Raw genomic sequence first — 53,072 nt, 5'->3', positions numbered from 1 at the left:
TTTTACATACCTAGCCATACCAAGCAGCCATACTGAACATACTGGGCATTATTTTCAGTATAGTCCAGCATATCATTGACTAGAGTCATGCTCCCGCCAACGGCTATAGTTCTAGGTTGATCTCCAGCTCCCCTCTCCCTCTGGGAGAGGGGCCGGGGGTGAGGGTCAGCCAGGAGGGATCCCCGTGAAAAAAATGGCATGGTCCCAGTGCTGGGTCGGTCTCCTCGGCGGGGTGGTCGGGATCGCGGCACTTCCTGTTTTTGCCCAACTGGAGCTGGATGCCCAACTGGGCCGATCCCAGGTTGTTGCCCCCAGCAAAGATTGCCCCGCCTGCGATCTGACGGGAGCCGAGCTGCCGGGAGTGGATTTGAGCGGCGCCAACCTGAAAGAAGCCATCCTCAGGCAGGCCAACCTGCAAGCTGCCGACCTCTCTCAGGCGATCCTCAACTTGGCCGATTTGCGCGGCGCCAACTTGCGCGGCTCGGATCAGGGCGGGGCCTTTCTGTGGGAAGCCGATCTCAGCCAGACCAACCTGCAGCAGACCAATCTCACCGGCGCCAACCTGCAGGTGGCCAACCTCAGCGGCGCCGACTTGCGCGGGGCCGTCCTCGTCGGTGCCGACCTCACAGGAGCCAACCTGCGCCAGGCCGATCTGCGCGGGGCCGACCTGCGCGGCGCTTTTTTGGAAGCAGCCGATCTGACAGGCGCCCTCTACAACGCCCAAACCCAACTGGATCCCACCCTGAACCCCGGCGCCCGCGGCATGGTCTTTGTGAAAAACTAGCTCCCCTGTCTCTGAGGGAGAGGGGCTGGGGGTGAGGGCTAGCTTCCTCTTTTGGGCAGATTAAGCTTAGCCCTCTCATAGGCCGGGATCCCCTGCCATGAGTTCCCCTGTCCGGGTTCTGATTGCCGACGACCATCCCCTGTTTCGGCTGGGGCTAAAGTTTGCCCTGCAAGCGCAAGGATTTGAGGTGGTGGCCGAAGCCGAGACGGGATCCCAGGCCGTTGAGTACTGCCGCCGTTGCCCCGTCGAGGTGGCCCTTTTGGATGTGCGCATGCCGGATGGGGATGGGATCGCCGCCTGCCAGCACATCACAGAGCTGGGCCTGCCGGTGGTGGTGGTGATGATGACCACCTTTCAGGAGCCGGGTCTGATTGAGGCAGCCCGCCGCGCCGGGGCCAAAGGCTACCTTTCCAAAGAGACTGACCCGGCGGAATTGGCCCGCGTCATCCGTCAGATTTTGTCCAACCCCGAACGAGACTGGCTGCCTGCCCGACAGGAGCTGCCCAAGCTCACCCCCCGCGAGCTGTGTGTGCTGCAACTGATGAAAGAGGGCCTGGCCAACAAGCAGATTGCCCGCCGCCTGGGCCTGAGCATCGAAACCGTCAAAGAATACGCCAGCACCGCCTACCGCAAGCTGGATGCCAGCGACCGCGTCACCGCCCTGCTCAAGGCGCAACAACTGGGGATTTTGTGAAAGGATATTGAGGATTCTTAAGAATCTTGCAGAGAGGGGGCTGGCAGCTCCCCCCAGCGGTGGGGATGTCCGAAACTCCGGATCCCTTGCATACTGTTGCTATCTTGGCATCTGCCCAAGTGCCCCTTCTCACCTGCGTTATCTGAGATACGGCCATGTCTGCTCCTTCCCCACTGCTGCTCAAACTTGTCTTGCGCCTGCTCAGCTCCTTGAAGGTAGAGGTGAAGCGGCGCCAGATGCGAGAGCGCGGTTTCGTCCTGCCGGTCGCTATCTTGATCGTGCTGGTCTTGAGCTTGGTGACGGTGGGTCTGCTGACCCGCTCGACCCAGCGCAGCATCCAAACCCAGGTGGAACGGGCAGGGCAAACCGTCAGCCGGCAACTGAATGCCGCCATCGACCGGGCCAGGGCCAAGATCGAATATCTGGTACGGGATCCTCGCCTTCCCGCCGGTACCCCCACCGATGCGCAGCTTGTCGCAGCCTTGATTAATGACGGGGAGGAAGAACTAATCCCTAGGGATGAGAATAATCCCTACATCCTCCCCGATGAAACTCAGTTTGTGATCGGAAGCAACATTCAGCAAGTGCGGGCGCCGGCCTGGTGGTTTTTGGTGGACACCGACAACAACGGCGTCAACGACTCCGTAACTGCCTACACCATTCTCAACACCCGTCGGGCCGGCGGCAGGGACTTTGAGGACAGCCGGCTAACGGATACGGAGCGGGCGCGGCGCCTGATGATCCGCAGTGGCCCCCTGCAGGGCTCGGCCTTGGCTGGCTGCAACGATAACCCCCTTCAGCAGACGATCAACCCCAACGTGGGAGACTGGTTCCAGGTGGGCCCTGCGCTGTACAAGCCCTTTCAGGTGTACGCTGTAACTTTGCCCATTGAGGGGGCCGACTCCACCACCCGCGCCATCTCGGCCTTGCAGTTCCAGCAGGATCGGAAGCGGGATCTGCTCAACAAGTGGGGGATCTTTAGCCGCGGCGATGTAGAGTTCTTCTTCACCCCCGGCTACAACTGGAACGGCGCCATCTACGCCGGCGGCAGCCTCTTTTTCCGCTATGCCCCCAACAACTTGTTCCGGGCTTTCCTGATCAGCTCGCAGGAATCCTGCTTCTACATGCCTGCAGATAACTCGGAGATTACGGCCTTCGGGGAGCTGGTGGCAGGAGCCATTGGCTACCCCGGCCAGCAGGTGAGCGACTCTCTCAGTTTCGATGCCCACCCTGGCGTGGCGGGTGTGCCGCCCAACGAGCCGCCTCCTAAGCTAAACAACCTGAACTTTGACTCGGTGCAAAACGGGGTAGAGCCGGAAAGTGTGGCCCTGGATCCGCTGGAGCTGCACCTTTTTGGCCGCATCCGCCGCCGAGGGAATTACCAGCAAGACGCAGCGGGATGGGCGGCTTCTCCTCTCAACGCCAAGGGGCGGGAGAACCCCGGACGGATTAAGGCCGGTGGTTTTCAGTCCGGTTCCGACCAGGTCTGCCCTCCCTACGTGGACGATGTCTATCGGGCCGACAACCGCTTTGGGCCCAAGGCCAGCTACGAACGTCCACCCGTAACGCCCGACCCGCAGAACGGTTGCAACGTGCCCACTTTTGCGGAAAAGTATCGTCCTGCTAGGGCCGGTGATCCCATTCCTGCTAATGCCAGGAACAACCAGAATGAGTCTTTGACCGAGGACAACCCACCCCCAGGCGCCCTTTCCGAGGTGGGCTTGGATGGCTATTGGGAGCGGCGGGCCCGTGTGGAGGGCTTGCGGGTAATTGTTGGGCAGCGGCTAGAACTAACCCGCACCGATTCTTTGCCTTTGCCTTTGGTGCCGCCCGGGGATCCCAACGATCCCACCAGGCTGCAGGCCATTTTCATCAGCAACGAGGCGCGGCAACGCCTGACGCTGCGGGACAACCCGGCAGCGGTGCAGGCCACGGCTGTTTACCACTACAGCCACCAAGATGGGCGTTTCCCCATCGCCTGCCTGGCCACGGTGGCCCACCCCGGCACTCCCTGGAGCTTGCAGCGGGCCTCCACCTTCCCTGCCGGCAACCAGCAGAACCAACTGGGCATCAACTTCTTCACCGGCCAGGGCGCCAACGTCTGGGAGTATGATCCCGGGCCGATGCAAGAGCAGCTGCGGCCTGGCACGCCCTTGTGGACGGCGCTGACCAACCTCGCCAATTTTGCCGGCGATCCCGACGGGGCCTACCCACCTAGGCAAGAGCCGGGCCGCATCCACCCAGACCCCTTCATCACCGCCTTTGGCAACTTCTCCGAGCTGCGGCGGGTGATCGACACGGTTAACAGAGGCACGCGGGTCGATCAGCTCAGCCTGGCCGACCAGACCACGCTGCAGACGGCGGGCTGCATGTTGGGCATGCTGGCCGACAACATTTTGCGGATTGAGGCGGCTGCCAACGCCGGGGATCGAGCAGCTCAGATCCTTCGGGATGATATCCGAGCCAGTCGTAGGGGTGATCTGAATGCTCCTGAGCGCAACCGCTTCTACCTGCCGCTGCGCTACATCTTCCCCACCAGCGACTTTAACCAGGCGGATCCCATAGAGAGCGCGCGGCGAGGCGCCTACTCGTGGCTGCCGCCTGCCACCTACCGGGCGGTAACCGACACCGACCTTGAGCGAGTGGCTCTTCGGCCTCGCCCCACCATCGGCGACTGGCGTTTGCCCCACGCTGCTGCCACTTGCCCCAGCAGCACCCTACTCGGTGGCAGGCACCCCAACAGCAACCAGATGGAGCTGATCCAGGTCGGCGACCAGTGCCATCGCGTGCCCTTCAAAGATTCGGTGTTTTACGATGGCCGCGAGGCGATGGCGGTGCGGGCCCTCAACATCGACCTGGCCCTTTTGACCAACAACGTCAATGGCCAGGCCAACGGGCTGATCAACAGAGATACTTGGCTGCCTGCCGGCGTGCAAGAAGGCCGCGAGGGGGGCATTTTCTACGCCTTCCGGGAAGATGCGGTGCGGGAAGATGCCATCGCCCGCCCGCCCTTGACCAACTTCGGTAGCTATCAAACCGCCTGGCGAGATGCAAATGCTCGCGGCACTCTCCCCTTCATCATGAATGCCGGCCAGCCCGGTCGCAACCAACCGGTCGGCGATCCGCCTGTTTCCAACGAGGGGCTTAGCCCCAAGCCGGTGGACTACTACCCCGATCCGGATCGGCGGCCCTATGGCTTCCGGCTGCGCAACGGGGCAGTGTTGGCGCGGGGTGGGTTCAACCTCGATGAAGCCGTCTTCGGCCTTTCCTTCGTTTCCGACAACCCCGTCTACATCCAGGGGGACTTTAACCTGCACCAGACCCAGACGAGGAACGGGCAGCGGCTGGAGGAGTTCAAAACTCTCCTCAACTTCGGGGCAGATGGCCTCTACGGCAACTTCTACGGGCGGCTCCGGAAGGATGAAGACCGGCGCTTTGCCCGGGCAGCCCAGGATCTCTGGCGGCCCAGCGAGGTCTTGGGCGACTCGGTGAACATCCTCTCTGCCGATTTCTGCGATGGCAGCATTGATGATGCCTTTGTCCAGGATGGCACCCTCAACGGCGGCGGCAGCAGCTACGTGCCCGGTCAAGACTACGCCGGTGGACGGGCCTCAGCCCCTCGCCGCAACGACTATTACGGCTGCAGCGGGCCAAACCTAGGAGCCAACACCTCCTTCCTCAACCAGGCCCTGGTAATCCGCGGCAACAACTGGCCGGGCAACGGTGGCGTCCTGCGCTTCGACAACACAAATGGGGCCCAGAACCTGGGCGACAACACCAACCAGCCCGGCTGGCCGGACGTGTTTGCCCGCGACACCCTCTTTGCCCGCCGCAACAGCACCGATCCCAACTCCAATGAGGCCGACCGGACGGTGGGTCTGGGCGTGCCGGAGGTGCGGCAGTTGCGGGCGCCGGATCGGGAATATGCCAACTTTGGCGTGCGCATCTCGGCCCTGGGCAACCCGGTGCTGGATACCTCCCGTTGGGTGATGGTGGCTCCCCTCGGGCCTTGTCCGAATCCGGGCGGCGCCGGCCTGCTGGCCGAGTATTACAACGGCTGGCTCAGCAGCCCGCAGAACCAGTACGACCGCAACACAGGGTTTGCCGACCCCAATAATCCTCTAGGTCCTGTAGGTCTGCTCCAAACTGCCCAAAACCGCAACCTGCCCTACCTGCGGGCGGTGCGCTGGCCGGATCCGGTGTTCCCGGCGCAAGGAGTACCTGACGCCATTGGTCAGTACAACAATGGCTATACCACCAATGCGCCTACCTGTAATCCAAGTGGCACCAACAACGACCAACGCTGGGCCTGCGTGCGCAATGCTATCGATAACCCGACCAACCTAGCCCTCTTTGCCCGCAGCGGTAGCGGTTTCCCTGGGTGGGGCGGCTTCCGGTACTTTTTCGGCAGCAGCATATTGCTGAACTCCAACTCTCCCTTCAAGCGGCGGCTGTATGACAACTCTATGTGCGACGGGCCTTTGGCGGACATTCGGCAGCCCCTTTGCCGCTTGTCGGCGCCGGCTGGCACCCCAGATCGACGGGATCGCGGCGACTGGTTCTGGATGCCTAGTTGCGGAGAGCCAGATGGCAACAATGGCTTTACGGATCTGCTGACCGACGCAGATGATCTCAACTTCCCGGGTCACTTCAACTTCCTGCGCTCCTGCTGGCGGCGTAGAAGTGGGGGCGGGCCAAATGGCAACAACAACGGCAACGACTTCTTCGTGGTGCGCTGGGTAGGGGAGCTGTATCCCCGTTGGCCTGGCCTACAGAGCTACCGTCTCTTCAGCAACGATGGCGCGCGGCTGATCATTCGACGGCGGGACGGCTCCAGTGCCACTTTTGTCAACCATGGAGCCTCGAACGGAACTTCGCTCAGCCTAGGGCCCAATGCTGCGGGTGCCGAAGCCTGGCGGGATAGCGGCAGCAACGAGTTTGCCTTGAGATTGGAGCTGGAGTGCGCGGATCCCTCCCAGGACTCGCCCTACTTGATAGAAATTCAAACCTATGAAAACGCTGGCAACGCCCAGCTGCGCTTTGCCACCCGCGATGGCAGCGATCTAGAAGACTACGACCTGCGGTACCTGAAGCCGCTGCCGCCGGTCAACAAGCCATGCCAGCCGGATCCTCGGGTGGCTCCTGAGCCTAACCAGGCGCATTGCCCGACCTGCGAGCCCATCTGGGATCCCCCCTGCCCGACCGATATCTGTGAGCCTGTAACCATTACCCAAACAGCAAGCTTGCCTGCTATCTGCCCAGGCGAGCCACCACCACCTCGACAGGTTACCTGCCAACCTCCGAGGAACTGCACCTACACAGCCTGGACTCCTGCGTGCACGGTGGCCAACGGCGGCCTGCAGATAACTCAGAGCCGCACTGAGACCTGCACCTCGATTTGCGGGACCACCACTACTATAGAAACCCGGCCATTTCGTTGCCCGCAGACTTGCAACTACGGCGACTGGAGCTCCTGGTCGCCGGCCAGTTGCGACGAGGTCATCGACCAAATCGACTGCGGCACAAGCAAAACGTTTACCCAACGTCGGACGCGCAACCTCATCGCCAGTACCAGCAGCCCCACCTGTCAGCAAACTGAAACGCAGACGCAAAATCTCACCTGCCAAGGGCGGCCTTGCGGGTCGAGCACCTTTGCGCCCGATGCTCCCGGCAAGAGCCCCTTGGGCGAGTGGATGGCGGCCAAGCCCAACACGGTGGAGCTGCGCCCCGTGCGCGAGGTTCAGGCCGAGCCGGAGACGGAGACGATCAGCGTCCACGACGTGGCCCAGGCTGCCGATGAAGGCGTAACCATTGCCCTGGAGCCGCAGCTCTCGCTGGTGCTGGAGGTGAAGGCGGGCGTGCCCAAGCCGCCCAAGTGGCCCAGCCCTGCCGAAGCGCTGCAAGCGGCCTTCAATTGGATCTTCGGCGAGCCGGCCTACGCCGCCCGCAACGGCCTGAGGAGCAACGTGTTGCTCAGCGAGATCGCCAACCCCAGCAAAGAGCCGGGCATCCGCCCCGCTGAAAGTGTCGCTCAGCCGATTGCTGGCAAGCTGGCTCCAGGCACCGATGACTGGGCGCGGCTACTGCGGCGGAGGTTGCTCAAAGAGGATCAAAGCGTCCGCTGCGACTCTGAAGAAAAAGTTGGCCCCGACGGTGGCTTCTGGGTACCCGGCGTGTTCCGCCCCAACTTCAACGACCGCTTCAAGTACACCGCCTACACCGGGGCCAGCCGCCCCAGCACGTTGCGCACCATCGGAGGTGCTGATCCCACCTTTGAGGATCTCAACCGCGATGGCGCTTGGGATCCAGGCGAGCCGACGAACGTTTTGGATCGGGATCCGCTGTTTGGGTTTGATTTGGATCCCAACAAGCCAGGGCTAGAGATCCAGCCCCAGATGGCGCTCAACCCCTACGCCCGCGTCAACAAAAATGCTGCGGCGCAGGGTTACACCCCCGCATCCAAGTACGCGGACGGCTACTACATCGATCACAGGGGGAGTGAAAACATCCGCAACGGCCTGTGCTTCTACGTCAAGCCCAACGGCAGCACCATCCAGGTGCAAATTGACTTCAACGGTGGCGCAGGTGGCAGTAATAACGACTTGAAGTGGGTGGATGTGGAGCCGTTCACCCTGGACCTGAACGAGACTCCCACTGGCTTTGCCGGCAGCAACCCGGTGCTGGGGGTAATCCTGGATGAGGTGACCCGTCGGCCCATTCCCATTCCCGGCTTCCAAGAGCTGGCTTCAACCAATGTGAACCAGCGCCGCCGCAACGACGATGGCAGAAACAACCATCAACTGCAGCCAGCTAGGGAAACGCGGGTGAATGCCATTGCCATCAGCGGTACCCTGCCCTCGCGGCTAGACCAAACTGCCGGCGGCATGCACAACTTCCTGCGCCTCAACGAGCTGTGGAGAAATACCAACCTCTTCTTCAGCGGCTCGATGATCCAGCTCAACTACAGCACCTACGCCACCGGCCCCTTCCTACAGCACAGCTTCGAGCCGCCCAACTTGGTGCCGGATCCAACCTTTGTGCGCGGTTACGACTACTACTACCCACCCAACCGCCGCTTCGGCTATGACGTGGGCTTGCAAATTGCCCGCCGCCCCGGCCCTGTGTCGTCCCGCTTCCAATTCCCCTCCAACGCGCGCACCGAGTTCCTGCGCGAGCTGGATCCACAGGATCCGTATGTGCGGCGGCTGCGCTGCGCGCTTCAGAACCAGCCGGATGTGCCGTTGGATCCGTCTGCCCAGATTGGCGGCTGCAATGAGTTCAACTGATATCAACCCGTTCGGCCAGGGGTAGATTCAAGGTAGGGGCAAAGCAGGGAGGGATCTATGGACAAGGGACGGATTTGGCGGCAACCAGCAGCAGAGGGCTTTACCCTCATCGAGGTGTTGGCTTCGGTGATCATCGTGGCGCTGGCCATGGCTGCTCTTGCCCCTGCCCTTACCTTAGTTGCCTACCGGCGGGCCATGAGCGAGCGGGTGGAGCTGGCCAATCGCCTGGCCCAGGAGGAGGTGGATCGCATCCGCACCCTGGTGGATATCGAGCTGGCTGCTGCTCCAAGGGCTTTTCAGGATCCAGTTCGGTTGGCCCAACTGCCTATGGTAGGAGCCGACCCGCTGGCAGACACCCCACCCCCTGACGAAATGCCCGCCGATGCAAATGCCGGCAACTACATGCACAGAGACGAGTATTCTCTTCGCCTGGCCCAAGTTCAAGTGCCGGGGCGGAATCCGGAAGAGTACGTCATCCAAACCTTCCGCGACGAGGGGGCACCCTGCATCGACCGGCGCCAAAATGAGATCATCGCGGGAGTGCCCTGCAGCTTTCGCATGGGGGTGAGGGTTTACCACCGCTTTTCTTTCGACCCGCAGACTCGCCAAGCGCTGCCTGGATTGGGAACAGAGGTGGTTTCGGCCAACCAGAACTTGGCCAATGCCGATGTCTGGCTCTTTCCCATGGCCGCCTCGTTTGTAGAAGTCAACCCCGCCGCCAACTTGGGAGATGTTTGCCGGCAGATAGCCATCGCCAGAGGTGAGGATCCCGTCGAGAGGTGCCGGGCTTTCCCCCTGCCTACCAATCCTCCTCAAACCTGAGGTAGAGCCTGAGTTCCTTCCCGCAAACCTGTTGAAAGATGGGGGTGTTGCCCTATGGTTTTCAAGAGTTTTCGCCGCCGAGCCAGCAGAGGGTTTACCCTCATTGAGTTGTTGGTCTCGCTGCTGATTGCCTCCATCTTTCTCCTGGCCACAGGGATGATCGTCGTCGAGACGATGCGGCTGGATCGGGAGGAGACAGGGCGCACCCAGGTGCAGGCGGAGCTGACCCAAGCCATGGAATATATCCAGCAGGATCTGGCGGAGGCTCTCTACATTTACAACGACACTGAGCAGAACCCACAGCAATCTGATCGACTTGGGGACGGGATCCCGGATGTTATCCAGCGGCTTTACACCCCCGGCTGGATCCGCCAACCCGCGGGCGCTATCCCGGTTGTCGCCTTTTGGAAGCTGGAGCCGATCCCGCAGGGATGCTACGCGGGCAACCCCACCTTGCAACAGATTCGCGAAGGCCGTGCTAGATTGCCCAACCAACCACCTGATGGGTTCCCGCGCGACCAGAACGGCAGAAATGCGGATTGGGAAACGCTGCTCAGCCGCCGCGGCATCTACACCTTGGTGGTGTATTACCTACGCCGCAACTACAACAACGCCGGCAACCCAACGGGGGGCACTCCCTGGGAAGGCAACGCGCGGATCGACCGTTTTGAGTTGCAACCCTTCAACATTCAGGGTCAAAACAACTGCGCCGGGCGCAGCCCGTTCTTTGTTGAGGATCCCGATCCGTTCCGAGATGGTTTCCTTGCTTGGCCTTCCGAGCAAGCTCGAGCGCGCCAAATCCCCATTGCCGGCAGGACAGATGGCCCCCGCCTGATAACTCTGGTCTCCAACATCTTCAGCAGCCGGGAGGGAAGTCCGCAGGTGGCGCCCGCTTGCCCGCAGGGCTATGCCTTTGGCGGGGGCAAGCCCGATGGCGTCACCTTCTCGGGGTTGGGAAATAACCAAAACGACGTGGGCTTCTACGTCTGCGTGCGGCAAAGCCCCGGTGCCGACCGACCGCAGGATGTGATCATCAACATCACGGCAACCGCCATGGAGCGGGCCAACCCCGGCCTCTTCCGCCGCTACATCCAGGATGCCACCAGCGTCGATATCTCAGAGGTGTCGCGCTACTTGCTGCCAATGCAAACACGGGTTCTTGCCCGCGGTGTTATCAACCGTCCGCTCTCCTAGGGGGAATGTCCACCATGTTGGCCTTGGAGAAAAAGGCAATTGGCCGAGCTCAGCCTTTTCGATCCCGGGGCTTTACGCTGACAGAAGTCCTAGCGGTGGTGGTCATCATCGGCATCCTGGCCGTGCTGGCCGTTCCCTCTGGGATCAACATCTGGGCGCGGATCCAGCTTGAGGATGCGCAGAACAGGGTGGAGCGAGCCTTGCGCACCGCCCGCACCAACGCCAGAGCTTCTCTCCTGGGCCGAGCTTGGGTGGTGGGGGTGGACAATTCAGAGCTAAACGTGCCGACTCTGGTTATCCAGGATGAGGAGGGCCTCTGCGATGAACCTACCCCCTGTCAGCGGCTACGCCTGAACAATTTTGTAACTGTGGCTAACACCTTCAATGACGGAAGGGCAGTTTTTGAATCCGATGGCCGCGCCCGTCAACTGGGTCGCTTTGTGGTCAGCAGCACCTACTCTCAGGGCGAAAACCGCTGCGTGGTGGTGAGCACCTTGATAGGCACTATCCGCAAGGACAACAATCCGGAGTGTGGCAATGTAACCAGCGAGCCAGAGGAAAATGTAACCAGCGAGCCAGAGGAAGGATAGCTGGGGTAGGATGGTCAGGCCGTGGCTGAAAGGTTGCCAGGCTCCTGTCCTAAGCTGCCGTAGGTCATTGGCTATGCTTACCTCTTCCCCAACTCTTGAAGCTCCACAAAAAGCCTTCCCCTGGCAATCTCGTCAGCCGGCTCTGCTGGTGCTGGCCGATGGCACTTCCTTTGCCGGTTGGTCTTTTGGGGCGCCGGGCACGGCGGTGGGCGAGGTGGTGTTCAACACGGGCATGACCGGCTACCAGGAGGTGATCACCGATCCCAGCTACCGGGGGCAGATGGTTACCTTCACCTGTCCGGAGCTGGGAAACACCGGAGTCAATGAGCTGGATCAGGAATCGGCCCGGCCCCAGGTCGCGGGAGTGATTGCCCGCAACGTGTCGCGCCTAGCCAGCTCTTGGCGGGCCATGGGGACGCTGCCGGACTACCTCAAACAGCATGGAATCCCGGCCATTGCCGGGGTGGATACGCGGGCTTTGACGCGGCGGCTGCGCTCCCAGGGGGTGATGAATGGAGCTATTTCGACCGAGATCCTGGACCCGCAGGCGTTGCTGGAGCGGGTGCGCCAGGCCCCTTCCATGCAGGGGCTGAGCCTGGTGGCAGAGGTAACAACCCCTGAGCCCTACGAGTGGCTGGAGCCCACCCCCGCCGACTGGGACTATGGCCGCAGCCAAGGGATCCCGATTCCGGATCCCCCCTTGCGGGTGGTGGCGCTGGATTTTGGCATCAAGCGCAACATCTTGCGCCGCCTGGCCCGCTACGGCTGCCGGGTGATGGTGTTGCCGGCCCACGCCAGCCCCGAGGAGATTTTGAGTTACAACCCCGACGGGATCCTCCTCTCCAACGGGCCGGGGGATCCGGCGGCAGAGACGACGGCCATCCGCACCACCCAGGCGCTGCTGCAGAGCGGGAAGCCGATGTTCGGCATCTGCCTAGGCCACCAGATCCTCAGCCTGGCCCTGGGCGGATCCACCTACAAGCTCAAGTTCGGCCACCGCGGCCTCAACCACCCCTGTGGGCTGGAGAAGGAAGTGGAGATCACCAGCCAAAACCACGGCTTTGCGGTGGAGGCCGCTTCGCTCCCTGGGGATGGGGTGGCGATCAGCTACCTCAACCTCAATGACCGCACCGTGGCCGGGATCCGCCACCGCCAGTTGCCCCTCTTTTCGGTGCAGTACCACCCGGAAGCCAGCCCCGGCCCCCACGATGCCGACCACCTCTTTCGGGAGTTTGTCGAGCTGATGCTGCAAAACCGCTCGCGTTAGCCGCCCCTCACCCCCAGCCCCTCTCCCTGAGGGATTCCCTCACCCCCAGCCCCTCTCCCAAAGGGAGAGGGGAGCAGAGGCGTAGGGCGAGGGCGGCACGGGCTTCTTCTCGGTCGTCGAAGTGGATTTTCTCCCTGCCCAGGATCTGGTAGTCCTCGTGGCCTTTGCCGGCAATCACCACCGTATCGCCCGGCTGGGCCTCTAGGATGGCCAGGCGGATGGCTTGGCGCCGATCCACCTCCACCGCCCAGGGGGATCCAGGGATCCCGGCCAGGATATCCTGCAAGATCTGCTGTGGATCCTCGGTGCGGGGGTTATCCGAGGTCACCACCACCCGGTCGGCCCAGGTGGCGGCAATGCGGCCCATCTGTGGGCGTTTGCCCCGATCCCGATCCCCGCCACAGCCAAAGACGCAGATCAGCCGGCCTTGCACTTGCGGGCGCAGGGCCTTGAGCAAGTTCTCCAGCCCATCGGGGGTGTGGGCATAGTCCACGATTACCGTGATGTCCTGCCCCGGCAAGGTTACCCGCTCCATCCGCCCCGGCACCCCGGGAAAATGGGGCAGGGCCGCCTGGATGAGCTCAAGGGGGATCCCCAGGTGCAGTGCTACCCCTACTGCCGCCAGCAAGTTGGAAAGGTTGAAGGATCCCACCAGGGGCGCTGCCACGGCCAAGGTGCCCAGAGGGGTGTGCAGGGTGGCCTGCAGGCCGTTGGGGTGAACTTGAACGTCGCCGGGCCAGAGGGCAGGGATCCCTTCCAGGGGCTGCAGGGAATAGGCCCAGGGCTCCAGAGAGGCTGGGATGGTCTCAAGCAGCCGCCGTCCCCCCTCGTCGTCGGCGTTGACCACCGCCCGCCCCTGCAAGTACTCCGGCTGGAAGAGGGTGGCCTTGGCCTGCCAGTAGTTTTCCATGCTGCCGTGGAAATCCAGGTGATCCTGGGTGAGGTTGGTCCAGACGGCAGCGGCAAAGCTACACCCCCAGGCCCGATCCTGGGCCAAGGCATGGGAGCTGACCTCCATCACCGCCACCTCCGCCCCGGCTTCTTTGGCTTGTCTCAGGCTGCGCTGCAGCTCCAGCGGAAACAGGGTGGTGTGGGGGGCTACTTCACAGTGCCCAGGCCAGCGGTTGTAGAGGGTGCCCAGCAAAGCAGTGGGGCGACCGGCGGCCTGCAGCAGATGCTCGATGAGATGGGTGGTGGTGGTCTTGCCGTTGGTGCCGGTAACTCCCACCAGGGTAAGCTGGCGGGCGGGAAAGCCGTAGAAGGCCGCCGCCACCTGGGCCAGGGCCCTGTTGATGCCGCTGCGGGGCAAAACCAGAATGGGCTGACTGCCTCCTCCAGCCTCTCCGCTAACTTTCTCCCAAGCCTCCTGGGCAATAAGGGCCGCCACGGCTCCTCGGGTGAGCGCCTCGCGGACAAACTCGCCGCCGTCAACGCGGGATCCCGGCATGCCCAAGAAGAGATCCCCAGCCTGCACCTGGCGCGAATCGGCACACAGACCCCTGACCTGCACGCCCTCTAGGGATCCCTGAACCACCTGGGGTTGGATCCCGGCTTGGTTGAGCAATTGGCCTAGAGAAGGCTCCGCACCGCTAACGCCAACGATCCCGGCAGTCTCCATGTCACCTCTCACCCCAATGCTTTGCCGCCTACGGTATCCGCTCAGCCGGCTTCCTGGCCATAGATCCGCCAGATCTCTCCCCGAGAAAACCTAGGCCAGGGCCTCTTCCAGCTTCTGCTTGGCCCAGAGACGGGCGTAGAGCCCCTGGGGATCTGCCAGCAACTGGGCATGGGATCCCTGCTGCACGATGCGGCCCTTGTCCATGACCCAGATTTGATCCGCCTCCACCGCCACCGTGAGGCGATGGGTGATGAAGAGTACCGTCTTCTGAGCCGTGGCCTGGCGCAGGTGGCGGAGAATGGCCTGGGCCGTCTGGTTGTCCACGCTGGAGAGACAGTCATCCAGGATCAAAATCGGCGCATCCACCAGCAGAGCCCGCGCCAGGGCCACCCGCTGCCGCTGGCCGCCAGAAAGGGTGATGCCCCGCTCCCCCACCAGCGTGTCGTAGCCCTTGGGAAAGGTGAGGATCTCGGCGTGGATGTGGGCGGCCTTGGCGGCCCATTCCACCTCCCAGTCTTCGGCATCCGGCTTGCCGTAGCGGATGTTGTCCCGAACACTGGCGCTGAACAGAAAGCTCTCCTGGGGCACGTAGGCGATGGCCCGGCGCAGGGATCCCAGTTGGAGCTGGGTGATGTCCTGCCCATCCAAAAACAGTTGCCCCGGCTGGATCTCCAGCAGGCGGGGCAGGGCATTGGCCAGGGTGGATTTGCCCGCCCCAATCGGCCCCACCACCGCCACCAATTGGCCCGGCTCGACGCAAAAGTGCAGATCCTGCAGCGCCGGCGTTGCGGATCCTGTGTCGGCATAGGCAAAAGTCAGGCCCCTGGCCTCGATACGCCCCTGCACCTGTTCCAGAGGTAGGGGTAGAGCCTGGGGAGCATCGCGGATGGTGGGCTCTACCCGCAGCAGGGCGTCGATCCGCTCCAGGCTGACCTGGCCCCGCTGGTAGGCAGTGATGGTAAAGCCCAGCAGAGTGGTGGGAAACACCAGCCGTTCCACGTAGAGGGTGAGGGCAGAAAAATCCCCAATCGTCAGCGTCCCGGCGGCAATCTGGGGTCCGCCCACCGCCAGCAGCAGCAGCAGGCTCAGGCTGACCAAGGCCACCAGGGAAGGAAAAAGCAGGTTGCGGGTGAGGGCCAGGCGCAAATTGGCCTGCAGCAGCCGCTCGTTGCGGCGGCGAAACTCCCTCTGCTCGTGCTCTTCCTGGGCATACACCTTGATCAGGGCAATGCCGTTCATGTCCTCCTGGATGAGATCGCTTAGATCCGCCAGCTCCTGCTGCACCTGGAGCTGCTCCTGCTGCAGACGGGAGCTGCTCAACTTCACCAGCACCAGCATCACCGGAAACACCGATAGGGCCAGGGCGCTCAGACGCGGCTCAATGCCAAACATGGCCGGCAAGGTGGTGCCGTAGGCAAAGATTGTGTTGGTCGAGTTGAGCAGGGCAAAGCCCAACAGGCGGCGGACATTTTCCACATCGCTGGTGATGCGGGTGAGGATATCCCCAACCGTCTGCTGGGCAAAGTAGGAAGGCTGCAGCGTCAGCAAATGCTCGAAGATGGCCTGCTTGAGGCGGAACTCCACCTGCCGCCCCACGCCAAACATCCACACCCGCGAGGCAATGCGAATGCCCATCATCAGGCTGGAGACGATCAACACCGTCAGGGCGTAAAGTGCAATGCGCTGCGGCGACAGGGCGGCCAAGTTCTGGCTGAGATCATCAACGGCCAGCTTGACGTACCAGGGCAGGAACACCCCCAGGCCGTTTACCACCAGCAGGGATCCAATGCCCAGCGCCACCTGCCGGCGATAGGGGCGCAGATAATGGGCCAGTTGTCGGAGATGGGATCCCGCCACTCAGGTGCTCCTCAAGCCTTTTCCCACTCTAGCGCTGTGCCGGATCCCCCCGGTAGGGATCAGGCCAGAACTTGGGCCGGGGCCTGCTGCGCCAGCAGCTCCACCTGTTGCCGCGCCCAGGCATCCACTTCCAGAATGTCCTCCAGGCTGGGGGCAGGGATGACCTGGTGCCGCTCGCACACCTGCTCCAAAAGGCGAGGGATGTCCAAAAAGCGGATGCGCTCCTGTAGGAAGAGGGCCACCGCCGCTTCGTTGGCGGCATTCAACACTGCCGGCAGGGTTCCTCCTGCCTGTCCAGCAGCATAAGCCAGTTGTAGGCAAGGGTACTTGCGGTGATCCGGAGCCTTAAAAGTGAGGGATCCCAGCTTGACCAAATCGAGGGGATCCCAAGGGGTGGCTAAGCGCTCCGGCCAACTGAGGCCATAGAGGATGGGCAGGTGCATATCCGGCCAGCCCAACTGGGCCAGAACAGAAGTATCTGCCAGCTCGATCAAGGAGTGGACAATGCTCTGGGGGTGGATGAGGACCTCGATCCGGTTATAATCCAAACCAAACAGCCAGTGGGCCTCGATCACCTCCAGGCCCTTGTTCATTAGGGTAGCCGAGTCGATGGTGATTTTGCGCCCCATCACCCAATTGGGATGCTTGAGGGCATCGGCCAGGGTGACCTGATCCAATTTTTCGGCAGGCCAATCCCGAAAGGCCCCCCCCGAGGCAGTCAACAAGATTTTTCGCAGGGATCCCGCCGGCACCCCCTGTAAACACTGGAAAATGGCCGAATGCTCAGAGTCGACGGGGATCAGGTTCACCCCGTACTGCCGCACCAAGGGCAGCACCACCGGCCCCCCTGCCACCAGGGTTTCTTTGTTGGCCAGGGCAATGTCTTTGCCGGCACGGATGGCCGCCAGGGTTGGCAACAAACCGGCGCAGCCGACGATCCCCGTCACCACCCGCTGGGCCGCCGGGTGAGCCGCCACCTGACACAGCCCCTCCGTTCCCGCCACCAGCTCCGGCAGCGGCCGCATCCCGGTCAGCAGGGATCGCAGCTCCGGCAGCAGCTCCTCCCGCCCAATGGCCACAATCTGGGGCCGAAACCGCCGCACTTGCTCGGCCAAGAGAGTGACGTTGCTGTAGCTGGTCAAGCCGACAACCCGAAAGCGCTCCGGATACTGAGCCACCAAGTCCAGGGTTTGGGTGCCGATGGAGCCGGTGGAGCCGAGCAGGGTGATGGCTTGCATACTTCAAGGATCCCTTTGCACCTAGCTAAAGAGCGTAACACTCTTTCAGCGCAGACTCACCCTCCTACAGCCTGCCCAAAGGGCGAACGGCCCCGCTTCGCGTTTGAGGATCCCTGCCTTATACCGGCTGCAGGGGATAGTGAGGCCCTTTTTTCCCGACTGCAGAGCTTTCCTAACTCTTCATCGGTCGGCAGGGTATGCTTGGCTAGCATAGCCGGCTAGCCTTGCAGAATCTGACCATGCCTTATTCCTCCCGATTCCATCCCTTCTTTGGCCTAGCTCGCTCATGGTCTGTGCTCCTGGGGTTGGGTTTGGCTCTGAGCGTAAGTGCCTGTGGTGGTGGGGGTTCCAGTCGTCCCCTGCCGCCGCTTCCAGCCCCTCCTGCAGGGCGCATCGAGGGATCCCATTTCGACGATCTCAACGGCAATGGTCTGCGAGATCCAGGAGAGCCAGGGCTAGCAGGCATCACCACCTTTCTGGATTTGAACAGCAATGGACGCCTCGATCCAGGGGAACCCAGCACTGTCAGCGATGCCAACGGCAACTTTCGCTTCTCCAACTTGTCCCCCGGCACCTACCGGGTTACTGCCATCTTGCCGCCAGGGCGGGTGTTCACCACGCCGCGCTCAGGGTTGGGGCGGATTGTCGGCGGCAGGCCAGCTCAGCCGGGGGCCTTTCCCTGGATGGTGGCTTTGCTGAAGGCAGCTGAGCCGGATCCTTTTCAGGCGCAGTTTTGCGGGGGATCTCTAGTTGCCCCGGAGTGGGTGCTCACCGCTGCCCATTGTTTTTTCAACGATCAAGGCCAGCAGGATGTGAATGCACGCAACCTGGATCTGTTGTTGGGAACCACCCGTCTGCAATTGGGCGCTGGCCAGCGAATTCGGGCTGCGCAAATTGTTATCCACCCCAACTACGACCCCCTACGAGGGACAGAGGGGGGGAATGACATCGCCCTGGTGCGCCTCTCTCGGCCAGTGACTCTGCCTACCCTGCCGCTGGTGCAGCCCAACCAAACCAGCCTGACCGCCCCCGGCACGTTCGCCACCATCCTCGGCTGGGGAGCCACCTTCCCCCGCGCCCTTGACCAGGAACCCAGCGGCTTTGCTCTGGATCTGCAACAGGCCGAAGTTCCCATCGTCGCCAACGAGGTGTGCAACGCGCCCCAGTCCTACAACGGCACCATTTTAGACACCATGCTCTGTGCCGGCTTTCCCCAGGGGGGAGTGGATACTTGTCAGGCGGACAGCGGTGGGCCTTTGCTCGTGCCCAGCGGCGCTGGCTTTGCCCTAGCCGGGATCACCAGCTTTGGCCAAGGTTGCGCCCAGCCCAATTTCTACGGGGTGTACACGCGAGTGTCCAGCTTTGTGGGTTTTGTACAATCCGTAATCGGCAGCGCCCCCAGCCCAGCGCCAACGCCTTCTCCGCCGCCTTCCACCGGAACAACGGCCTCGTTTGTCGTGAATTTGAGAGAGGGTGAGGCGGTTTCGGGCCTCAACTTTGGCAGCCGCGCCCTGTAACCGTCAGCAGCAGGGCGGAGATGGTTTAGGATAGGGATCCCGATTGTGCTTTCGTTCTACTCATCGACGGAGGAGATAGCTTCTTTATGACTCAAGTGACGATTGGCGAAAACGAAGGGATCGAATCGGCGCTGCGCCGCTTCAAGCGCCAGGTCTCCAAGGCGGGCATTCTGCGGGATCTGCGCAACCATCGCCACTTTGAAACCAACCTGGAAAAGCGCAAGCGCAAAGCGGTAGCCATGCGGCGCAACCGCCGTAAGTCCATGGCCTAGGCAATTCTCAGTAGTCTGAACTTGGCTTGTGGCTATACAAGGTAGCCAAACCAGGGTTCGGCTTAGTTTTTCGGATCCCCAACGAGGCTAGCCTTCAGGGATCCGCTCAACACCTTAACTTCCAGCACCAGTTTCTCGCCGGCAAACCTCTTCGGCAAGGGAGGAAAGGGGGCGGAGCGCCGAATAGCGCTGAGCACGCCTGCATCCAGAAGGGAATCCGCCGAGGGGGTTTGCAGGTGCAACTTCCCCTAGGGTTCTTTTGAGCCAGGTGCCCTCTTGCCTGGCTGGCTCCTTCTCAGCAGGGGAAGCAGGAGAGTTTAGGTTCTTTGACACTCCCACCCAGGGGATTCTTACGCAGCTCAAAATGGACTCGCGAAGGCGCTTTCAACACGCCCCTAGACAGTTCTTTGAGGCATAACCTCAAAGTTCTGCTTACTTCGGACTTAAGTTCCTCCAGGTTAGTTATTGCCGGGCGGGTTTTGCACCGCAGTAGGTCGTTTTCCTGGAGAAGCTCTGTACTAGCTAAAAGAAGCAACTAAAGTTGCTCAAGGGCTTTTCCGCCCCGTACTAAAGTACGGGGCTACCAAGCTATCCTTTTGTGTAGGGGAGCAAGGCGCTATAGTAGAAGCCAAGTTGTGCAGACAGGTTTCGTGCTTCAGACTTCTCCTCCGCTCGGACGGATGGGCGCCTATCCCTTGGGGCAGGGCCGCTATCGCTTCTCGGTATGGGCGCCCTTAGTCGAACAAGTGGAGCTGAAGATAATCAGCCCTGTCCAACAGGTTATCCCTCTCAAGCAGGAGGAGCAGGGCTATTGGCAGGCGGAGGTGGAGGGGATCCCGCCGGGGCCGGTGGACTACCTCTACCGTCTGCACACCGCAGCGGGGGTGGTGGAGCGGCCAGATCCCGCTTCCCGCTGCCAGCCCTACGGCGTCCACGGCCCATCGCGGGTGGTGGATCCCCACTTCGACTGGCAGGATCAGGGCTGGCGGGGGATCCCGCTCTCCCAGTGGATCCTCTACGAGCTCCATGTAGGCACCTTTACCCCAGAGGGCACCTTTGCCGCCCTGATCCCTCGCCTGCCGCACCTGGTGGAGCTGGGGGTCAACGTGCTGGAGCTGATGCCGGTGGCCCAGTTTCCGGGGGAGCGCAACTGGGGCTATGACGGCGTCTATCCCTATGCCGTGCAGGCCAGCTATGGGGGAGCAGCGGGCCTGAAAGCACTGGTCAACGCCTGCCATCAGCAGGGCCTGGCGGTTGTTTTGGATGTGGTCTACAACCACCTGGGGCCGGAGGGGAACTACCTGCGGGACTTTGGCCCCTACTTCACCGACAAGTACCGCACTCCTTGGGGAGAGGCCCTCAACTTCGACGACCGCTCCTCCGACGGCGTGCGGGAGTTTTTCCTGCAAAATGCCGAGTACTGGCTAGAGGAGTTTCACCTGGACGGCCTGCGGCTGGACGCGGTGCACGCCATCTACGACTTCAGCGCCCACCCTTTTTTGCAAGAATTGGCGGAGCGGGTAGATGCCCTAGAAGCGCGCAGCGGCTGGCCTAGGGTTCTGGTAGCGGAAAGCGACCTCAACGATGTCCGCCTCATCACCCCCCGCGAGCAGGGGGGCTACGGGCTAGATGCCCAGTGGTGCGACGACTTCCATCACTCCGTTCACACCCTGCTGACCGGGGAAAAGACAGGCTACTACCAAGACTTTGGCCAATTGGAGCACCTAGCCAAGGCCTACCGCGAAAGCTACGTCTATTCCGGCCAGTACTCCCCCTACCGCGGCAGGCGCCACGGCAATTCCGCCATCGGCAGGCCGGGATCCCAGTTTGTAATCTGCATCCAAAACCACGACCAGGTGGGCAACCGCAGGCTGGGAGAGCGCCTCAGCCAGCTCACTTCTTTTGAAGGTCTCAAGTTGGCTGCCGCTGCTTTGCTGCTGGCCCCCATGCTGCCGCTGCTGTTTATGGGGGAAGAATACGGGGAGGTGGCGCCGTTTCTGTATTTTGTCAGCCACGGGGATCCCGACCTGGTAGAAGCGGTGCGCCAAGGACGCCGCCGCGAGTTCAGCGCCTTTGCCTGGCAGGGAGAGCCGCCGGATCCCCAAGCTGAAGAGACTTTCCTGCGCTCCAAGCTGAATTGGGAGTTGAAAAAGGCCGGTCACCACCAGGTTCTCTGGAAGTGGTACCAGACCCTGATCCAGCTGCGCAAAACCCAGCCGGCCCTCCAGCATCTGGAGCGGGACGGGGTGGAAGTGGAGCTCTTTTCCAACTCTGGCCTAGCTCTGCACCGCCGCCAGGGACCCCAGTCTTTGCTTGCCCTTTTCAATTTCAGCCCCGATCAGCCAGTCACCTATACCCAATGGCCCAGCGGCACCTGGGAGAAGCTTTTGGATAGCCACGAGGCCCAGTGGTTGGGAAAGGGATCCCAACTGCCGGCAGAAAGCCAAGGGGATCCGGTTGAGGTACTGGGTTATGGGGTGGGCCTCTATGGTGCTTTGCACCGCTAACGCAGATGGCTGCGGCCAGAAGGGAAATCTCGACCGCTCCAGACCTGGCAAACGGAAACGGTCTAGCCGATCTTCGCGCCGCGGAAATAGAGGGAGTCAGGCAAGGGCCTGCGGGCGAGGCTGGGATTTCGGGAAGGTTCGCTCACCGGTTGGCCGCGATAGGTCAGCTTGGGCTTGGCAGGGTTGCCCGTAGGAGCAGCCTCTGGTTGGGACTGCACGGGTACGCCCGGCGACAGTTGAGCCCACACTTCCGCGTGATCCTCAAACTGCACCACAATGCTAAGAAATCCCCTTTCAATGTCGGCGCGACAGGCAGATATCGCGTCTTGGGCGCGTTTGTACACTTGCCGACGGGCGTAGAAGTGATTCTGAAACTTGATTACCTCCACCGAACCCTGAGGAGTCGAAGCCCAGAAGCCACTCTCTGCATCGCTGTAGTCGAGAATAACCATGGCTAACTCCTACACTGACGAGTGGATGGATAAAGAATTCCCAACTCTTCCACTATGGATATCGAACGTCGTGAAACGTAATGGTGATCTTGAATCACATTGACAATGTTTCGATATCACTATGGAAGTAACTTGTAATCCCGACCGCAGCCGTAGCGCCAGGCCTCTCGCCGCCGTTTCCAGAAGTAGTCTTGTGGGTCCACTTCCAGGCGGTCGGCTAGCCTTTGCAAGAGCTCGTAGAGGCCAAGGGCGGCAAAGTGCCCCACCCAGTCCAGCAGCTCCGGCAGCCCCAGCCGAGGCAGGAGCGCGGCCACCAGTGCCGGATCCCGCCTCATCACGCCCCACAGCGCTTGGGCCAAGCCGCCCAACTGCACCACATCCTGCAAAAAGGGCTGCACCACCTGGGGGCCGGCGGCCATCATGGCCTCAAACACTCTGCTCAACAAGCGGTTAATGCTGTTGGGATCCCAGTTTTTCTCCGCCAAAGGGGGGATCATCGCCTTCTGAAACAGCCAGGTCACCGCCAAATTGGGCTGGTAGGGCTGCAGCAGGGCCAGGGCCGCCCGGTCGAGCTGCCGCTGCGCCAGGGCCTCGTGGATCCCCTGTTGCAGGCGATCCAGGTGGCGCAACATCGCCCCAAAGCCGCCAAAGCTCAAGGGCGACTGGCTGCCGCTGCTGTCTCCCACTGCCAAGAGGCGATCCCAGGGCAGTTGCAGCGGGCTGCGGCGGTAGGCGGGGAAAACGCCACCCAGCTTGCGCACCCAGCGGATCTGCGCCAGCTCAGCCCCCTGGTAGGCAGGGAGCAGCCGGCAGTAGTCCTGCCACAGCCTCTCCAGACTGGGTCGGCGGGGATCCCGGTCGCAGTAGGTAAACAAGTAGGTGGTGCGCCCATCGCGGGCGGGGAAAGCTTCCCAAAAGGGCTGGTAGCCGTTCTGGGCGGGGGTAAAGCTGTAGAACAGATCCCCAGTGGGTTGGTCGGGCAGCCCCTGGGCACAGGATCCCACCACCAGACAGACGCTGTCCGGCGGCTGCCCTTGGCGGGCCTGGGCCACGATGGGGGAGCGGTGCCCCATGGCATCCACCAGGAGTTGGGCGCTGAGCTGGCCGGCGGTGGTCTGAATGCGGATCCCATCGGGGTGGACCGTGGCGCTGAGAAACCCGGTCTGCTCCCGCACCTGGCCCCCCCAGTCTAGGAAATGCTGCTTGAGGAACTCCAGCAAGCCGACCGGATCCACGCCCACATTCAGCACCCCTTCCACCCACCAGGTGGGACCCTCCCCAAAGCCAATGCGCCCACTGGGGTAGTGGGTCACCTGGATTGCCTCCCACTCTGTCGGGGTGAGCAGCTCCAGTTCTAACAACACCTGCAGCTCCTGCCGCGAGGTGTTCCACTCCTGCTCCCGCCCCCGCAGGATCCCGCGCTCCAGCAGGATCACCCGCCAGCCTCGCCGGGCCAAAGCCGCCCCCAAGAGAATCCCCAGGGTGCCGCCGGCAATCACCACATCGGCATCCCGGCTGCCCAGGCGCTCAGAACAGCGGTGCACCACCGCCGGAGGCAACACCGTTGGCCCCTGCCGCAGGGATCCCCACCAGGCCTCCAAGGCAGGCAGAGCTTCAGGGGGGGAGATGAGTTCAGCCATGGTGATTTCCTCCAGGCTAGACTAGCCCGCGGCTGTGGAGGCGACGGTGGATTAAAACCAACGTATCCGCCTCACCCACGTTGCCCGGAAACAGCACCACCGGCAGGTTGGGAAAGCGGGGGTGATCCGCCGGCGTGAGCACCATGGAGATCCCTGGGTAGATCTGCCCCAGCAGCCGCACGGCCGGCAGATTGAGGCCAACGCTGAGGATGTTGTTGGAGGTAATGCCGCCCTTGCTGATGAGATAGCCGATCCCTTCCGGCAGCCCCTGCACAATGGCCATCAACAGGCGGGAAACTCTCTGCCCAAAGGCCAGCCGTGCCTCCGGGTTGGCGCCGTCAAACCCCACTTCTTCTCGGCTGGTGTAGACCACCGGCGTCAGGCCCTGCTCGTAGGCGCGCTGGACTTGGCTCAAGAGGGCCGGCAGCAGCTCCGCTTCCCTCCCCGCTTCCAACAGGCGCTTTACCTCCACCTCGATGCCCTGGATCCCTGGCTCCTGCAACAGCCGAGCCAACTGCTGGCTGGACTTTTGCACATGGGATCCCACGATCACCACCCCTGGCCGGTCGGAGCGGACAAACTGCCCCATCTCCTCTGGCGGAACCGGCTGCGGCGGCAACTGGGCCAGGGCCGTCAAGAGGCTGGCGGCGCTGCGAAACAAAAAGCGCTTCCCCTGCTCCAGAGCCGCCCAGACATCCTGGGCAAAACGATCCAGATCCGCCTGGGTTTCTCCATCCACCACACAGCAGACATTCCCCTCCAGCCTCAAAAGCCGCTCCAGACAGCCGGCGCGGATCTGCTCCAGGGTCAGTCGCACCACCTGCTCGGCCCGGATCCGCCCTTGGGTTTTCTCCTGCACATACTCAGGCAAATAGCTGTGGTGGTAGCCAAACACCGCATCGCGGGCAAACTCCGTCTCATGGACTGGCACCCAGCGGCCCTCCACCCGTAGATAATGGACACTGTTGCGGGTGATGCGTCCTCCTTCAAAAAAGGCCGGCACCAGAAAGTGGGCATCAAAAGGCCCCAGCTCCGCCGCCATCACATCCGTCTCCAAGGGATAGTGCCCGCGCAGCGTCGAGTCGGAGCGGCTGATAAAAAGGGCCCGCTCCCACCCCAGCTCTCCCATGGCCTGCTTCAGGGCCCGGCAGACCGACCGCGTCACCTCGGCAGCCTCCGCCGCTGGCAGGGATCGGGTGTTGGTGAGGATAAAGCGAATCGGCGAGCTATCCTGCAGCCCTAGCTTGAGTGTTTGCGGATCCCAGCGGGTGAGGAGCAGGCAACTGTGAACGGTTTGGGATCCGGTGGGATCATCGTCCAACACAACGATAGGGGGGAGAGCCATGAGACCGTCTCAATAGACAAAGCAACCCGAGAACTCCAGACAGACGAATCCCCCTCAAAGGGCAACCGCTATTTTCATCTTCCCCCAAGTTGGCCATCTTCCCTGCCCCTATTCCAGGCGAAGTTTGCCATGATTGAGATCAGCTGGCTCTGTTGAATCCAAAACGACTGCAGACATTTCCCCCCTGCCCACATCCATGGGAGAAAGCCATGGGGCAAGCTGAGCTGCAACTTCACATCAAACGGGTACAGCAGGATGTGCTGCGCATGGGGGCGCTGGTGGAAAAGTCGGTGGTCTTGGCCCAGCAGGCCCTGTTTGAACAGAACTTGGCCGCCGCCGAACAGGTGATCGCCCAAGACAAGCAAATTGACCGTTTTTATCGTCAAATCGAGAAAGACTGTATTAATTTGATTGCCTTGCGCTCCCCGGTGGCGCGGGATCTGCGCTGGATCAGTACCCTGATGCAACTGGTACGCGATTTGGAGCGGATTGGCGACTACGCCAAAGATTTGGCCGAAGTGGCCCTGCGCTTGGTCATGTACCCGCCGCCGCCGGAGCTGAGCCGCATTCGCCTGATGATGCAGCGCTGCCAGAAAATGCTCAGCCACAGCCTGGCCGCCCTGACGGAGTTGGATGCCGAGCTGGGCCGACAACTGAAGGGGGAAGACGACGCCGTTGATGAAGACTACACCAACCTTTACAATACGTTGGCGCAGCAGTCTGACATCAAGGGATCGATCGAGCCTATCCTGTTGATGTTGCTGGCGATCCGCTACCTAGAGCGTCTGGCCGACCACTGCACCAACATCGGTCAGCGAGTAGCCTTTATCGTCACCGGCCACCGCGACTAATCCAAGTGGCTGCGCCTGTCCCTTAATCGCGGCTCTCATTCCCCCTGGATACCCGCAATGGATTTCTCTCGGATTTTTCATCACTTTTTCTCTCAACCTGCCGAGCAATGGACCGATAAAGACGCGCTGCTTGCCCTCCTGCCAGCCTCAGACCCAGAAGCGCCGGAAATGCTCGAGATTGCCCTCGATGGTCTGGTACGGGCGGGGTTTCTCGAACGGACAGGGGATCCGCCCCGCTATCGGCGTAAGCCGGATGAATCCTTGGTGGTGGGGCGTTTGCGCTGTTCCAGCAAGGGCTTTTGCTTTGCCGTGCGGGATGAACCGGGGGCAGAGGATGTGTATATCCACGGCAGCAACCTTAGCGGCGCTTGGAACGGCGACCAAGTGATAGCCCGGATTACCAAAGAAGGCAATCGCCGCCGCAGCCCAGAGGGAGAGGTGGTGGCTGTAGTGGAGCGGGCCAACCCTACGCTGGTGGGCCGTCTCAAGCAGACGGAGGAAGGCTTTCGGGTAGTGCCCTTGGACGACCGGCTGCTGTTCGAGCTGGCCTTGACCGAGGGATCCCCTGCCGAGCTGGCGGAAGGTCGGGTGGCCTATGTGGAAGTGGAGCGCTACCCGCTGGGCAACTTGCCCCCCGTGGGCACGATTCGCAAGATCTTGGGCAATGGCCCGGAGGCGTCCATCGATGCGGATCTGGTCTGCTGCAAGTACGACCTGCCCCAGGAGTTTCCCCCGGCGGTGCTGGAGGCTGCGGCAACTCTGCCCAAAAAGCTGAGCCGCTCCGACCAAAAGAACCGTCGCGATCTGCGGGACTGGTTTTGCGTCACGCTGGAGCCGCTGGACTTGCAGCACCCCCACGGCCTCGAGCCCAACGTGGCCGTCTCCCTGCAGCGGCAAGAAGAGGGCCACTGGCTGCTGGGGGTGCACATTGCCGATGTAGCCCACTGGCTGGATCCGGATCACCCCCTGGAGCGGGAGGCGCAGCGGCGCACCGCCACGGTTTACCTGGATAGCGTGGTGCTGCCCCTTTTCCCGCCGGAAGTGCACAGCCGCCTGGCTCTGTTGCCGCAGCAGGAGCGTCTGGCCTACTCGCTGCTGCTGACTATTGACCCCGAAGGGGTGGTGCGCAACTTCGAGATCCACCCCAGCCTGGTGCAGTCGCGGGCCCACCTCTCCTACGGCCAGGTGCAGGCTCTCTTGGCCACCGCCGCGGATCTGGGCCCCGATGAGGAGGTGCCGGAGTTGATGGCCCTGCTGCAAAACCTGCTCCGTCTCAGCCAAGTCCTGCGAGTCAAGCGCCACCAGGCAGGCGGGTTCGATCTGCCCCTGTTGGATTTGCTCACCCCCTACTCTGCCGATGAAAGCGGCTATGGGCCCCTGCTGGTCAGCGATCGCCTCGGCGCCCACGCCCTGATGACCGAAATTCTGCTGCTGGCCAACCAAACCTTGGGCCACCATTTGCGCCAATTGGGGATCCCTTCGTTGGCCCGCGTGCAGAAGCCCCCCACCGCTGAGGCCCTGCAGAACTTTTTGCGTCTGGCCAACGCCATGAAGCTGGATCTGAACTTGCAGGATCCAGAAGCTGTGACGTTAGCCGATTGGCAGCGGATCTGTGCCCGCATCACCGCCCCCGATGTCTTGGCCGCAGGGACTAGCCCAGCCTTGGTGGCCCAGTTGTTGGCTACTCTGCCCCCCGTCGAGTATTGCCTGCAGCCGCTGCAGGAGCCGCTCGGCCATTTTGGCCTTGGCCTCAAAGAGCCCTACGCCTCTTTTACTGCCCCTTTGCGCCGCTATGCCGATTTGCTGAATTTGCGGGCTCTGCACCTAGCCTTGAGCAAAGGACGGGATCGCCGCAGCCCGCGCTCCAAAACCGTGGTGGATCTGCATGGCCCCGGCAGCTACGACCAAATTGATTGGCAGGTGCTGCCGCCAAAAGTGCATGAGGAGTGGCAGGCCTTTCTCCAAGCGCAACTGCCCAAAATCCAGGCGGGATATCAGCTCCATCAACAGGCAGAGCGGGAGCTGATGGGCTTGAAGCGGTGCGAGTTCATGCAAAAACACCTCGGGGAGACGTTCCCCGGCCTGATCGTCAGCGTCCAGAACTACGGCTTTTTTGTGCAGGTGGATCCCATCTTGGCGGAAGGCTTGGTGCGGGTCAGCACCCTGAAAAACGACTGGTACGAATACCGCAGCCGCCAGCAGGCCCTGGTAGGGCGCAAAAGCCGGCGCCAGTTCCGCCTGGGGGATCGGGTGGAGGTGCAGATTAAAAACGTAGACTACTACCGCCAACAAATTGACCTGGCGGTGATCGGCGAGGGACGGCCCTACGAAGAAGAGGAATAAGGCGGGGATCCGTCCATCAATCGCGGTAGGAGGGGACGGTTGTTGCGAACTCCGGCTTTGGCAAAATAGGCGATACCTGGATCGTAGGATGCCAGCAGCGCTTCCCCAAGTCGGCAGCAAGGGCTGAGAGCCCCTTGGCTGCCCCCTGCATTGTCTTCCTATACACTGTAAAAAAACTCCTGCCAAACCCCTATGCAGCCCACCAATCCCAACCAATTTACCGAGAAAGCCTGGAGCGCCATTGTCCAATCCCAAGATGTAGCCCGGCGGCACCAGCAGCAACAGTTGGAAACCGAGCATTTGCTGATCTCCCTTCTGGATCAAGAGGGGGGTCTCACCCAGACCATTTTGCAGCGGGCCGGCCTCGATCCGAGGCTGGTGCGGGATAGAGTGGAAAGCTTTATCAACCAGCAGCCCAAGCTGGCGCGGGTGGATCAGCTCTACCTAGGCCGCGGCCTGGAGACCACGCTGGATCGAGCCGAGGAGTTTCGCAAAGAGTATGGCGATGATTTTATCTCGGTAGAGCACTTGCTTTTGGGATCCCTGGACGACGAGCGGGTGGGCAAGCGCGTTCTAGCACCCCTGGGCTTGACGGTCGAGCGCCTCAAGCCCGTTATCCAACAGGTGCGAGGCAAACAGCGGGTTACCGACAAAAATCCCGAGTCCCGCTACGAGGCCCTGGAGCGCTATGGCCGCGACTTGACCAAGGCCGCCCGCGAAGGGAAGCTGGATCCGGTGATTGGGCGGGACGACGAGATCCGCCGCGTCATTCAGGTGCTCTCCCGCCGCACCAAAAACAACCCCGTCCTCATCGGCGAGCCGGGTGTGGGGAAAACCGCCATCGTCGAGGGCCTGGCCCAGCGCATCAACCGGGGAGACGTGCCGGAGTCGCTGAAAAACCGGCGGGTGATCGCCCTGGATATGGGATCCCTGATTGCTGGAGCCAAGTACCGCGGCGAATTTGAAGATCGCCTCAAGGCCGTGCTGAAGGAGGTTACCGAATCGGAGGGCCAGATCATCCTCTTCATTGACGAGCTGCACACGGTGGTAGGGGCAGGGGCCGCCGAGGGAGCCATGGATGCTGGCAACCTGCTCAAGCCCATGCTGGCCCGCGGTGAATTGCGCTGCATTGGCGCCACCACCCTGGATGAGTACCGCAAGTACATTGAAAAAGACGCCGCCCTGGAGCGCCGCTTCCAGCCGGTGTATGTGGATCAGCCCTCCGTGGAAGACACCATCTCCATCCTGCGCGGCCTCAAAGAGCGCTACGAGCTGCACCACGGGGTCAAAATCAGCGACTCGGCCCTGGTGGCAGCGGCAGTCCTCTCCAACCGCTACATCTCCGAGCGCTTCCTGCCCGACAAGGCCATCGACCTGGTGGACGAAGCGGCGGCCAAGCTGAAGATGGAGATCACCTCCAAGCCCGTCGAATTGGATGAAATCGACCGGCGCATCATGCAACTGCAGATGGAGGAGCTCTCCCTCAAGAAAGAAGACGACCCCGCCTCCAAAGAGCGCCTGGGCAAAATTGAGCAGGAGCTGGCCAACTTGATGGAGCGGCAGCGGGAGCTGAGCGCCCGTTGGCAGATGGAAAAAGAGGCCATCGAGCGGCTGCAAAACCTCAAGGCCGAGCGGGATGCCGTCAAGCTGCAGATTGAACAGGCAGAACAAAAATATGACCTCAACCGCGCTGCCGAGCTCAAATACGGCAAGCTGATGGAGCTGGAGCGCCAGATCCAAGAGCAGGAGGCCCACCTGGCCAAGCTGCAGGCCAACGGCGAGCCCTTGTTGCGGGAGCAGGTGACGCCCGAAGACATTGCCGAGATCGTCTCCCGCTGGACCGGGATCCCGGTCACTAGCCTAATGGAGTCGGAAAAGCAAAAGCTGCTGCGCCTAGAAGCCCACTTGCACCAGCGGGTGGTGGGCCAGGACGAGGCGGTAGCGGCGGTGGCAGCCGCCATCCGGCGGGCCCGGGCCGGCCTCAAGGATCCCAATCGGCCCATCGGCTCGTTCCTGTTCATGGGGCCCACCGGCGTCGGGAAGACCGAGCTGGCCCGCGCCCTGGCGGAGTTCCTCTTCGACACCTCCGAGGCCATGGTGCGCATCGACATGTCGGAGTACATGGAGAAGCACTCCGTCTCCCGCTTGATTGGGGCTCCGCCGGGCTATGTGGGCTACGAAGAAGGCGGGCAGCTCTCGGAAGCGGTGCGGCGGCGCCCCTACTCGGTGGTGCTCTTTGACGAGGTGGAAAAAGCCCACCCTGATGTCTTCAACATCCTGCTGCAGGTGCTGGACGACGGCCGCATCACCGACTCCCAAGGCAGGACGGTGGACTTCAAAAACACCATCATCATCATGACCAGCAACATTGGCAGCGAGCTCATCCTGGAAATTGGCGGCGACGAGAGCCGCTACGAGGAGATGAAAAGCCAGGTGCTGGCCATGCTGCGGCACCACTTCCGGCCGGAGTTCCTCAACCGGGTGGATGAACTGATCATCTTCCACGCTCTAACCAAAGAGCAAATCCGCCAGATCGTCAGCCTGCAGATGCGGCGGGTGGAGCAGTTGCTGGCGGATCAGCAAATTGAAATTGTCCTCACCGAAGAGGCCAAGGACTACCTGGCCGAGCTGGGCTACGACCCCGTGTTTGGCGCCCGCCCGCTGAAGCGGGTAATCCAGCGGGAGATCGAAAACCCCCTCGCCACCAAGCTGCTGGAAAACGAGTTCCTGCCCGGCGACCGCATCCTGGTGGAGGTGGCCAACGAGCGGCTGATCTTCCGCAAGATCGGCTCTCAGCCCCGCCAAGAGCCGCCTGCTGCTGTAGCCGTCAGCTAGGCCAGTTGGCTAGAGGCTGATCACCTGGTCAGGTGGGTTGTCTTGCAAGGCCGCGTAGAGGTCGGGGAAGCAGCCCACCTGCACCCCTTTGACCACGTTTTTGGGAACACAATGGCCCGGCTCCTTGCGCCCCTGGCCTTTTGAGTCGCACCACTTGGGTTCCCCTTCCGCCAGGTTGCGCTCCAGGGCGCACATGTCGCACATCATCAGCAAAATGTTCTGCGCTTCGGCAATCTTGGCCAGGCGCTCGCCGATGGGATCCCCCTGCCGCAAGACAAAGCAGTTGTCGTCGAAAAAGAACATGCCCACCACTTCCGCGCCGTGTACCCCTGCTTCTAGCTGGGGCAGGATCATCTGGCCCAGCTTGTAGGTGCCGCCGCGGGGGGTGATGAAGACGTAGGCAACTTTCATAGTCGCTCCTTAGGTGTTTTCCAACTTGATTATCATCGATTATCGCCTTCAAAGTAGCACGGCTTACTGAAAGGGCGTAAGACACTCCCCAAGCGTTCCTCGTCACTATCCTCACCCCCAGCCCCTCTCCCAGAGGGAGAGGGGAGTTAGAGCGGCGCGTTCGCGACAGTGTTGCGTGGCAATAACGACGTAACGAACCGTTTCACTGCTATTTGTATAAACTGAGATGGGATCCGGCGCTCTGCTCCTCTTGCTTAAGTAGGGAGAAGCCAAAGCAGCCCAGTGTTCAACCGCTATCTTGAAAGGTTTGAACAGGTGCAACCTCGAAGGGGATCCCCCTAGCGCCGAAAGGTCAGGGCCCTGCCGCGCACTGAGGGATCCACCTGGCCATTTTGGAAGGCGATCTGCCCGCCCACGATGGTGAGCAGCGGCCAGCCCACCAGCTCCCAGCCCTCAAACGGGCTCCAGCCGCATTTGGTGAGCAGCTCTTCCCGCCGCACCGGCTTGGGCGTGTGGCGATCCACCAGCACCAGGTCGGCGTCGTAGCCCACCTGCAGCCGTCCTTTGTTGGGGATCCCGTAGAGGCGGGCGGGCGCCTCGCACATCCACTGCACCACCTGGCGCAGGGTACAGCGGCCCTGCTGCGCGGCCGTCAGCATCAGGGGCAAGGCCGTCTCCACCCCAGGCATGCCAGAGGGGGAGTGGGGGTAGGGCTGGGCTTTTTCGGCCAGGGTGTGGGGGGCATGGTCGGTGGCGATGCAATCCAGGATGCCCTCGTGCAGCCCCTGCCAAAGCTGGGGGAGGGTAGCCGGATCCCGCAGCGGCGGGTTCATTTGGGCCAGGGATCCCAGGCGGGCGTAGTCGGCAGTGCTGAGCAACAGGTGTTGGGGGGTGACCTCGGCGCTGACCCAGGCGGGCTTGTGCCGGCGCAGCAGCTCCACTTCCAAGCCGGTGGAAAGGTGCAAAATGTGCAGGCGATGGCGATAGCGGGTGGCCAGGTCCAAAGCCCGCCGCGAGGCGATGAGCGCCGCTTCCTCGTCCTGGATTTGCGAGTGAACGGCTACGTCCGTGCGTCCGGCAAAGAGGGCCCGCCGAGCTTGAATCCGCGAGTGATCTTCAGCGTGGACAGCGATAACAAAATGGGGATCCGTCTCGGCAAAGATCTGCTCCAGCACCGCCTGGTCGTCCACCAGCAAGGGGCCGTGCATGGATCCCATGAAGATCTTGATGCCGCAAGCCCCCTGCACCGTCTGCAGCTCCTTCAAGTTATCGGCGGTAGCGCCGATGAAAAAGCCGTAATTGACCACACACTTGCTGGCGGCCCGGGCCAACTTGTCATCCAGCGTTGCCTGGTCGATCGTCAGCGGGTCAGTGTTGGGCATCTCCAAAAAGCTGGTTACCCCGCCGCGGGCACAGGCCCAGGATCCCGTCTGTAGGTCTTCTTTGTGCTCCCGGCCCGGCTCGCGAAAGTGAACCTGGGGGTCGATCACCCCCGGCATCAGGGTATGGCCCTTGGCCTCGATGACCCTAGCCACCCCTTCTGTGGAGAGATGTTGGCCAATCTGGGCAATCCGCCCCTCCTGCACCAGCACATCTCCCACCCAGGGATCCCCTTCCGGTACCACCAGCTCGGCATTGCGGATCAGCAGGCTACTGGCCAAAGCTCCGCTTCCCCTTTCACAGGCGCTTTCAAGATAACACCTGTCGAGCAGGTTAAGAACCGGCCAATCGATGGAACAGCTAGTCGGCAGCTCAAGCTCAAGTTGCCCGAGTCTTGTCTTCCTAGCGATAGAGGTTGCAAGAGCTGCGCAGGTCGTAGCCAGAGGCCAAAACCTCTTGCTGGCGATCCCCTAAGCCAAGGTCGCAGCGCAGGAGATCCCCACTAACAGTTGTATGTGTGTGAGACTCAGTCATCCAACGAACGCCGCTTGAGCTGGCAGTGGGAGGAACAACTTCAGGAAGACGATAGTTGGGGGCTTGCCAAGGATCTTGCAAATAGCGATCCCTGTGGATCCCGCCAAATTCAATATCGGCGTAGGCAGGAGGATAAACCATGAAGTCCATTCGGAAAACTTCTGAAGCACCGCCGATAGCTGCTAGAGCTGTCTGGGCTTCTGCAACTCTGGAACGGCGAATGTGGTTAAGAAAATTGGGAATGCTAATAGCAGAGAGAATGCCGACAATTACGATTACCGCCAGCAGCTTGATCAAGGTCATGACGTGCGGAGCTTTAGTTGCTCGACGGCAGAGCATTAGATAGGCTTTATGAAGAGAAAGTCAGCTCATAGCAGCGTCTGCTTCCCCTTTAGAGCGTCAGTATCCAAGTGCAAACGACTCGGGGGCCTTTCTCCCCTATGCAGCTTGATCTCAGATCTCAGGTTGCCCTTTACAGACCTAAAACTTTCCTCGCCTCGTCTAGCGGGACGGAGCCTTTAGGAGCACTCCTTGCCTGTTTCTCCCTTGCTTTGCCTAGAGACCTAACCGCAGTTGGCAGGAGGTGGCTATGCTGCTCAAGCATTCCTCCTATGATGTTTCCGCATAGTGAGGAGCAAAAAGTAACGCAAGCTACAAAAGTTCCAGGTCAATGTCTCTAGGCTGGGGCGTTGGAACTTGTGAGAACCGCGGCAAGGACAGCTAGATAAGCAGGCCTTAGGCCCAACACCCCTAGCTTCTTTCCCTACGGCCGCCTTGCCCACACCAAGCCAAGTAACAACAGAGGGGGAACATGGATAACGTACGCAGCCTTTGTCCCTACTGTGGGGTTGGTTGTGGCCTAGCTAGAAATTCTGGCCGACGGCACAAAAATTCGCGGCGATCGAGCTCATCCGTCCAGCCAGGGCATGGTTTGCGTTAAGGGTGCGACTCTCCTGGAAACCCTCGATTGCAATCGGGCTACGGTGCCTCTCTATCGCCCTAGCCTCAGCGAGGATTTCCAGCCGGTGAGCTGGGATCAAGCGCTGGATTTAATTGTCGAGCGCATTCGCCAGACCTCTCCCGAAAGGATTGCCATCTACGGCTCAGGGCAGTTGCTAACCGAAGATTACTACATTGCCCAAAAGCTACTTAAGGGGTGTCTAGGAAGCAATAACTTCGACAGCAATTCCCGCCTCTGCATGTCTTCTGCCGTAGAGGGCTACAGCCAGAGTCTCGGCTCGGACGGCCCCCCCTGTAGCTACACGGATCTCGATAGCTGCGAGCTGGCTTTTTTGATCGGCACCAATACCGCTGAATGCCACCCAATTCTGTTCAATCGCTTGCGCAAGCGCCACAAAAGCGACCCAAGCCTAAAGATTGTTGTGGTGGATCCCCGTCGTACGCAGACGGCTGAGGAGGCCGATTTGTATCTGAGGATTACTCCAGGTAGCGATATTGACTTGCTCAATGGCATTGCTCACCTACTCATTCAGTGGGGCGCCATCAACCATGACTTCATTGCCCAGCACACCGAAGGCTTTGAAGCCTATGCTGCCCTGGTTGCCGACTACACCCCTGAGCAAGTAGCCAGCCGCTGTGGCCTAGAAGTTGAGGAGGTACTTGCTGTTGCGCGACTGTGGCAGCAGTCGCAGAAAACGCTTTCCATGTGGTCGATGGGGCTTAACCAGTCCAGCGAAGGCACGGCCAAGGTGACCAGCCTCATCAATCTCCATTTGCTCACCGGCCAGATAGGGTTTGCAGGGGCAGGGCCCTTTTCGCTAACAGGTCAGCCCAATGCTATGGGCGGTCGAGAAGCGGGCGGCTTGGCACATCTATTGCCCGGCTACCGCAAGGTTACGAATCCAGAGGATCGGGCAGCAGTGGAGCAGCACTGGCAGCTTGGCCCAATTAACCCTGAACCTGGCCTTGATGCGCTGGGGATGATCCGTGCCCTCGAAGCCGATGCCCTCGATATTTTGTGGATTGCCGCCACCAATCCCCTGGTGAGCCTGCCTGATCTACGTCGGGTAGAAGCAGCTCTGGCGCGGTCGCCCTTTACGATTGTCCAAGACGCCTACTTCCCCACCGAAAGCACTGCCTATGCCCATCTGGTACTCCCTGCTGCCCAGTGGGGCGAAAAGACAGGCACCATGACCAATTCGGAGCGCCGCGTTACCCTCTGTCCAGCTTGGCGTAACCCTCCTGGTGAAGCGCGGGCTGATTGGGAAATTTGGGCGGAAGTAGGCCGCCGCCTGGGCTTTGCCAAGGCATTTGACTTTGCCGATAGCGCTGAGGTCTTTGCCGAATATGTGGGTCTAACTGCCGGGCGTCTCTGCGATCAATCTGGCCTCAGCCATGAGCTCCTGCGCCAGGGGCCTCAGCAATGGCCATATCCGCGCACAGGTTCAGTGGAGACCCGCAACCTCTATACCGATCGCGCCAGCGGGACGGAGTCCTTTCACCGTTTCCCAACGCCCACAGGTCGTGCCCGCTTTATCCCCAGCCATTCCCGCGGCCTTGCCGAGCCGCCCGACCCTGAATATCCCTACATCCTCACCACAGGACGTCTCTATGGCCATTGGCACACCCAAACCCGCACTGGACATGTCGCCAAAATCCGAGCAATGCACCCCCAACCCTTTCTCGAAATCCATCCCCGCGATGCCAGCAAGGTAGGGCTAACTGAGGGTGACTGGGTGAGGATTGAATCACGGCGCGGCAAGGCTACCCTGCCGGTTAAAATTACCTGCGCCATCAGCCCTGGCACAGTGTTCATGCCCATGCACTGGGGGGCATTGTGGGGCAATGATACAAGCTGTAACGCTCTCACCCACCCGGTTGCCTGCCCCAGCTCAAAGCAACCTGAACTCAAAGCCTGTGCCGTCAAGCTTAGTCGCATCGAGCGGCCACCAAAATGATCTTTAAGTTTGAGCAAGACTTTGCCGACAGCCTTCGCTGCATTCCCATGATCGTGCGCTTAAAGCTCGATCAGTGCGGCATCAAGCTCAAGTTACATCAGTGGCTGCGTTTTAGTTACCAGCAGCGCCAAAGTTTGGTTGACCTGCCAACGGATACTGCTGACAACCGAGCTGCCTACCGCGCCTACCTAATTCACCTTATCGAAAGTGTCTGCCAAGAGCAGGCCGCTGAGGTAACTGTTGATCCAAACCCTGCCTGGGAAGACGCTACCACCATCCCTGACTGCGTTCTTGAGCAGGCGGCAGCCAAGGGGGTCGTGCTGACTCTTGAGCTATGGCAAAAGCTGACCCCGTTGCAGCGCTTTGCCCTCATTAAGCTCAGTCGCCCTGGCCACGAAAACCGCAATTTCCTACCCGCCTTTCAGGAATTTTCCGCACCCCACACCTATGGTCACTGTCCAGGAAGCTGAAGCCATTATTAAAGACCACTGGCTGCCAGCCAAAACCGAGTCGATCCCGATTGCAAGCTGTGTGGGCCGGGTTTTGGCAGAGCCGATCTACGCCGATCGGGACTACCCGCCAATTAACCGGGTCCTGATGGACGGTATCGCCATCAACTATGCCGCTTATGCTGCTGGGCAGCGAAGCTTTGCTGTTGCAGGCATAGCCCCTGCGGGGACAAGCCCTGCCACCCTGCCCGATCCGCAGCAGTGCTTGGAAGTGATGACTGGCTGTGCCCTGCCGCTGGGTAGTGATCTCGTCATTCCCTACGAGCAAATTCGTATCGAGGGAGGAATTGCCACCATCATCCAGGAAGTCGAACGCAACAGGGGTGATTTTGTTCATCCCCAAGGTAGCGATTGTTCTGCAGGAGCGCTGGTTCTCCGCCCCGGCATTACCCTCAAGAGCATCCACGTCGGGATCTTGGCCTCCTTTGGCTACAGCCGCATCCAAGTTGAGAGGACTCCTCGCATCAAAGTTGTGGCAACTGGCAGCGAATTGATTCCCATTGAGCAAACCCCTGCACCCTACCAACTGCGGCGCTCCAACGCTGAGGCCCTCCGAGCGGCTCTTCTTGCCTACGGGTATACCGAGGTTGAGACCGATCACCTTCCGGACGATCCTGCTGCCATTGCCACCCACTACCAAGCCAATACCCCAAACTACGACCTCTTGATTTACTCTGGGGGTGTTTCAAGGGGAAAGTGTGACTACTTGCCGGCCATCTGGCAAAGCTGTGGTGTTACTGCCTACATCCACGGCGTGGCGCAAAAGCCAGGCAAGCCAATGTGGTTTGGCATCGACCATCAGGCCAATACTATAGTTTGGGGCCTCCCAGGCAACCCCATCTCAGCTCTTGTATGTTTGCATCGTTATCTCCTCAACCGTAACACTGACTCTGGGCACCTAAGTGAAGTCATTACCTTCAAACCCAATCTCACTCTTTTTGTGCCCGTTAAGATGAGCGCCAACCGAGTCTTTACACCGATTATGCCTAACAACTCCGGAGACTTCATCGCTCTAACAGACAGCGATGGCTTTGTAGAGTTACCCCCGGCTCAAACTATCCTCAGCCCCGAGCAAAGCATCCAATTCTATCCGTGGTACTAAGATGCAGCTAGTGGATCAATGGAATCGTCGCATTCGCAAGCTAAGGGTTTCTCTAACCGATCAATGCAACCTTCGCTGCCGCTACTGCATGCCTTTGCATCCAGAATTTCTGGATAAAAGTAGCTACTTAACTCCGCAGCAATACAAAGAAATTATTGGCGAGTTGCTGGACTATGGCATTGAAGAAGTTCGCATTACAGGTGGTGAGCCTCTGGTTCGGCAAGACTTTGATGAAGTCATTCAGGAACTTGCCAAGCTGAAGATCCCGTCCCTCAGCCTAACAACCAATGGCCTGCTGCTCCACCGCTACTGGGACGTTCTCAAGGCTGCCAACGTTCTCAACCTTAATGTTAGCCTCGATAGCCTACAGCCCTCCACCCAAGCTGCAATTGCCCGTCGCGACTGCCTGGCGGATATTCTCCGTAATATCCAGGAGGGTATTGCCCGGGGATTTAGCCTCAAAGTCAATACGGTTGTAATGCGGGGGATCAACGATTGCGAGCTATTTGATTTCGTTGAGTTTGCCCGCAAGACAGGCGTGACAGTTCGCTTTCTGGAGCTGATGCGGGTCGGCTATGCCAACTCTCTCTATGAAGAACACTACGTTTCAGCACAAGAGTGCATTGCCCGTCTGCAAGAAAGCTATACTCTAACCCCCCTTCCAGCGGCACCTGATTCGACAGCGTTTTACTTTACAATCGACGAGAATGTTAAAGTTGGATTTATTGCCTCTGAGTCTCAGCCCTTCTGCAGCAGCTGTTCCCGGTGGCGCTTGACAGCTGATGGTCGTCTCTTTGCCTGCCTATTTAGTGAGGAGGGTCTCTCGGTTCGAGACAAAACACCAGGCCAACGTCAGCAAATTTACCAGCAGCTTTTGGGGATGAAACCACTGCGCCGGGTTGAGCAGGTCTCACACCCAATGTACGGCTTAGGGGGCTAGCTCTATGGACAAAGCTGATCGCACATGGGCCCATCTTAATGCTCAAGGCCATCCGCATATGGTAGATATTAGCCACAAATCGGTGTCTTTGCGAACGGCCACAGCACGGGCAAGAGTTCAACTGCCACCTGCTCTCAGATCCTATGTTGTTGGCCAAGATATCCACCTGAAAAAAGGACCGGTATTTCAGACAGCAACCATTGCCGGTACAATGGCTGTTAAAAGAACTGACCAACTGATCCCCTTTTGTCATCAGATCCCTGTTGAAGACTGCACCTTTGATATCACAATTGATGATCACTTGCTTGTAACCATCCACTGCACTGTCAAGACCAGCGCTAAGACAGGGGTTGAAATGGAAGCTCTCTGTGGTGCGGCAACAGCAGCGCTGACAATCTATGACATGTGCAAGTCGGTGTCGCCCCATATCTGCATCCAGGAGATCCGCCTAGTAACTAAGTCCGGCGGCAAAAACGCCCTCCTGGAACGTCCCCTCTATGGCTTGGTGCTCACAGGGGGACGTAGCAAGCGCATGGGTCGCGATAAAGCGCTGCTGAACCCTTTTGGCAAACCCCACGCCGCCTATCTCTATGAACTGCTGCAGCCCTACTGCCAGCAGGTTTACTTGTCAGCGCGTGCCGGTCAGTGGTCGGGCACAGCTCTAGAGCTCTTGCCCACACTACCAGATCTAGTAGAAAGCGTTGGCCCGATCAGTGGCCTATTGACTGCCTTGAATACTCATCCTGAAGCTAACTGGTTGGTTGTTGCCTGTGATCTACTGAACCTTCGGTCAGAAACAATCCAAAAGCTGCTGGATCACTACCAAGCCGAAACAATCGCAACTTGCTATGTTAACCCCGAGCGCGGCTTCCCGGAAGCTCTTTGCGCCATCTATACTCCTCAAGCTGCAGCGGTACTAGAAAGGGCTTACGCGGAAGGGGTGTACTGCCCTGTGGAAATCCTCAGCAGGCAGCCCTGCACCCTAGTTACCCCCAACCATGAGGTCGAGCTCATGAACGTCAATACCGCCGAGGAGTATGCCACTTTCCAATCAGTTTGGGGTAGTTGCAGCCATGGTAACTCAATCTGTCCTAAGTAAGACCGTAACAATTCAATATGTAGCAGTGCTGCGGGAACAGGCTCAGCGGAGCAGCGAAGTGCTGCAAACCAGTGCAGCAAACTACCTAGAGCTCTATCAGCAGCTGCAAGCAAAGTATGGATTTTCGCTAGCAGCGGAGGACGTTAAGGTTGCTGTCAATCATGAGTTCTGTGACTTGACTAGGCCGATAGATGAAGGTGCCTTGGTAGTTTTCATTCCACCAGTTTGTGGGGGCTAAATGCTGCGTTTTCTAATTGTGGATAGCACCATCCAGCCAGCTGAACTCAGTCGTTTGCTCGTCAATAACACAGCGGGTGCCTTAGTAACCTTCGAGGGCTGGGTACGCAACCACAGCCAGGGCAAACCTGTTCTCAGCTTGGAGTACGAAGTCTACGAGATCCTTGCCCAGAAGGAGGGCGAGAAGATCCTCCGAGAAGCCCACGCCAAGTTTGGCCTCTGCGGTGCTGTTGCCTGTCACCGCCAGGGTCATCTTGCAATTGGTGATATTGCGGTTTGGGTTGGTGCTACAGCTGAACATCGCGGCGCCGCTTTTGCTGGAGCACGTTACATCATTGATGCAATCAAGGAGCGCTTGCCCATTTGGAAAAAAGAGTACTACTGGGGTGAGCCGCCGCGTTGGGTTTTGTGTCAGAAAGCAAAGCCTTTGTTCCAGCAATTCCATAAGAACGCTATTGCTCGGCAGCCTTGCGGCGATACCCCCTAGCCTCTCTGCTAGTATCAGTGAGGTACCTGACCTGGGGCTGTAGCTCAGCCTGGATAGAGCAAGCGCCTCCTAAGCGCTAGGTCGGCGGTTCAAATCCGCCCAGTCCCGCTAAAACCAGTGATAGGATAAAGTCTACTGTCGGTTCTGACGGGGATCAGCCGTCAGAGGCAACGGGGAAAGTGCAGTGAGAATCTGCCGCTGTCCCGCAGCTGTGAGCCGGTTTTGGACTTGGGATCCCTAGTTCGTTGTTGCAAGAGGCCTTGAGACGCAAGCCAGCCCCTCCAAAACTGAGCAAGTCAGAATGCCCGCCGGCGGTTTTTCCACAGTTCACCATATCTGCGAGGTACAGATATGCTCCCCATTTTGACGTTAGCCCGTTCCCGTCTCGAAGTTTTTTCATCGGCCTGCTTACGGATTTTCGACGCTCTCGGATCGTAGGCACTCAGTCAAAAGCGCGGACAAGAGAGCTGAGCAGTTAGCTCAGGGGCAGCTAGGAGGACGGTTGCTCGCTTTGGTTGCACAAAAGAGTCCTCTGGGCATCCCCCTGTGCAGAGTGGGCAAGCCGCCAGGGTGAAGGAACGCCTTGACAGCTCCGGCAGGTTTCCTGGCCTAGGGAAAACCTTCTGCCGGGATGCCACCGATAGGCATGTCGGCGGCCATCTCTTGCTGCCTAGGTTGGATGACAACTGGCGGCAACCTCAATTACCGAATTCGATTCAGGACAAGGTACCTTATGGCCATTGAAACTCAAACCCTAGGCTATGCCCGCATGGGCAAGCGCCGCGAGCTGAAGAAAGCCCTGGAGGCCTTTTGGGGCGGCACCCTGGAGGCGGAAGCCTTGTTGGCGACGCTGCAGGATCTGGAGAGTCAGGCCTGGCGAACCCAGCGACAGGCCAACCTCGACCACATTGCCGTAGGAGATCAAACCCTCTACGACCACGTTTTGGACTGGGCCACCTGGCTGGGGCTGATTCCCTCCCGGTTTCAGAGCTTATCAGGCCTGGAGCGCTACTTTGCCATGGCGCGGGGGCAGGAGGGGCTGCCGGCCTTGGAAATGACCAAGTGGTTTGACACCAACTACCACTACCTGGTGCCGGAAATTGAGGCCGACGCGATCCCTCAGGCCCATTTCGACGACTTCCTGGCCACGGTGCGACGGGCGCAAGGGATCCTAGGAAACCGCACCAGCCCCGTCCTCCTCAGTCCGGTTACCCTTCTTGCTCTAAGCCAGCGCTCTGGCGAGTTGCGGGGGGATCTGGAGAAGCTGCTTCCTCTCTACAGAGAACTCTTGCAGGAGCTGCAGCGCCTGGGGATCCGGGAAGTGCAAGTCCATGAGCCCATCTTGGTGACCAGCGAAGGCAAAAGTCTTCAGGAAGCGGTGGAGCAGACCTACCGCTGGCTTGCAAGCGTGGGGATCCCTCTCCACCTGGTTACCTACTTTGACGACTTGGGGGAGACTTACCCCTGGGCGGTGGAGCTTCCGGTAGCTGGCCTCAGCCTCGACTTCACCCGCGGCCACAACCTGGAACTGGTCAGAGCCCACGGCTTCCCCGCCGACAAGATCCTGGGGGCGGGGGTAGTGGACGGGCGCAACGTCTGGCAGATCCAGCCCAAAGCCGTTCTGGCCACTCTGCAAGAGCTGCAAGCCCTAGCCCCCAACCTGCGGGTGCAGCCTTCTTGCTCGCTCCAATTTGTGCCCCACGACGCTGCTCTGGAAACCCACCTGCCAGAGCCTTTGCGCAATGTTCTCAGCTTTGCCGAGCAGAAGCTGGCCGAGGTGGTTCTGCTGGCCCGCACCCTCAACGGCGAAGACACCGCCGCCCAGCAGCAGGAGCTGGAGCAGCAGTGGCAGGCCTTCCAGGACTTCAATCCCCCCAACTCTACAGTGCGCCAGGCCTTGGCCAACCTGACGGCGCAGGACTTCCAGCGCTCCCTTCCCTACGAGCAGCGTATAGGCCGGCAGGTCAAGCTGCCACCGCTGCCGACCACCACCATCGGCTCTTTTCCCCAAACCCCCGAAGTGCGGCAGTGGCGGGTCAAGTACAAAAAGGGCGAGATCTCCCAGGCCGAATACGAAGCTGCCATCGACGCCGAAATTGCCAAGTGCATCCGCATCCAAGAAGAAATTGGCCTGGATGTGCTGGTGCATGGTGAGTTCGAGCGCACCGACATGGTGGAATACTTCGCCCAACAACTGCAGGGCTTTGCCTTTACCGAGCACGGCTGGGTGCAGAGCTATGGCAGCCGCTGCGTGCGTCCCCCCATTCTCTACGGCGACGTGTCTCGCCCTCGCCCCATGACGGTGCGGGAGTTCAAGGTGGCCCAATCTCTGACTCAAAAGCCGGTCAAGGGGATGCTGACAGGGCCGGTAACCATGCTCAACTGGTCCTTCCCCCGCGTTGACGTTTCCCGTCGCGAGCAGGCCCTGCAAATTGCCCTGGCCCTGCGGGCAGAGGTGGCCGACTTGGAAGCTGCCGGAGCCGCGATGGTGCAGGTGGACGAGCCAGCGCTGCGAGAGGGGCTGCCCTTGAAAAAAGAGCGCTGGCCAGAATACTTAAGTTGGGCGGTGGAGGCCTTCCGCCTGACTACCGCTGGCGCCAAGCCCGAAACCCAGATCCACACCCACATGTGCTACTCGGAGTTCGGGGACATCATCGAGCACATCGAGCGTCTGGATGCCGACGTCCTCTCCATCGAAAACAGCCGCAGCAGCAACAAAACCTTGCTGCAGATTGCCCAAGCCGGCTATCGCCACCAGGTAGGCAACGGCGTTTACGACGTTCACAGCCCGGCGGTGCCCGACACCGAGCAGATTCTCCGGCAACTGCGCCTGGGAGTGGCCCACTTGCCGCTAGAGCAAACCTGGGTCAACCCCGACTGCGGCCTAAAAACCCGCCGCTGGGAGGAAGTGATCCCTGCCCTGAAAAACATGGTGGCAGCCACTCAGCGTCTAAGGGAGGAGCTCCAGGCCACCTAGCCCCCGGCAAGGTTGCTCAGGCCAGCGTCTCCTCCGCGGGCAACCGTGCGGCTACGACACTCCTAGGCCGCCTTGCGGCTGGCAAATAGGGCAAGATGAGAGTGGGGCTTTGCTCCGCTGGATCAACGGAGGCCAGAAGGGATCCCCGCTGTGTCTGTTGCCACCGCAGCAACAATCATCAATTGCCATCTCTAGCCATCTCAAGGTAGTTCTAATGAATCCAACACTCTGGGTTTTTTGGGGCCTAGTCCTGCTCCTAGCTATAGGATTGGGAGCCTACCTGTTGACCGCCCGCAAGTACCGCTCTCCTGAATCGGTAGCCCGCGCCTACGACGAATGGACGCGAGACGGGATCCTGGAGTTCTACTGGGGCGAGCATATTCACCTGGGCCACTACGGATCCCCGCCGCGGCGGAAGAACTTCATCCAGGCCAAGCACGACTTTGTCCACGAGATGGTGCGCTGGGGCGGGCTGGATCGGCTGCCGCCGGGGACGACGGTGTTGGATGTGGGCTGCGGCATTGGCGGTAGTTGTCGCATCTTGGCCCGCGACTATGGCTTTGTGGTGACCGGCATCACCATCAGCCCGCAGCAGGTGCAGCGGGCCCAGGAGCTCACCCCCCCCGATCTGCCCGTCCGGTTTCAGGTGGCCGACGCCCTCAACCTGCCCTTCCCCGACGCCAGCTTTGATGTGGTCTGGTCCATCGAGGCGGGGCCCCACATGCCGGACAAGGCTCGCTACGCCAGCGAGATGCTGCGGGTGCTCAAGCCAGGCGGCATCTTGGTGGTGGCGGACTGGAACCAGCGCGACGACCGTCAAAAGCCCCTCAACTTCTGGGAGCGGCTGGTGATGCGGCAGTTGTTGGATCAGTGGTCGCACCCCGCCTTTTCCAGCATCGAGGGGTTTGCCGAACAGTTGCAAGCCACGGGCCTGGTGGAAGGACAGGTGCAAACTGCCGACTGGACGCAAGAAACTCTTCCTTCTTGGCTGGATTCCATCTGGCAGGGGGTTGTCCGTCCCGAAGGGTTGCTGAAGTTTGGCTTGGTGGGCTTGATCAAGTCGCTGCGGGAGGTGCCCACTTTCTTGCTCATGCGCCTGGCCTTCGGCACTGGCCTCTGCCGCTTTGGCATGTTCCGAGCGGTGCGGGCCGCCACGCCGGCAAACTCCGCCCGCCCAGAAGTAGTTGCCCACAGCACTCAGCACTAGAAATGACAACCCTTGCTCCCACTCCGACTACCTTGGCAGCCGTTTACGACGTGATCATCGTCGGCGGCGGCATTGCGGGCTTGACCCTAGCTTGTGCCCTGCAGGGATCCGGCCTGCGCTTGGCCCTCATTGAGGCCCAGTCGGCTGAGGCAGTCAGGCAGCGCCCCTTGGCCTATGCCCTTTCGCCGTTGTCGATCCGCATCTTTCGGGCCATCGGGGTGTGGGAGGCGCTGGCTCCCCACATCACACCCTTTGCCCAGGTGATTCTGACCGACGCCGACGCTCCCCAGCGGGTGACGTTTAGGCCGGAGGATGTGGGGGAAACGGCAGTTTTCTACTGCGGCGAACATGCTCGGCTGCAGCAGGTGCTCCAGGAGCGGGTGGCTGCCGATCCCCAGATCACCTGCTACTACGAAGCCAGGGTGGAGAGCGTAACCTACGGGGAGGCTGCGGCTGAGGTAGAGCTGGAAACGACCCAAGGCCGCCGCCGGCTGGCCGCCTCCCTGGTGGTAGCCGCCGATGGCCTGCGCTCCCAAGTGCGCCAGCGGGCAGGGATCCCGAGCGACGGCTGGGACTACTGGCAGTCGTGTATCACCGCTCTGGTGGCCCCTGCCCAAGACCACCAAAACGTCGCCTACGAGCGCTTTTGGCCTGCCGGCCCCTTCGCCATCCTGCCCCTGCCCGGCAACCGCTGCCAGGTGGTCTGGATCCTGCCCCACGAGCAGGCCAAGGCCACGCTGGCCCTTTCCCAGGCCGACTTCTTGGCCGAGATGCAGCGCTACTACGGCGACCAGGGCGGCTACCTTACCTTGCTGAACCCGCCCCAAGTCTTCCCGGCCCGCCTGCGCCAGAGCCGCCGCTACTATCAGCACCGCCTGGCTTTGGTGGGGGACGCCGCTCACCACTGTCATCCCGTAGCTGGCCAAGGGCTGAACCTCGGCATCCGCGATGCCGCTGCCTTGGCCCAAGTGTTGCTGGACGCCTGGAGACGACAGGAGGATTTGGGAGAGGTCCAAGTCCTGCGGCGCTACGGTCGCCGTCGCCGCTGGGAAAACTGGGTGGTGTTGCTCTTTACGGATCTCCTCACCCGCACTTTCTCCAACTCCTACTGGCCCCTGGTGGTCTTGCGGCGCTTGGTTTTGATAGGGATGATACGCTTTCCGCCGCTGCGGCGCTTTTTGCTGCGCCTGATGACCGGGCTGTGGGGCAGCCCTCTCTACAGCCCCAGTTCCTCCTTGGCCTTCTGAGCTGCCCAAAGCACCTCCGCATCGGCGGCCTCTGACCAATCGGGATCGGCGATCTCGGCGTAGAACCTCTGGTCGTAGGAGCGGGTTTGCACCACCACCGGCATGGGCACGGCATGGCCGAGAACCAGGGCCTGCTGTTTGGAATCCAGCTTGGCCAGCACCGTTTTCAAGTTCTGGCTGCCGGCTACACCCGTGAACACAGCCTCGATATCTTGGTCATCGTTGAGAAGGGCCGTGATGCGGGTGCCCAACTGCGACATCACCTCGCGGTCGAGACTGGAAGGGCGCTGATCCACCACCAGCAGCGTCACAAAGTACTTGCGCATCTCGCGGGCGATGGTGCCGAAAATGGTCTGCTTGGCCGCCCGCGGATCCAGAAAGCGGTGCGCTTCCTCGATGGTGATGCACAGTTGCCGGGGCCGGTCGAGGGGATTTTTGGACTGCAAGTACCGCTCCGTCTGCTGCACATAGGCCTGGTGAATGCGGCGGGTGATGACGTTGGCCGCCAACATGTAGGAGAGCAGGTTGGACTGGGATCCGAACTCGATGACCACGTGAATGCCGCGGCTGAGGGCCTCCAGGATCTCGCCGATGTAGTTGTGGGGCAGGCTGTTGCGGATGTACTTGAGGTCGTCGAGACGGGTGAGCTTGCGCTGCAGGGCCAGGATCGAGGCCTTGTTGCCCATTTTTTGCTCGCAAAACTCCTGAATCTCGGCGTTGGAAAGGCTCAAAAGACGGCTGATCCAGTCGCGGCCAAACTCGTTGCGCAGGATAATGGCGTTTTCCAGACTGGCCTCGGAGAGGTTGAGCTCCTCTGCCAACAGCGCCAGATCCTCCACCTCGATCTGGTTGTAGGCAATAAACAGCTCGCGGGCATCCCGCACCCCTCGCCGCCGCGTGGAATCGGGATCCAAGGTATAGATTTGCACCTGGCCGGGGAAGAGCTGCCGCAGCCCCTTGACGGTGGTGGCCTGCCTATCCTCGCTGGCCGCCTCCCAGCCATACTCAGAGTGCATATCAAAAACCAGGTTTACCGCCGCCCGTTTGCGGATGATGCCCGCCAGGATCAGGCGGGCCAAAAAGGATTTGCCGGTACCGGACTTGCCGAAGATGCCGTTGCTGCGCTCCACCCAGCGATCCAGATCCAGACAAATGGGCACCGCCATGTCCAAGGGTTGGCCGATGGCGAAGTTGCGCCGAGTGGGGTCGTCTTCCCAGCCGAAGACGGTGCGAAAGTCCAGCTCCCGCGCCTCGTACACCTGGGAAAAGTGGGCCGGCACCGTTTTCACCGGCAACAGCTCCATCGCCTCGGCAGCAGGAGGGGCTGAGCCGCAGTCGTCTGGCCGCTTGGGATCGATGAGGGGATACAGCCTCTCTGCTTCCGTCTGCCGCGGCACCAGCATCAGCATGGGCGTGAGGGCGATAACCCCGTAGGTGCCGGTACCCGCCAGCACCTCCTGCAGCAGGGTCTCTTCCGGGCGGGGGGGATTGACCAAGATCTGCGGGTTGCTGGTTGCTAAGGTAACGTCGGTGAGCAGGCCGAAGAAGCGGTGGCGCTCCCCCTGGATCACCACAAACTTGCCCACCCGCAGGTCTTCTACCGAGACACCGGGGTTGAGGCGAGCTTCCAAGCCCCGACTCAGGGATCCCTGGATGACGGTGGCTAGCGGTTGGGGAGCGGTCATGGCGGTGAGACTAGTTGCCCGCCTGAGCGCGGGCGCTGCTGCGGGGGGCCCCATCTTGGACGATCCAAGTGCGGACGATCTCCACCTCCTCCGGCGTCCAAAAGCCCAGACGAGAGAGGGGCAGCCCGCGGGCCTGGAGGTAGGCGATCTCCGGGGATCCGCCGCGGGCCTGAGGGCGGTTGGGGTTGTTGGCGTTGAGGATGGTGGCGTGGCGGCGCGTCCAGCGGGGATCGATCAACTCGCTGTTGGGATCCCCTGGCTTGACGTAGGCCAGAACCGCCTCGTAGCTGTCCAGCAACTGGGTGCGCTGTCGCCCTGCCGGCTGGTGGCAGCCGACACAACTGGCCTCCAGCAACGGCTTGATGTCCCGCTCGTAGGTAAACTGCGGCTCGGTGCGAAAGCGCAGTTGCATGGTCTGCTCCAGCGGCAGCCCCTCCTGCGGCGCGATCGTGAGGGTGTAGTCGGTGCTAAAGCGCAAGGGATCCCGAGGTTTAAGCAACAACTCGTCTCCCTGCACGTCGAAAATGACCGCTGCCGGCGGCTCCAACTGAACCGCCAGCCGTTGTAGATTGGGATCCAGCGGCCGATCGAATTGCAGCCGTAGAACCCCGTCCACAAAAACATCCTGCTGCTCGGGGGCTGGCTGAGAGGAGACCCACTGCAGCGGCGCATTCGATTGCGACTCAACCTGCAGATGAGGCTGAACGGCCCAGAACACCACTGCCAACACCACCAGCCCCACCCAAATTCGCCAGCGTCGCCACCGACGGGCCAGGTTCTGTGCAGTTGGAGTGTACATTGCCGCCGCCCTCATGAACTTTAACTTTTGTCAGAATAACGAAGCCCTCTGCGCTTCAGCCATCAATTGATACCTATTGATACAGATGATACAGACAGATAGGGATCCTCAACGAATACGAGGATCCCTTGTCCGCCTAAAAACAGAGTGACGATGGAGGGAAAGAAGCATCTCGCTCTTCCCTAACCATCGAGGGCTTTACCCAAGCTGAAACGCTGTTATCAGCAGAGAGAACCTCGACAAGGCAGGCGACAGGAAATCAGTCGATGCGCTCTAGCTTGATGTTGTGGTGGCCCAACTTGATCTCGAACTGATCCCCCGGCTTGAGGCCCATCTTCTTGGTGTAGGCAGCTCCGATGAGGAGGTTGCCATTCTTGTGAACCGAAATCCGGTAAGTCGGAGCCCGACCGCGGGAACCGTTCTCATCACTAGCATCGAGATCCACACCGACTGCCTTCAGCAAGGCATTGTTGAACTGCATCAGATTCACTCGCTCCTGACCATTCTTGGTATAGGTGACGTAGCCACAGGCGCGAGCTTTTTCCTTGCGATCCGCATTTCCCATCGAAGTTACCTTGTCGAGGAGCTCTTGGCCAGTGAGTGGTTTTGGTTTACCGGTCGTAGTCATATCAAGATGGCTCAAGGACAACAGTTAGTGTAGCCAAAAACAAATAGCGATTGCAATAAGTTGCCTTCAACTCTTTCTTATTAGAGGAGACAAGTTCGGCAAGCGGAATGGGATCTGAAGAGGCGAGTGCGCAAAACAGCAGTAGCGAATTCCCCCTGCGGGACAGAACCTGTAGAGTCGAGGTCGGACTTGCGAAAGAGGGGTTCTCCCCAGGCAAGCCCTAGGCTCGCAAGTGCTGTTCTCGGCGGGATCGGCGGCCTGAGCCCTAGCACTTTGGGCGAGGGATTCCTGTTGTGTTGCTGGCAAAGGCAGGGAAACTGGAAACAGGGCTGTTTGAGTATTCGCTGATATGGATCCCTTTTGGTCGGGGCGGCGTCTGCTGGTTGGGGTGAGCGGGGGAATTGCTGCCTACAAAACTGCGGTTTTGGTGTCTGCTCTGGCCCAGCAGGGGGCAGAGGTGAGGGTGGTTTTGACGCAAGCTGCACAACAGTTTATCTCCCCGCTGACGTTTGCCACTGTGTCCCGTCAGCCGGCTTTTACAGATGCCGAGTTCTGGCAAGCTGCGCGGGGACGGCCGCTGCACATCGAGCTAGGGGAATGGGCCGAGGCTCTCCTGATTGCGCCGCTTTCGGCCAACACCTTGGGCAAGCTGGCCCAGGGGCTGGCGGACAATTTGCTCACCAACGTGGTTTTGGCCTCCCACTGTCCGGTGGCCTTGGCGCCGGCCATGAATACCCACATGTGGAAGGCTGAAGCAGTGGCCGAGAATTGGCAGCGGCTGCAACGGGATCCCCGCTTCTGGGCCTTGCCCACGGCCAGGGGCCGCCTGGCCTGCGATGCGGTGGGGGAAGGGCGCCTGCTGGAGCCAGAGGCGCTGCAGGAGTATGTGCGGGCTCTGCTCTGGACAGGGGGGCAAAAAGACTGGCAAGGGAAGCGGGTGTTGGTGACGGCAGGAGGCACCCGCGAGCCCATCGACGCGGTGCGCTTTATCGGCAACCCGGCCAGTGGGCGGATGGGGGTGGCGCTGGCGGTGGCCGCCGCCTGTCGGGGGGCCGAAGTCACGCTGGTGCATGGGCCGCTGGGGATCCCCTTTGATCCAGCACCCTTCGCCATTCGGGCCATCCCGGTGGAGACAGCAGCCCAACTGGAGCAGGTTTTGCGGGCGGAGTTTCCCCAGGTGGACGTGCTCTGGATGGCAGCGGCAGTGGGGGATGTGCGGCCCACGCAGACCTATGCGGGCAAGCTGGCCAAGGCCGAGCTGCCCCTGCTGCTGCCCTTGGAGCCTGTCCCCGATTTGGTGGCAGCCCTAGCCCGTCACCGACGTCCCGGCCAGCTTCTTATCGGCTTTGCTGCCCAGAGCGGGGATCCTCTCCCCCCGGCCAAGGAGAAGCTGCAGCAGAAAGGGCTGGACGCCATTGTGGCCAACCCCATCGACCAGCCGGAGAGCGGCTTTGGCAGCAGCCACAACCAAGGCTACTGGATCCCGCGGCAGGGCAACCCGGAACTGCTCCCGTTGGCCACCAAATCGATCCTGGCTCACCGGCTGCTGGATCTGGCCCTGCGCCTAGGCTGACTTGGATAGCCGGCCAAAATCAGGTACCTTTGAGGCTAAGCGCAGAGGGATCCGATGGCGATCATTGTCTTGAGAGCCTGGTATTTGGATTCGGTGTTGTCTGCCTCCCAAGTGCAACAGCGAGCCCCTGACTTGCGCCTAAGCCGTACCGGCCTCCTGAAAACGGCGATGCGAGCCGATTTCCTCGACGATGTGGAGCAGGTGAAGGCCTCTGTCTGGTGGCAGCGCTACTTGGAAGGGGAGCTGGTGGAGTTTTACATCGAGGGCAGCGGCGCCTACAGCATCTCCAACCTCGATTTAATCAGCCGCGAGATCTACTTCAATAAGCGGGCTGCCCTAAGCATCACGGAGCCGGCCATCTACTTCTGTGGCCAATCAGATTACCCCGACTCCAGCGCCACGCTGCACCAGGCGTTGCAGACGGTGGTGGAGGCCATTAACCGCCATCATCAGCCGGTTCTTCCGCTACAACTGCAGGGATCCCCAGAGACACCCCTCATCGACGCAGCGCTGATTCGCAAGCTCAAGCAGGCGTTGCTGGTGGTGGCCGATGTCACCCCTGTGCAGGTCAATGGCCGGGGGCGGCCTCTGCCCAGCCCACAGGTCTGTCTGGAGCTGGGCTATGCCCTGCAATCGAAGCGCCCCGAGCAACTGCTGCTGGTGCAACTGCCCCGCCACGGCATCGAGGGATCCTTTCCCTTTGAGGTGGAAGGCAGCAGCTTTTTGAAAATCGGCGATCCGCAGCACCTGGTGGATCAACTGGGAGCCGAGCTCCTCCGCCTGCTGCAGCGCCATCGAGTCATCTCCCTCTAATGGCAGTACCTACTCAAGCCTCCCTGGCAGCAGCTAGACTGCTTTGGAAGGCCGCTGCTGCCGCCGCCACACTTCTGAAACTATCTATCAGCCTCTATTCCCCGGAACTATGACTCTGGCCGATGCAAATTCTCTGGTTTCCTCAGTTCGCCCTGCAGCAGGCTGGCAGAGAGCGCTGAACGGCTTGATGTTCCTGCTGCTGCTGGGGGTTCCCCTCTCGTGGACAGGCCACTTGCAGGGCTGGGATCCCAATCTGGTCTTCCTTTGTGCGGCCTTGGCGGTGGTGGCCTTGGCGAAGTTTATGGGTCAAGCCACCGAGGAGATCGCTGCCTTGACCGGGCCGACGATCGGGGGACTGATCAACGCCACCTTTGGCAACGCCACCGAGCTAATCATTGGCCTGGTGGCGCTGCAGGCGGGACTGGTGGAGGTGGTGAAAGCCTCCATCACCGGCTCGATCATCAGCAACCTGCTGCTGGTGGCCGGGCTGGCCATGTTTTTGGGCGGCATTAAGTTTCGCGAGCAGAGCTTTCGGCCCGAAGTGGCGCGTATGAACGCCTCGGTAATGAACCTGGCGGTGGTGGCCCTGATCTTGCCCAGCGTGGTCACCTATGCCGACGCCAACTTGGGCGCGCTCTCCATCCAAGAGCTCTCTACAGCGGTGGCTTTGGTGCTGATCGGGGTTTATGGCCTTACCTTGCTGTTTTCCCTCAAAACCCACAGCTACCTTTACACCATTCACGAGGCAGAGGCGGCAGAACATGAAGCCGCTGCCCGTCTCGCCCCCAATCCGGTTTTGCAGGCAGAGGGATCCATTCCCCAAGTGTTGACGGCCCCGCCCGAGCGGGCCGGTTTGGGGTTTTGGCTGTTGGCCCTCTTGGGGTTGACGGTGTTGGTGGCGCTGGAGTCGGAACTGTTGGTGAGCACCCTGGAGCATACTCTGGAGCACTTGCACATTACCTCGCTGTTCATGGGGGTGATTTTGCTGCCGATCATCGGCAATGCGGCCGAACATGCGACGGCAATCACGGTGGCCATGAAAGACAAGATGGATCTCTCCTTCTCAGTATCTCTGGGCTCGACGATGCAAATTGCCCTGTTCGTGGCGCCTCTGTTGGTGCTGGCCGGGAACGTGCTGGGCCAGCCGATGAACTTTAACTTCGGCACAGTGGAGCTGGTGGCCATTGCCGTCTCGGTGTTGCTGGTCAACTCCGTCAGCAGCGACGGTCGCTCCAACTGGCTGGAGGGGCTGTTGCTCTTGGCCACCTATGCCATTCTCGGCATTGCTTTTTTCTTTTTGGAGTGAGGTTGTTCAAGTACTGATACATTTACGCTGAACACTGCTGAGCATTACTGCTCAGCGGTGAAGCGATAGCATTCTGTCCGTTTCCGTTGTCACTACGCGACGCTGACG

The 53,072-nt window shown here is 60.8% G+C and carries 38 protein-coding genes, 1 tRNA gene, 1 pseudogene and 1 riboswitch; of the genes and pseudogenes, 27 read left to right on the top strand and 13 right to left on the bottom strand.

Annotation, left to right across the window (positions count from 1 at the left end):
• Positions 1-193 precede the first annotated feature (193 nt).
• From ACVWXC_RS07115 to carA, 7 genes are all read left to right on the top strand, one after another.
• Entirely contained in the window at positions 194-784 is a 591-nt protein-coding gene (locus ACVWXC_RS07115; RefSeq protein WP_011429117.1) for a pentapeptide repeat-containing protein, read from the top strand.
• Positions 785-881: 97 nt separating this feature from the next.
• Positions 882-1,478: a response regulator gene (locus ACVWXC_RS07110; RefSeq protein ID WP_457391831.1), complete on the top strand. Its 597-nt coding sequence runs from the start codon at positions 882-884 to the stop codon at positions 1,476-1,478.
• A gap of 155 nt (positions 1,479-1,633) precedes the next feature.
• The gene (hpsA, locus tag ACVWXC_RS07105) at positions 1,634-8,764 is read left to right on the top strand and encodes a hormogonium polysaccharide biosynthesis protein HpsA (protein ID WP_457391829.1); all 7,131 of its coding nucleotides are present in this window, start codon (positions 1,634-1,636) and stop codon (positions 8,762-8,764) included.
• A 57-nt stretch (positions 8,765-8,821) separates the two neighbouring features.
• Positions 8,822-9,586 carry a prepilin-type N-terminal cleavage/methylation domain-containing protein gene (locus ACVWXC_RS07100; RefSeq protein WP_099812579.1) on the top strand — a complete coding sequence of 255 codons (765 nt, stop codon included), beginning with the start codon at positions 8,822-8,824 and terminating at the stop codon, positions 9,584-9,586.
• A 54-nt stretch (positions 9,587-9,640) separates the two neighbouring features.
• Entirely contained in the window at positions 9,641-10,780 is a 1,140-nt protein-coding gene (locus tag ACVWXC_RS07095) for a PulJ/GspJ family protein (RefSeq protein WP_457391826.1), read from the top strand.
• A 5-nt stretch (positions 10,781-10,785) separates the two neighbouring features.
• Positions 10,786-11,370: a pilus assembly FimT family protein gene (locus tag ACVWXC_RS07090; RefSeq protein WP_457391824.1), complete on the top strand. Its 585-nt coding sequence runs from the start codon at positions 10,786-10,788 to the stop codon at positions 11,368-11,370.
• A 73-nt stretch (positions 11,371-11,443) separates the two neighbouring features.
• The gene (carA, locus tag ACVWXC_RS07085; RefSeq protein ID WP_457391822.1) at positions 11,444-12,637 is read left to right on the top strand and encodes a glutamine-hydrolyzing carbamoyl-phosphate synthase small subunit; all 1,194 of its coding nucleotides are present in this window, start codon (positions 11,444-11,446) and stop codon (positions 12,635-12,637) included.
• A 7-nt stretch (positions 12,638-12,644) separates the two neighbouring features.
• Here the strand turns inward: carA and ACVWXC_RS07080 are convergent, their stop codons facing one another.
• The 3 genes from ACVWXC_RS07080 to ACVWXC_RS07070 all read right to left on the bottom strand — a co-directional run bounded on the left by ACVWXC_RS07080 (position 12,645) and on the right by ACVWXC_RS07070 (position 17,350).
• Positions 12,645-14,255, bottom strand: coding sequence for a UDP-N-acetylmuramoyl-L-alanyl-D-glutamate--2,6-diaminopimelate ligase (locus ACVWXC_RS07080; RefSeq protein WP_457391820.1), 1,611 nt, complete (start codon positions 14,253-14,255; stop codon positions 12,645-12,647).
• 90 nt (positions 14,256-14,345) lie between these two features.
• Entirely contained in the window at positions 14,346-16,112 is a 1,767-nt protein-coding gene (locus tag ACVWXC_RS07075; protein WP_457391818.1) for an ABC transporter ATP-binding protein, read from the bottom strand.
• 59 nt (positions 16,113-16,171) lie between these two features.
• Entirely contained in the window at positions 16,172-17,350 is a 1,179-nt protein-coding gene (locus tag ACVWXC_RS07070) for a 1-deoxy-D-xylulose-5-phosphate reductoisomerase (RefSeq protein ID WP_457391816.1), read from the bottom strand.
• Between the two features lie 311 nt (positions 17,351-17,661).
• Between ACVWXC_RS07070 and ACVWXC_RS07065 the strand changes: the two genes are divergently transcribed.
• Together ACVWXC_RS07065 and rpsU are read left to right on the top strand one after the other, a co-directional pair.
• Entirely contained in the window at positions 17,662-18,867 is a 1,206-nt protein-coding gene (locus ACVWXC_RS07065) for a trypsin-like serine protease (RefSeq protein WP_457391814.1), read from the top strand.
• An 86-nt stretch (positions 18,868-18,953) separates the two neighbouring features.
• Positions 18,954-19,139, top strand: a complete 186-nt coding sequence (gene rpsU / locus ACVWXC_RS07060; protein ID WP_011429105.1) for a 30S ribosomal protein S21 — start codon at positions 18,954-18,956, stop codon at positions 19,137-19,139.
• A gap of 62 nt (positions 19,140-19,201) precedes the next feature.
• Here rpsU and ACVWXC_RS07055 read toward each other — a convergent pair whose 3' ends face one another.
• Positions 19,202-19,336 carry a hypothetical protein gene (locus ACVWXC_RS07055; protein WP_276307362.1) on the bottom strand — a complete coding sequence of 45 codons (135 nt, stop codon included), beginning with the start codon at positions 19,334-19,336 and terminating at the stop codon, positions 19,202-19,204.
• Between the two features lie 483 nt (positions 19,337-19,819).
• Here ACVWXC_RS07055 and treZ point away from each other — a divergent pair, with 483 nt between their 5' ends.
• A complete protein-coding gene (gene treZ, locus ACVWXC_RS07050) occupies positions 19,820-21,646 on the top strand; it encodes a malto-oligosyltrehalose trehalohydrolase (protein ID WP_457391833.1) in 1,827 nt (608 codons plus the stop codon).
• A 62-nt stretch (positions 21,647-21,708) separates the two neighbouring features.
• On the opposite strand, the gene ACVWXC_RS07045 is transcribed toward treZ, so the two are convergent.
• The 3 genes from ACVWXC_RS07045 to ACVWXC_RS07035 form a co-directional block, all read right to left on the bottom strand.
• Positions 21,709-22,098 (bottom strand): hypothetical protein, encoded by a 390-nt coding sequence (locus tag ACVWXC_RS07045; RefSeq protein WP_457391812.1) that lies wholly within the window; start codon positions 22,096-22,098, stop codon positions 21,709-21,711.
• Between the two features lie 119 nt (positions 22,099-22,217).
• On the bottom strand, positions 22,218-23,738 hold the full coding sequence (locus ACVWXC_RS07040; RefSeq protein WP_457391810.1) for an FAD-binding oxidoreductase: 1,521 nt from the start codon (positions 23,736-23,738) through the stop codon (positions 22,218-22,220).
• Positions 23,739-23,754: 16 nt separating this feature from the next.
• Entirely contained in the window at positions 23,755-25,083 is a 1,329-nt protein-coding gene (locus tag ACVWXC_RS07035; protein WP_457391808.1) for a four-carbon acid sugar kinase family protein, read from the bottom strand.
• A 209-nt stretch (positions 25,084-25,292) separates the two neighbouring features.
• Here ACVWXC_RS07035 and phoU point away from each other — a divergent pair, with 209 nt between their 5' ends.
• The 3 genes from phoU (at position 25,293) to clpB (ending at position 31,112) form a co-directional block, all read left to right on the top strand.
• Positions 25,293-25,934 (top strand): phosphate signaling complex protein PhoU, encoded by a 642-nt coding sequence (gene phoU, locus ACVWXC_RS07030; RefSeq protein ID WP_414402474.1) that lies wholly within the window; start codon positions 25,293-25,295, stop codon positions 25,932-25,934.
• A 57-nt stretch (positions 25,935-25,991) separates the two neighbouring features.
• Positions 25,992-28,277 carry a ribonuclease R family protein gene (locus ACVWXC_RS07025; RefSeq protein ID WP_099812589.1) on the top strand — a complete coding sequence of 762 codons (2,286 nt, stop codon included), beginning with the start codon at positions 25,992-25,994 and terminating at the stop codon, positions 28,275-28,277.
• A gap of 192 nt (positions 28,278-28,469) precedes the next feature.
• Positions 28,470-31,112, top strand: a complete 2,643-nt coding sequence (clpB, locus tag ACVWXC_RS07020) for an ATP-dependent chaperone ClpB (protein WP_457391805.1) — start codon at positions 28,470-28,472, stop codon at positions 31,110-31,112.
• Positions 31,113-31,121: 9 nt separating this feature from the next.
• Here clpB and ACVWXC_RS07015 read toward each other — a convergent pair whose 3' ends face one another.
• From ACVWXC_RS07015 to ACVWXC_RS07005, 3 genes are all read right to left on the bottom strand, one after another.
• Positions 31,122-31,523, bottom strand: coding sequence for a SaoD/DsrE family protein (locus tag ACVWXC_RS07015; RefSeq protein WP_011429096.1), 402 nt, complete (start codon positions 31,521-31,523; stop codon positions 31,122-31,124).
• 338 nt (positions 31,524-31,861) lie between these two features.
• A complete protein-coding gene (locus tag ACVWXC_RS07010; protein ID WP_414401462.1) occupies positions 31,862-33,184 on the bottom strand; it encodes a dihydroorotase in 1,323 nt (440 codons plus the stop codon).
• A gap of 121 nt (positions 33,185-33,305) precedes the next feature.
• Entirely contained in the window at positions 33,306-33,740 is a 435-nt protein-coding gene (locus tag ACVWXC_RS07005) for a type IV pilin protein (protein WP_099812592.1), read from the bottom strand.
• Positions 33,741-34,248: 508 nt separating this feature from the next.
• Between ACVWXC_RS07005 and ACVWXC_RS07000 the strand changes: the two are divergent.
• From ACVWXC_RS07000 to ACVWXC_RS06950, 11 genes and pseudogenes are all read left to right on the top strand, one after another.
• Positions 34,249-36,355, top strand: a pseudogene (locus ACVWXC_RS07000) (molybdopterin oxidoreductase family protein).
• Positions 36,352-36,825 carry a nitrate reductase associated protein gene (locus ACVWXC_RS06995; protein WP_011429093.1) on the top strand — a complete coding sequence of 158 codons (474 nt, stop codon included), beginning with the start codon at positions 36,352-36,354 and terminating at the stop codon, positions 36,823-36,825. Before ACVWXC_RS07000 ends, ACVWXC_RS06995 begins: the two are co-directional and overlap by 4 nt.
• Positions 36,803-37,966 (top strand): molybdopterin molybdotransferase MoeA, encoded by a 1,164-nt coding sequence (locus tag ACVWXC_RS06990; protein ID WP_099812594.1) that lies wholly within the window; start codon positions 36,803-36,805, stop codon positions 37,964-37,966. The genes ACVWXC_RS06995 and ACVWXC_RS06990 overlap by 23 nt, the downstream gene beginning before the upstream one ends.
• Before the next feature lies 1 nt (position 37,967).
• Positions 37,968-38,906 (top strand): GTP 3',8-cyclase MoaA, encoded by a 939-nt coding sequence (moaA, locus tag ACVWXC_RS06985; RefSeq protein WP_457391802.1) that lies wholly within the window; start codon positions 37,968-37,970, stop codon positions 38,904-38,906.
• 4 nt (positions 38,907-38,910) lie between these two features.
• Entirely contained in the window at positions 38,911-40,005 is a 1,095-nt protein-coding gene (gene moaC / locus ACVWXC_RS06980; RefSeq protein ID WP_099812595.1) for a cyclic pyranopterin monophosphate synthase MoaC, read from the top strand.
• Positions 39,944-40,243, top strand: coding sequence for a MoaD/ThiS family protein (locus tag ACVWXC_RS06975; protein WP_346426097.1), 300 nt, complete (start codon positions 39,944-39,946; stop codon positions 40,241-40,243). Before moaC ends, ACVWXC_RS06975 begins: the two co-directional genes overlap by 62 nt.
• Entirely contained in the window at positions 40,244-40,729 is a 486-nt protein-coding gene (locus tag ACVWXC_RS06970; protein ID WP_011429088.1) for a molybdopterin synthase catalytic subunit, read from the top strand.
• A gap of 33 nt (positions 40,730-40,762) precedes the next feature.
• Positions 40,763-40,837, top strand: a tRNA-Arg gene (locus ACVWXC_RS06965).
• 14 nt (positions 40,838-40,851) lie between these two features.
• A riboswitch (cobalamin riboswitch) is annotated at positions 40,852-41,056 on the top strand.
• A 406-nt stretch (positions 41,057-41,462) separates the two neighbouring features.
• Positions 41,463-43,706 carry a 5-methyltetrahydropteroyltriglutamate--homocysteine S-methyltransferase gene (metE, locus tag ACVWXC_RS06960; protein ID WP_099812596.1) on the top strand — a complete coding sequence of 748 codons (2,244 nt, stop codon included), beginning with the start codon at positions 41,463-41,465 and terminating at the stop codon, positions 43,704-43,706.
• A 214-nt stretch (positions 43,707-43,920) separates the two neighbouring features.
• Positions 43,921-44,913, top strand: a complete 993-nt coding sequence (locus ACVWXC_RS06955) for a methyltransferase domain-containing protein (protein ID WP_011429086.1) — start codon at positions 43,921-43,923, stop codon at positions 44,911-44,913.
• Between the two features lie 2 nt (positions 44,914-44,915).
• Complete coding sequence (locus tag ACVWXC_RS06950; protein ID WP_457391798.1) at positions 44,916-46,160, top strand: FAD-dependent hydroxylase; 1,245 nt, start codon at positions 44,916-44,918, stop codon at positions 46,158-46,160.
• On the opposite strand, the gene ACVWXC_RS06945 is transcribed toward ACVWXC_RS06950, so the two are convergent.
• The 3 genes from ACVWXC_RS06945 to ACVWXC_RS06935 all read right to left on the bottom strand — a co-directional run bounded on the left by ACVWXC_RS06945 (position 46,130) and on the right by ACVWXC_RS06935 (position 49,272).
• A complete protein-coding gene (locus tag ACVWXC_RS06945; RefSeq protein ID WP_041438042.1) occupies positions 46,130-47,845 on the bottom strand; it encodes a helicase HerA domain-containing protein in 1,716 nt (571 codons plus the stop codon). The two genes, ACVWXC_RS06950 and ACVWXC_RS06945, sit on opposite strands and share 31 nt — an antisense overlap.
• 10 nt (positions 47,846-47,855) lie before the next feature.
• A complete protein-coding gene (locus ACVWXC_RS06940) occupies positions 47,856-48,644 on the bottom strand; it encodes an Ig-like domain-containing protein (RefSeq protein ID WP_457391796.1) in 789 nt (262 codons plus the stop codon).
• A 259-nt stretch (positions 48,645-48,903) separates the two neighbouring features.
• Positions 48,904-49,272 carry an AbrB family transcriptional regulator gene (locus ACVWXC_RS06935; protein WP_457391794.1) on the bottom strand — a complete coding sequence of 123 codons (369 nt, stop codon included), beginning with the start codon at positions 49,270-49,272 and terminating at the stop codon, positions 48,904-48,906.
• A 349-nt stretch (positions 49,273-49,621) separates the two neighbouring features.
• On the opposite strand from ACVWXC_RS06935, the gene coaBC reads away from it, so the two are divergent.
• From coaBC to cax, 3 genes are all read left to right on the top strand, one after another.
• Positions 49,622-50,845: a bifunctional phosphopantothenoylcysteine decarboxylase/phosphopantothenate--cysteine ligase CoaBC gene (gene coaBC / locus ACVWXC_RS06930; protein ID WP_457391792.1), complete on the top strand. Its 1,224-nt coding sequence runs from the start codon at positions 49,622-49,624 to the stop codon at positions 50,843-50,845.
• 54 nt (positions 50,846-50,899) lie between these two features.
• A complete protein-coding gene (locus tag ACVWXC_RS06925) occupies positions 50,900-51,658 on the top strand; it encodes a hypothetical protein (protein ID WP_011429080.1) in 759 nt (252 codons plus the stop codon).
• Between the two features lie 187 nt (positions 51,659-51,845).
• Entirely contained in the window at positions 51,846-52,964 is a 1,119-nt protein-coding gene (gene cax, locus ACVWXC_RS06920) for a calcium/proton exchanger (protein WP_011429079.1), read from the top strand.
• Positions 52,965-53,072 lie beyond the last annotated feature (108 nt).

The organism is Thermostichus sp. OS-CIW-20 (genome assembly GCF_054061455.1).
This window is presented reverse-complemented; position numbering and strand designations above follow the sequence as displayed.

Coding starts and splice junctions, on each gene's coding strand:
- ACVWXC_RS07115 (WP_011429117.1), top strand. CDS start 194: ATGGCATGGTCCCAGTGCTGGGTCGGTCTCCTCGGCGGGGTGGTCGGG.
- ACVWXC_RS07110 (WP_457391831.1), top strand. CDS start 882: ATGAGTTCCCCTGTCCGGGTTCTGATTGCCGACGACCATCCCCTGTTT.
- hpsA (WP_457391829.1), top strand. CDS start 1,634: ATGTCTGCTCCTTCCCCACTGCTGCTCAAACTTGTCTTGCGCCTGCTC.
- ACVWXC_RS07100 (WP_099812579.1), top strand. CDS start 8,822: ATGGACAAGGGACGGATTTGGCGGCAACCAGCAGCAGAGGGCTTTACC.
- ACVWXC_RS07095 (WP_457391826.1), top strand. CDS start 9,641: ATGGTTTTCAAGAGTTTTCGCCGCCGAGCCAGCAGAGGGTTTACCCTC.
- ACVWXC_RS07090 (WP_457391824.1), top strand. CDS start 10,786: ATGTCCACCATGTTGGCCTTGGAGAAAAAGGCAATTGGCCGAGCTCAG.
- carA (WP_457391822.1), top strand. CDS start 11,444: ATGCTTACCTCTTCCCCAACTCTTGAAGCTCCACAAAAAGCCTTCCCC.
- ACVWXC_RS07080 (WP_457391820.1), bottom strand. CDS start 14,255: ATGGAGACTGCCGGGATCGTTGGCGTTAGCGGTGCGGAGCCTTCTCTA.
- ACVWXC_RS07070 (WP_457391816.1), bottom strand. CDS start 17,350: ATGCAAGCCATCACCCTGCTCGGCTCCACCGGCTCCATCGGCACCCAA.
- rpsU (WP_011429105.1), top strand. CDS start 18,954: ATGACTCAAGTGACGATTGGCGAAAACGAAGGGATCGAATCGGCGCTG.
- treZ (WP_457391833.1), top strand. CDS start 19,820: ATGGGCGCCTATCCCTTGGGGCAGGGCCGCTATCGCTTCTCGGTATGG.
- ACVWXC_RS07045 (WP_457391812.1), bottom strand. CDS start 22,098: ATGGTTATTCTCGACTACAGCGATGCAGAGAGTGGCTTCTGGGCTTCG.
- ACVWXC_RS07040 (WP_457391810.1), bottom strand. CDS start 23,738: ATGGCTGAACTCATCTCCCCCCCTGAAGCTCTGCCTGCCTTGGAGGCC.
- ACVWXC_RS07035 (WP_457391808.1), bottom strand. CDS start 25,083: ATGGCTCTCCCCCCTATCGTTGTGTTGGACGATGATCCCACCGGATCC.
- phoU (WP_414402474.1), top strand. CDS start 25,293: ATGGGGCAAGCTGAGCTGCAACTTCACATCAAACGGGTACAGCAGGAT.
- ACVWXC_RS07025 (WP_099812589.1), top strand. CDS start 25,992: ATGGATTTCTCTCGGATTTTTCATCACTTTTTCTCTCAACCTGCCGAG.
- clpB (WP_457391805.1), top strand. CDS start 28,470: ATGCAGCCCACCAATCCCAACCAATTTACCGAGAAAGCCTGGAGCGCC.
- ACVWXC_RS07015 (WP_011429096.1), bottom strand. CDS start 31,523: ATGAAAGTTGCCTACGTCTTCATCACCCCCCGCGGCGGCACCTACAAG.
- ACVWXC_RS07005 (WP_099812592.1), bottom strand. CDS start 33,740: ATGACCTTGATCAAGCTGCTGGCGGTAATCGTAATTGTCGGCATTCTC.
- ACVWXC_RS06995 (WP_011429093.1), top strand. CDS start 36,352: ATGATCTTTAAGTTTGAGCAAGACTTTGCCGACAGCCTTCGCTGCATT.
- ACVWXC_RS06990 (WP_099812594.1), top strand. CDS start 36,803: ATGGTCACTGTCCAGGAAGCTGAAGCCATTATTAAAGACCACTGGCTG.
- moaA (WP_457391802.1), top strand. CDS start 37,968: ATGCAGCTAGTGGATCAATGGAATCGTCGCATTCGCAAGCTAAGGGTT.
- moaC (WP_099812595.1), top strand. CDS start 38,911: ATGGACAAAGCTGATCGCACATGGGCCCATCTTAATGCTCAAGGCCAT.
- ACVWXC_RS06975 (WP_346426097.1), top strand. CDS start 39,944: ATGCCACTTTCCAATCAGTTTGGGGTAGTTGCAGCCATGGTAACTCAA.
- ACVWXC_RS06970 (WP_011429088.1), top strand. CDS start 40,244: ATGCTGCGTTTTCTAATTGTGGATAGCACCATCCAGCCAGCTGAACTC.
- metE (WP_099812596.1), top strand. CDS start 41,463: ATGGCCATTGAAACTCAAACCCTAGGCTATGCCCGCATGGGCAAGCGC.
- ACVWXC_RS06955 (WP_011429086.1), top strand. CDS start 43,921: ATGAATCCAACACTCTGGGTTTTTTGGGGCCTAGTCCTGCTCCTAGCT.
- ACVWXC_RS06950 (WP_457391798.1), top strand. CDS start 44,916: ATGACAACCCTTGCTCCCACTCCGACTACCTTGGCAGCCGTTTACGAC.
- ACVWXC_RS06945 (WP_041438042.1), bottom strand. CDS start 47,845: ATGACCGCTCCCCAACCGCTAGCCACCGTCATCCAGGGATCCCTGAGT.
- ACVWXC_RS06940 (WP_457391796.1), bottom strand. CDS start 48,644: ATGTACACTCCAACTGCACAGAACCTGGCCCGTCGGTGGCGACGCTGG.
- ACVWXC_RS06935 (WP_457391794.1), bottom strand. CDS start 49,272: ATGACTACGACCGGTAAACCAAAACCACTCACTGGCCAAGAGCTCCTC.
- coaBC (WP_457391792.1), top strand. CDS start 49,622: ATGGATCCCTTTTGGTCGGGGCGGCGTCTGCTGGTTGGGGTGAGCGGG.
- ACVWXC_RS06925 (WP_011429080.1), top strand. CDS start 50,900: ATGGCGATCATTGTCTTGAGAGCCTGGTATTTGGATTCGGTGTTGTCT.
- cax (WP_011429079.1), top strand. CDS start 51,846: ATGTTCCTGCTGCTGCTGGGGGTTCCCCTCTCGTGGACAGGCCACTTG.